This is a genomic window from Sphingobacterium sp. UME9, assembly GCF_014170215.1.
GTDB classification, from domain to species: domain Bacteria; phylum Bacteroidota; class Bacteroidia; order Sphingobacteriales; family Sphingobacteriaceae; genus Sphingobacterium; species Sphingobacterium paramultivorum.
The window spans coordinates 1,326,443-1,384,113 of record NZ_LZZP01000003.1 but is presented as its reverse complement, the minus strand read 5'-3'; the positions used below and the strand labels follow the sequence as shown (position 1 = coordinate 1,384,113).

Here is a 57,671-nt window from a genome sequence, read left to right as displayed (position 1 = left end):
AGAAAAGTTGTGTGCCAAACAATGACCAGTACCAGCTTTACTACCATGAGCTATTGATTTTAAACAATAACGTCCTAGTTGGAAATAACGACAGAAAATCATTATTCGTTCCGCATACGATGCTGGGCTATTTCATTACCAATGATAAAGACAGCTGTCGACACGCCTTCAATTTCTATCAGCATCAGCTCAAAAATTCCAGGTTGTTAAACACGGCCGGAACACGGGACAAGAAAATGTTTTTTAACAAAGTTTACCAAAAGATTGATCGCTATAAGGCACAGGTAAGTGCGGATAATGAAATGTAAGAAGAGAGAGCGATTGGTACATCGTTAAGGTTGAATTGGGTAATCGGAACGAGAGTGATGTTCGGATTGGGTGTTATTTCTAAGAATGGAGTGTCCCCTTTTGTTTTTCTTGATCGTTAAGTCGTAAAATAGTTAAAACGAATGAAGACCATTTTACACATTACATCAAGTGCAAGAGCAGACAGCTCCTATAGCACAAATTTGGGCAAAGAAATTATCGATCGTATCAGAAAAAAATACGGCTCAATCTCCGTTGTCACATGGGATCTGGTTGATACCCCTCCGCCTTTGTATACCCATGAGATGGTTCAGGGATTTTATACCCCAGTAGATACGCCAGATTACTGTTCGATTAAGTCATTGGCCTATGCGAATGATTTAATTGAGCGAATTAATGCGGCGGACATGCTCGTCATCAGTACGCCAATGCATAATTTCGGCATTTCTGCTCACCTTAAAGCATGGATCGATCAACTGGTTCGTTTTGGTGTTACCTACACGTATGATGGCACCGGTAATCGTGTTGGACTTATCGCGGACAAAGATGTCTATTTGGCTATTGCTTCCGGTGGAATGCAAAGTTCATCGTCGGTACAAGACTACATAGCGGATTATCTAGTTGCTGTCTTCCGAACCTATGTTGGGATAACGAAAATCCAGACGTATCGGATAGAAGGTACGGCCTTCCCTAATTTTTCACCCGATTACAACGCGATATTGGCTGACTTTCCCCACTGAGGTCACAACAAGGGAATAAAGCTGATACCTTAACCGTTGTTTTTAGCCCAGATCCCAAGTCTTTTGCCTTGGGATCTGGTATCGATTATCACCGGAGTGCAAGGATTTGTTTTTGGTAAACATCCTGTTCAGTTAATGAAGAGGCTAAATTCAGCGCTTTAGTGTAGTTATCAATTGCTTCGGCTTGGTCAAGATCCCGATAGAGGTAGCCCAGTAATCCAAAATAATGGGACATTTTAATGAGATTAAGCTTTTTTGTTTCCTCGATACCTGCCTCTGTGCCATACACCTTGGCATAGGCAAATGCCCGGTTGAGGGCCGTCACGGGCGAGTATTCGATCAGAATCAACTGATTATAAAACTTTAAAATGTATTCCCATTTCGATTGGTTATCCACCACGGTGTGCCAATAAGCGATGGCTGCTTCGATATGGTATTTGGAGGTTTCCTGCGTATCGGTCGCCTGTACCATGTAGAAATTACCTTGATCGATCATATCGCTATCCCATTGTTGCACATCCTGTTGTTCAAAAAGTACGATTGCCCCATCCTTATCCATTCGGGCATCAAGCCGCGAGCTTTGGTAACACATTAACGCTATTAAAGCGTTGGTCTGTGGCAGGTTGGTTGTTTCATGTGCTGTCAACAGGAGAGCTAATCGTATGGCCTCCATGCATAGTTCTTTTCGAATGATGTGATTTTCATGTTGAGCATAATATCCTTCGTTGAAAAGAAGATATATCGTTTTCAATACTGCGGCTAGGCGAGCGCTTATTTGGCTATCGGATAATTCTTTTAGTTCAAATTTGCTATCCCTTAAGGCTGTTTTTGCTCTAAATATGCGCTTCTTTATGGTTTCTTTATTTGTGAGCAGCGCCTGGGCGACCTCTAGGATACTAAATCCGCATAAGATCTGCAATGCTAAACTAATCTGCCCCGCTATGGGTATTATTGGGTCACAGATGGCAAATAGCATTGCCAATTGGCTGTCGCTAATGGTACGTTGGTCTATGTCGTCTGGCAGCGTCTTTTCATTCATTTCCTTTAAGATATTGTCTTTGACTTTAAGTTCAAAGACAGCCTTATGTTTAAAGTAATCTTTTACCTTGTTTTTGGCGACAGTGTAGAGCCAGGCTTGGGGGTTTGCTGGGATGCCGGTAACTGGCCAGACTTCCGAAGCTTTTAAAAATGTATCGCTCGCAATATCTTCCGCCAGCTGGATGTCGGACAATCCAAAATGACGGCATAATACAGCCGTCATTTTGGAATATAGGTCGCGAAACAGACCTGGTATCAACTCAGCTGTTGATGTAGGCTTTTCCAACGGAATTAGGATTTTAGGAGCTCACGCACTTCAATACTTCCGCCAATTTTAAATATTGGATTCTGTTTGGCAATTTCTACAGCTTCATCAATGTTTTCGGTCCGCACTACAATAAAGCCACTGACGTATTCCTTTAATTCGGTAAAGGGGCCGTCGGTAACTACTTGATCAGCGGATATATGTCGTCCACTGTCGATCGTCGGTAAAAGTGTTTTTCCCTTATCCACCAATTTTTCCTGAGCAGCGATACTGGCCAGCCAGTTCATACGCTCCTGCATTTGTGCTGGAGAAGGCTTGAGATCAGCGCCGGCCTTTAGTCTGAAGATTAGCATAAATTCTTTCATCGTTTTTAAATTTTAGTATTTACCATCAAACGATCGAGCATTACAAAAGGGGACATCTGAGCTGATAATTGAAAAAAATAACATTGGAAACAGTCCATTTTAAAATGCTGCGGTGTATGGCAAGTTACGAAATATCGAGTGAATGTTTTTTCTTTCTTTGGTATTAATCCACTCCCTGGGTATGCATGGGGATCTTATAGATGGCTGTTGATGCGGTTATAAATAGATCCGTACGATCTTTACCACCAAAACAGACATTGGATGTCCATGGTTCATTTACTTCAATATGGCCGATCAGCAGGCCTGTTGGACTATAAATAAAAACGCCTTTGCCTGTCAGGTAAATATTTCCTTGATGGTCCAATGTCATCCCGTCAGATCCCTGATCGATAAGCGCCGTCTGTCCGCTGAGCTTGCCGTCAGATTCAATGGTGTACCTGTACGTTTTATTCCGTTCGATATCTGCGACATAGAGGTATCTTCCATCGGGCGAGCCGACAATGCCGTTCGGTTTGCTTACATCATCAGCTACTACGATGGGTTTTTTCGTTTTTCCTGGAGGAAGGTAGTAGACTTTCTGCCCCGCTATTTCTGGCTTTTTCCGGGTCCAATAATCGCGCAGATAAAAGGGGTCTGTAAAGTAGATGCCACCTTTCTTGTCTGCCCAAAGATCATTTGGACCATTCAGTTTCTTTCCATCGACAGCTGTCAGCAGGACGGTAACCTGACCATCTTTGCTGATTGACCAGATTTCGTTCTTTTCGTCGGCACAGGCAAGGAGCTGACCCCGATGGTTAAAGTAAAGTCCATTTGCGCGGCCTGCAGAATCTTTAAAAAGCGAAAGTTGCCCTTTGGTGCTATATTTCCAGATTTTGTTATTGGGCTGGTCGGTAAAATAGATGTCCCCGGCCTTGTCCACTGCCGGCCCTTCGGTAAAGGCAAACTGTCGGGCTATTAATTTTAGGCTGTCCTGATGAAACAACTGTGCGCTGAGGTCTAAGCCATTTAAGGAGAAGAGTGCGGACAGCAGGAGTGTAGGCCAGTGCCTGCGAGAATGAGCTGAATGGAACATATCAACTAATTTATCAATTTTCCGGCAATAAATAATTTTCTTGAGCTATATCACCTGGCCTTTGTAATATTTCTTTCTTAACCAAAAAGCTACATTGACCAAGGCAATCAATGCAGGCACTTCCACGAGTGGACCGATAACACCGGCAAATGCCTGGCCACTGTTGATGCCGAAGACGCCAATAGCAACTGCAATAGCCAACTCAAAATTATTACCGGAAGCTGTAAAAGAAATGGCTGCATTTTTGGAATAATCTGCGCCCATTCGTTTACCGATAAAAAAGCTCACCAGGAACATAATGGCAAAATAGATCACCAAAGGAATCGCAATTCTGACAACGTCCATAGGAATCTGAACGATCAGTTCACCTTTCAGGCTGAACATGACTACAATTGTAAATAATAATGCGATTAAGGTGATGGGAGAGATCAGCGGTACAAATTTGCTTTGGAACCATTCTTCTCCATTTAACTTAATCAGGCCATAACGGCTGATTATGCCCATTGCAAAGGGAATACCCAAATAAATTCCGACACTTTCCGCAATCTGACCGATCGAAATATTGACATCAAGACCTTTCATCCCAAATACTGGAGGCAGAACGGTGATAAAGATATAAGCATAAACGCTGTACAATAAAACCTGAAAAATGCTATTGAGGGCAATGAGTCCAGCAGCATACTCGCGGTTTCCTTCCGCCAGCTCATTCCATACAACGACCATTGCAATGCAGCGGGCAAGCCCGATAAGAATAAGGCCGATCATATATTCGGGGTAGCCCCGAAGAAATACAATCGCCAGGATAAACATTAGAATAGGCCCTATGATCCAGTTCAGGAGTAGGGAAGCTCCCAATATCTTTGTGTCCTTAAATACGTTGCCCATATTTTCATATTTCACCTTGGCAAGTGGTGGATACATCATCAGGATCAGGCCAATGGCAAGTGGAATATTGGTGGTGCCGCTCGAGAAAGAATTGATAAAATCAGACGAAGACGGGAAAAGGAATCCAATAGATACTCCGATTGCCATCGCCAGGAAAATCCATAAGGTAAGGTATCGGTCGAGGAAACTCAATTTTTTCCTTTCATGTGCTGGGGCGCAGTTGTTGGTTGACATCTTTTTTGTTAGTGGGTATGTTTATTTATCGAGATTTTCCGCTACAAATTCAGCACTGTATGTTTTGATAAGATCACGTACCCTTCTGAATTCATTCATAACTTCTTCCTCCGTTCCGGTAGCTTTTGCCGGGTCTGGGAAATTGTAATGTAGCTTTTTAGCCCTTGAGGGAAAATATGGACAACTCTCTTTGGCATTATCGCAGACCGTAATTACATAGTCAAAGTCTATTGCCGCATACTCATTGACATGATTAGAGGTGTGGGATGAGATATCAATGCCGGCTTCAGCCATAACCTGAATGGCTTTAGGGTTAACGCCATGCGTTTCTATGCCGGCGCTATAAACCTCGGCTCGGCCACCTGCGAAATGTCTTAAAAATCCTTCTGCAATTTGGCTGCGGCAACTGTTGCCGGTGCAGAGTACCAATATTTTTTCCATTATTTAATGTTTTGATTAGCAGCAGCCGCCACCAGGTTTACAAACGGGTCCATCAGCAGCCAGATTAAGCATTTCCAGCTTTACAGGTTCGGCTTTAGCAACGGGTGCGCAGCATTCTTCTCCATCTGACGTGGTGCCACAGCTTCCTCCACGGTTAATGGCTTTGCACTGGGTATAATCTGGAGTAAGGTTAACGATTAAATCTTGTCCGGATACGGTAAAATTACCCGGATACATTTGGCGTGTATCGAACTGCGAGTTGCCAAATTCAATTTTTACAATAGCATTGGGATTAAGCGGCAATTTCTTTTCAACGATATCAACGATAGACATCGCTTTACTTGCCTGCATTGCACGGCCTTCTTCTGTTTCCCTTGGTTCCCATAGTTGGACAATGATTTCAGTCCAGGAGTTCATTACGCCACCACAATCGACGGATACGATCGGAGCCTGTTTGATTTCTGTAATATGGTAGGAGGGATCTACCCATTTTCCTGCTGCATATTCAAATTGTAAAATTTGATTCGGGTTTTGCTGGAGCTGCGTTTTAAACGTTTCCCAGTTGATAAATGCGGAGTTGTTCATGTTATATTGCAATTTAACGATTAATTGATGTAAATTTTTTTAGCAACAGTTTGTGTTCTCTTTATAAGAGTCAAAGAAAGCTGCCAGGTTTGTTTTCAATAATTTCCAGGCTTTCGGTTCAATGCAATAGCATACCCGTACACCCTCAATGGTGCCCTGGATAATACCCGCATTCTTCAATTCTTTAAGGTGCTGGGAAATTGTTGGCTGTGCCAATCCTAGTTCCTCAACCAGATCACCACAGATACAAGAATTTGCACGGATGATGGATTGAAGGATCGCAATACGGGCAGGATGGCCCAATGCTTTGAGCATTGTCGCGAGCTGATTCTGTTCTTCTGTGAATATTTCTGTCTTAGTAAGTCCCATAATGTTATTGCAATATTACGATTAATTTTTCTAAAATCCCAAATCGGAAACATAAAAATTATGCTACGATGATATTAATCGTAGTACTGCGCTCAAATCGAACTCGAAATGGCCTAATATTAAATTGGGGGCAAAGGGTTTATATTGGTATAAAAAAAAAGAGACAACCGATATTCGGCGTCTCTTTTTGTACCTAGGGCGGGAATCGAACCCGCACTCCCTTAACGGGAACAGGATTTTAAGTCCTGCGTGTCTACCAGTTCCACCACCTAGGCAGGTGAGCGAAAAACGAGATTCGAACTCGCGACCCCAACCTTGGCAAGGTTGTGCTCTACCAGCTGAGCTATTTTCGCATTGGAATTATTATTCTTTCAATCTATCAGAACCTTGCGTTCTTCCTTTTCGGTGGTGCCAGCTGGATTCGAACCAGCGACACAAGGATTTTCAGTCCTTTGCTCTACCAACTGAGCTATGGCACCTTTTCAATTTAGCTGTCTGCCTTATTGATGATGCAAATATAGACGGATTATTTGAATTACGAAAGCTAAAAGCGCTTTTTTTTGCGTTTAAACGCCAACCTGCTGATTTTTAAGGAAAAAAAATAAGGGGCTATTCGTGTAGAATAGCCCCTTTATAGGATATTGGTCGAGTTGATTAAGATAATTTACCAACTTCTAATACCAAGTCAACGATTTTGTTTGAATATCCCCATTCGTTGTCATACCAAGATACAACTTTAACGAAGTTATCATTCAATGAAATTCCTGCTTTTGCATCGAAGATTGATGTACGTGCATCACCTAAGAAATCTGAAGAAACAACTTCGTCTTCAGTATAACCTAAGATACCTTTCAATTCGCCTTCAGAAGCTTCTTTCATTGCAGTTTTGATTTCTTCGTATGAAGCACCTTTGTTCAAACGTACTGTTAAGTCAACAACTGAAACGTCTGCTGTAGGAACGCGCAAAGACATACCTGTCAATTTACCTTTCAATTCTGGAAGAACCAAACCTACTGCTTTAGCAGCACCTGTAGATGAAGGGATGATGTTTTGGTATGCACCACGACCACCTCTCCAGTCTTTTACTGAAGGACCGTCTACAGTTTTTTGTGTTGCTGTAACCGCGTGTACTGTTGTCATCAAACCTTCAACGATACCAAATTTATCGTTTAATACTTTAGCGATAGGCGCTAAACAGTTTGTTGTACATGAAGCGTTTGAAACGATGTGTTGATCAGCTTTCAACTCTTTGTGGTTTACACCCATTACGAAAGTAGGCGTGTCGTCTTTCGCGGGAGCAGACATAACCACTTTTTTAGCACCTGCATCGATGTGTTTTTGAGCCAACTCTTGAGTCAAGAAGAAACCTGTAGATTCGATGATTACTTCAGCACCTACTTCATTCCATTTCAAGTTTGCCGGATCTTTCTCAGCTGTAACACGGATAGTTTTTCCGTTAACAACCAAATTACCGTCTTTTACTTCTACAGAACCGTCAAATTTGCCATGTGTTGAATCATATTTCAACATATAAGCCATATAATCTGGTTCAACTAAGTCATTGATACCAACAATTTCAATTTCTGGACGATTGATAGCCGCTCTAAATGCTAAACGACCAATACGGCCAAATCCGTTAATTCCAATTTTCATATTCTTAATTTTTATTGATATAATATTTAATTAAATTATGTATCGGCTCTTTTACAACAGTACCAATACTGATATTAAATTCGTCTGTGGCAACTTCCCGAAGCAAGTGCTCATAATTAAACGCTACTGAACCCGTAAAGTTTACATCACTGTCCGGATATTCTTTCATTAATGGCTTGATGTAGGTTTTTATAAACGTACGAAGCCCATTTTTAACCAATTGACTCATGAATAGATGATCCTTATTTTCGAGGACAAAGTCGGTAAATGAATTCAGAAAATTTGTCGGTTGTGGGGAAATATACACCCTTTCCAAAATGGTTTTCTTATCGATGTTAAATTCTCTTTCCAGTTTGTCCCGCAGATCAACAGGTAAGGTATCTGTCATATAATGTTTGAGCAACTGCTGGCTGTTCCAGTTTGTCGCCCCTTCATCGGCCAGAATATAACCTAGACCATAGTTATTGTCAATGATTTTTTTCCCTGTATAAAAAGCTGCATTTGATCCACTGCCAATGATGCCAATAATTCCTCTTTCGTCGCCGAAAGTCGAAATTGCCGAAGCAATGACATCATGATCAACCCGTACGCGCGCATTGACGAAAAAACGTTCGAGGACGTTTTTTATTTTATCCTTACGTTCCTTCGACGAAGATCCCGCACCAAAAAAATAGATCCGTCTGATTTTTTCGGCGTTGTTGATCAGGTTGGTGTTTTTATGCAAATGCTGTAGTATGGAGCGCTCATCTTGAAGATAAGGATTGATCCCGTTCATGCGGAACCCCGTGGTGATCCGCCCCTTGTCAGCCAATCTCCAGTCTGAAAATCGAGACCCACTATATACTACTGCTATCATGTCTGTTCAAATTATGATTATAAAATCTCAGCCATCTCCAATAAATCAGGGCTAAGTTTAATTTCCTTATTGCTGATTGCTTCTTCAATTGGAGTTGTCTTGATTTCATTACCACGAAGCCCAACAGTAACTCGTGTGTTTCCGGCCAATAATTCATTGACAGCAGCAAAGCCCAATCTACTCGCAAGCACGCGGTCGAAACTCGTTGGAGAACCACCGCGTTGCAAATGCCCTAATATACTAACTTTCGTGTCGTAATGATCAAACTTTTCTTTTACTTTTTTTGCGACATAATAAGCACCACCATTTTGGTCGCCCTCTGCAACAATAACAATAGACGACGATTTCTTCTTAATGGCACCGTCTTCTAAATGACGGATTAAATCGTCAATGGCGGTTTCTTTCTCTGGAAGTAAGATTGCTTCGGCTCCGCCAGCAATGCCTGCATTCAACGCAATACAACCTGAATCCCGGCCCATTACTTCAACAAAGAAAAGACGTTCATGTGACGCCGCAGTATCTCTGATTTTATCAATAGCTTCAATTACAGTATTGTTGGCCGTATCGTAACCAATGGTATAATCAGAACCATAAAGATCGTTATCTATCGTGCCGGGTATACCTATAATAGGTATCTCAAATTCTTTGGAGAAAAAATTAGCCCCTGTAAAGGTACCGTCACCACCAATGACCACCAATGCATCCACACCGGCAGCGATCAGATTGTCATATCCTTTTCGACGGCCTTCCGGCGTCTTAAACTCCATGCAACGCGCTGTTTTTAATATTGTACCACCACGTTGTATAATATTGCTGACCGAACGCGTATCCATTTCTATGAAATTTGCGTCGATCAGACCTTGGTATCCTTGATAAATACCCGTTACTTGCAATCCCTTATGTAATGCTGTTCGAACAACAGCACGAATACAGGCATTCATCCCAGGAGCATCACCTCCCGACGTCAATACACCTATTTTTTTAATTTCTTTTATCACACGCTATATTTTAGGTTTTACGAATATAAGATTTTTATAGTGTATATTCTACACTTTGAATAAATTTTTCAATATTTTTTTGCGCATCACGTTTAGGAAGCGTATAATTGTTACAGATAACCCGATGATTAGTAACCGCTAAATTTAGCTCAGTATATTGCACATAAATAAATTTAGAAGTTTTGTATAGTAATTTTACCGTTGACTGTGTCATATTAGGCTTTCACGAAGGAGAATTAAAAGTTCTTTTGGCCGAAAGAAATGAATATCCTTTTAAGGATTGGTGGGCATTGCCAGGTTTTTTCGTGGATAATGACGAAGAGATGGAAGATGCCGTAAAACGAATTTTGTATGAGAATACAGGTTTGAAAGATGTATTTATGGATCAACTGCATTCCTTTGCCGGATTAAAACGGCATCCAAAGGGGCGGATTCTGACGGTAGCCTATTACGCCCTCGTGCAGCTGGATAATACCAAATTGAAAACCAAACCTGTTACAAATTATATGAAACAGGCGAAGTGGTTTCCCGTTCGGAATGTACCTGAACTGGCATTTGACCATAAGCAGATTTTGGACCTCTGTCTGGAGCGATTGCAGCGGCGCCTTGCTTATAAGCCGATTGCTTTTGAGCTGCTGCCCGAAAAATTTACCCTCACCCAGTTACAGCTGGTGTATGAGGGAATCTTGAATAAACCACTCGATAAACGCAATTTTAGAAAGAAAATGCAAAATTATGGCTTTCTAAAAGAACTCGACGAAGTGCAGACTGGAGTTGCCTATCGTGCAGCACGGCTCTATAAACTGGATAAACGAAAATTTTTAAAACATTTTCAGAACACGGTCGCATTCTAACAGATCTGTTCGTATAATAAAAGGCAAACTCGAGAGTTTGCCTTTTTTGTTGTCAGGTTAATATCAAAATTATTACAATTTCAAAATTTATTTTGCCCAACATGTTACTTTTTATATTTTTGAACAATTTTTGATAAAAGTCAGAAAGTAGAAAGGAGTTTTTTGAAGAATGGAAGATAGAAAAGATCAAATCATTCATGCGGCTATAAGACGCTTTATGCATTACGGTTTTAGTAAGACTACGATGAATGAAATTGCGGAGGATATAAAAATTACCAAAGCGAATTTGTACTACTATTATTCGGAAAAAGAATGCACTTATACGGGATGTGATTGTGCGTTTGACGGATGAATATAGGGAAGAGGAGGAGAAGATGGTGGCTGTGCATGTGGGCACTACCTACGAGCTGATCATGAAAATACTGGAACTGCGCGATGCATTTGTCCGGAAATACTATATGCTGCACATGAACGAAAATCTGGAATGGATCAAGGGACTTTCCATGCAGGATTTTTTCCAGTGCCTGCACGACCGCGATGTGAAAGCCTTGTTTGAGATCCTGGAGATCGGTGCCGAAAAAGGTGAAATCGATGGGGAGCATCTCTATGATACGGCCGAAATCTATGTGGAATTGATGAAGAGCTTATCCCTGATGTGCAATATCTCGGATATCATTTCGGGGATTCCAAATCAGGATCGTTTTGATGAAGTGTTGCAAAAACAAAAGCTGGCTACCAAGCTGTTTTTTAATGGTATAAATAAAAAGTAGATATAAAATTAGGACAAATAAATTAGGAATGAAAACAATCAGAATACTAGCCAGCCTTTTATTAGGTACGATGGTTTTCCAGGGTCATGCACAGCAACAATTGAGCTTAAGTGATGCCATTAAATTTGCTTTGCAGAACAAAGCTGATGCGAAAAAGGCAGGGCTCGATGTCATAAATGCCGAACATAAAATCGCGGAAGTTAAATCAGGCGCATTGCCACAAGTGAATTTTAATGGTGGAATTACCTACAATCCAATGATCCAAAAAGTTGCTTTACCCGGAGAGCTTGTTGGTCAGCCAGGGACAACCGTTATGGCAGCTTTTGGACAAAAATGGCAATCCACAAATTCAATAAGTTTAAACCAACAGCTGTTTAATCAAACGGTATTTACTGGATTGAAGGCTGCTAAAACTACACGTGAATTTTATGTAGTCAACAAGACTTTAACAGATGAGCAGCTTATTGAGAAAGTGGCAAATAGTTATTATGATGTTTATCAGTCCAAATTGCAATTGAAAACTGTAGATAACAACTTGGAGAGCACAACAAAAACAAGGGATGTTATCGAGGGGTTGTTTAAAAATGGGTTAGCGAAGAAGATTGATTTGGACCGTACAAACGTTGCCGTGACGAATTTAAAAGCCTCTAGACAACAGCTGATAAATGCCGTTGAGCTAAAGGAAAATGCGTTGAAATTTGTTATTGGCATGTCCATGTCGGAGCAGATTTCCATGCCGAGCTCCACCTTTGAGACTGTTGCCTTAGATGCTGTATATAATCCGCTAGACGTTTCTGACAGGACGGAGATTCAGGTGTTGGCAAAACAAAATGAATTGCTTGAATTAAATAAAAAAGCAGAGATCTCCAAATATTATCCGACGCTGTCGTTGACTGCCAACTATGGAAGACAGGGTTTGGGACCTGTTTTTCCTTTATTTTCTAAAGCTGAAGGTGTAAATTGGTCCGGCTTTTCGGGTATCGGACTTAATCTGACCGTTCCTATTTTCAACGGATTCCTGACACGATCGAAAGTTCGTCAGGCGCAAATTGATATTGATAAGTTACAGGTGGATATTGCTGATACGAAACTGGCCTTAAGTATGGCAGCAGAGAATTCAAAGGTTCAGATCAAAAACTCCTTGTTGACGATCGAGTCGAATCGCAAAAATGTGGATTTGGCGAAATCGGTATTGGAAGATACAAACAACAACTATAAAAATGGTCTAGCGACATTGACTGATCTTTTGGATGCAGAAAACGCTTATGCAGATGCACAAAATAATTTAAACACTTCCTTGCTGGATTATAAAATTGCTGAAGTTCAGCTGATCAAAGCAAATGGAAAACTTAAATCACTCATTAACGAATAATTGACTAATACAATATGAAACGCGGAATTATTACCCTACTTATTATTGCTGCTGGTCTAGCAGGAATATTTTTTGTGTTAAATAAGAATAAAAAGAAAAACGAAGCCGAAACAGCAGAAGTAGCCAAGAAAAATGTGGCTATTGCTGTGCGTATCGATACAGCAAAAGTATCTTCCATGGATTTACGCTATACTGCTAACGGAACATTTTCTCCGAAACAGGAAGTAACTGTTTCGGCAGAAACTGCCGGCCGGGTAGTGAAAGTATTGGTTGATGAAGGTTCTCATGTGAGTGCGGGACAGACTTTGGCGATCATCGAGGGTGATAAACTGAATGTGAACGTGGCGAATGCGCAAGCCGCATATACCAACGCGCAGGCTGATCTGAATCGCTTTGAAAGTGCTTTTTCTACGGGAGGTGTAACCAAACAACAGTTAGACCAGGTGAAATTGCAATTTGAGAATGCGAAAAATAACTTAAGAGCTTCTAAATTGAATGCTGGCGATGTAACCATCAAAACGTCGGTATCGGGTATCGTCAATTCACGTAAAATCGAACCGGGAACTTACCTGAGTGTCGGTGCTGCGGCCTTCGATATTGTGAATGTTGCTACCTTGAAATTGCGTGTCAATGTAGACGAAAAGAATGTGGCGACCTTAAAGATCGGTCAATCTGTTGATGTGACAGCGAGTGTGTATGCAGACCAACGCTTTACTGGTAAAGTAACTTTTATTGCACCTAAATCGGATGGTAGCTTAAATTTCCCGGTGGAAATCGAAGTAAATAATGCATCGAACCAATTGCGTGCCGGTATGTATGGTACGGCCATCTTCGGCGAAGGCGTTGCCAGCAATACATTGATCGTACCACGAAATGCTTTTGTGGGTAGTGTGAGCGACAACAAGATCTTTGTGCTGAAAAACGGTAAAGCAATCGAAACAAATGTCAAATCGGGTAGAAACTTTGGTGATTACATCGAGATCTTAGGTGGTTTGCAAAATGGCGATCAGGTGATTGTTTCGGGTCAGATCAATCTATTTGACCAAAGCCCTGTAGAGATAATTAAATAGAGCATACTGTAATCAGTAGCAGATGGAACCCCGGTTGCATGGCTATTAAAAATAAATTATTCGAATGAAAATTACCGAAATATCGATAAAACGCCCCAGTATAATTATCGTATTATTTATAATACTGACATTAGGCGGGTTGTTTTCTTATACGCGATTGGGCTATGAATTGGTCCCTAAATTTGAAATTAACGTCATTACGGTACAGACGGTCTATCCGGGAGCTTCACCTGCAGAGGTTGAGAGCTCGGTGACCAAAAAAATAGAGGATGCCATTTCATCCCTGGAAAGTATCAAAAAGGTGGAGTCGACTTCGTTGGAAGGGGTATCGATTGTCATGATTACCCTCAACAACGGCGCGGATGTCAACTTCCTGCTTACCGATGCTCAACGGAAAATCAATGCCGTGATCAACGATTTGCCGGATGATGTAAAGACACCTTCACTCTCCAAATTTTCCCTGGATGATGTGGCCATCATGAGTTTGGCCGTCACTTCCAACTTATCGGAGAAAGAACTCTATGATCTTTTGGATAATAAAATCCAGCCGGTCTTTGCGCGGATCAATGGTGTTGCAAAAGTAGACCTGATCGGTGGCGAGGAACGTGAAATCCAGATCTCTGTAGATCCGAAGAAAATTGAAGGTTATGGACTGACAATTTCTCAGGTACAGCAAATAGTAGCTGCATCCAATCTCGATTTTCCGACAGGTAACGTAAGTACCCGCGATAACCGGACAACCATCCGTCTTTCGGGTAAAGTAACTTCGATCGAGGAGCTGCGTAACCTCCCGATCACAACGCCGGCAGGGGTGCAGATCTATCTGCGCGATATCGCCGATGTACGGGATGGTATCAAAGAGATTGAAAAAGTGGCCCGCCTGGACCGTCAGAATACGATCTTATTGCAGGTCTTTAAACAGTCTGATGCAAATGCGGTAGCGGTGTCCGAAGCGGTGAAGAAAACGATTGCTGTACACGATAAAAGTGGAAAAGTAATTAGTGGTGTAGAGAAGGATTATGCGGCACAGAATATTAAAATTCTGGTGGCCAATGACTCTTCAGAATTTACATTGAATGCAGCCGATAACGTGATCCACGACTTAATGATTGCCATTGCCTTGGTGGGCTTTATCATGTTGTTCTTCTTGCAGAGTTTACGTAATGCGGCGATCACCATGGTGGCAATTCCTTTATCTTTGATTGCAACCTTTATTGGCTTGCTTTTGATGGGCTATACCCTGAACTTGATGTCTTTATTAGGTTTATCTCTGGTGGTAGGTATTCTCGTGGATGATGCGATCGTTGTTATCGAGAATATTCACCGCCACATGGAGATGGGTAAAAACAAAGTGCGTGCGGCATTTGATGGTGCTTCGGAAATTGGATTTACGGTAACGGCGATCACCTTGGTTATTGTGGTGGTGTTCCTACCGATCGCGATGTCTACGGGCTTGGTGGCCAATATCCTGGCACAATTCTGTGTGACTGTAATCATCTCGACTTTATTATCCTTATTGGTGTCATTTACGGTAGTGCCTTGGTTATACTCGCGTTTTGGTAAATTGGAGCACTTGAGCAAAACTTCTTTCTTTGGCCGTATTATTCATGGTTTTGAAAGCGGTTTGAACAGCTTTACACATTGGGTTGCAGGATTGTTAGTTTGGGCCTTAAGAACCTGGAAAACCAAGTTGGCAGCTTTATTATTGGCCATTGGTTTGCTTGCGGCATCGTTTGTTTTGGTTGGTAAGGGGTATATCGGTTCGGATTTCTTCCCGAGTATCGACCGTAAGGAGTTTTTCATCCAGTTGGAACTCGATAAAGATGCTTCCCTGGAGAAGACCAATTTATTGACGCAGAAAGCGGAGGCTTATATTAAATCGAAACCCGATGTCAAAGAAATTATTACGACAGTGGGACAGTCTTCGGATGGTATGGCTTCGACAACGGGTTCGCGTTACAAATCGGAGATCCACGTGATCCTCGACAAAGAAAATTTTGAGGGCAACTCACAGGTGTATTCAGCGACATTAAAGCGTGAACTGGAAAATAAACTGATCGGTGCAAAAATCAAAACCGTCAATGTGGGTATCATGGGAGCGGAGCAGGCGCCATTGAAGCTGACCATCATCGGTGCTTCTGTCGAAGATGCACAGGAATTTGCAGAGAAGGCGGCAGATCAATTGCGCAAGATCCCTGGAGCAGCGGGTGTCAAATTGACTTCTGAAGCGGGTAATCCCGAGATCAATGTGAAGATCGACCGTGATAAAATGACCTCTTTGGGACTAAATGTCTCTACTGTGGGTATGACGATGCAAACGGCATTCTCAGGAAATACGGATAACAAATACAGAGCCGGCGATAATGAGTACGATATCAATATCCGCTATGCGGAAAATGGTCGTGCCAATATCGACAACGTGCGTGATCTGAAATTTATCAATAATCAGGGTGCTTCTATTTCTTTGGATCAATTTGCCAATGTTACTTTTGGTTCGGGACCTACTTTGTTGGAACGTCGCGACAAGTCGCCGGCAGTATCCATTCAGGGACAGGCGATCGGTAGACCAATGGGTACCGTAGCGCAAGAGTGGCAGGCACAGTTTGAAAAACTGCCGCGTAAACCGGGGATCGTCTTTATCTGGGGTGGTAATATGGAAAACCAAACCGAAGGTTTTGGTACTTTGGGAATTGCCTTATTGGCATCTATTATCCTAGTATATTTGGTAATGGTTGCTTTATACGATAGTTTTATCACACCATTTGTGGTCTTATTCTCGATTCCATTGTCGTTTATCGGAGCCCTGTTATTCTTGGCTTTGGGAAATCAGACCTTGAATATCTTTACGATTTTGGGTATCATCATGTTGATTGGTCTGGTGGCCAAGAATGCGATCATGCTGGTTGATTTTGCCAACCATCGTAAGGAAGCTGGCGATAGTACGCACGATGCATTGGTGGCAGCCAATCATGCACGTCTTCGTCCGATTTTGATGACGACAATTGCCATGGTATTTGGTATGATTCCTATTGCAATCGCTACTGGAGACGGTGCCGATATGAATAGAGGTCTTGCGATTGTTATCATCGGTGGTTTGTTATCTTCTTTATTTTTGACCTTGGTTATTGTACCGGTGGTATACTCCATTTTTGACAGTCTTCAACGTCGTTTTGGCAAGAAAGAAAAAACAAATTATGAAGCCTTGATGAAGGAAGATTATGACCATGTAGATGTGGCAGAACATTAAAAATAAAGGTAGATTTTATGCCTAAAAAGGGCGGCTAATACACATTAGCCGCCCTTTTTGTGTTAATTTTAGGTTAATCAATCGATTGCGTAGATATTTTTTATTACATTGCGGCGCATTAACAAAATATACACTTAAAATTGAGACATACATGTGTGGAATTGTAGGATACACAGGTTATCGTCAGGCGTACGGTATCGTCATTGACGGATTACAAAAGTTAGAATACCGTGGTTATGATAGTGCTGGAGTGGCATTGCATAAAGGTGAGCAGATCGATGTTTACAAAAAAACAGGTAAAGTCGCAAACTTGGAAGAGTTTGTGTACGACAAAGATCTGCAGTCGACCACAGGGATAGGCCACACGCGTTGGGCTACCCATGGTGAGCCTTCTGACCGGAATGCACATCCGCATTATTCCAACAGCGGACGCATCGCGATGATTCATAATGGCATCATTGAAAACTATGCTTCCTTAAAATCGGAATTAATCAATAAAGGTTATACGTTTAAAAGTGATACGGATACAGAGGTTCTGGTCAACTTTATCGAAGAAATCCAATTGCAGAATGAATGCTCTTTAGAAGAAGCGATTCGCATTGCTTTGAAACGGGTCGTAGGGGCCTATGTGATCCTTGTATTGGAGGCCGGTCATCCAGATCGTATTATTGCAGCGCGTAAAGGAAGTCCTTTGGTGATTGGTATCGGTAAAAATGAGCATTTTTTGGGTTCAGATGCTTCCCCGATGCTAGCATACACCAAAGAAGTTGTTTATATCAATGACTACGAACTAGCCATTATCACACCGGAGGAGTTGATCCTTAAAAATCTTGGTAATGAGCGCATCACGCCTTATGTCCAAAAATTGGATCTGGAGTTGTCGGCTATTGAAAAAGGTGGTTTTGATCACTTTATGTTGAAAGAGATCTTCGAGCAACCGCAAACGATCTTTGACTCCATGCGTGGACGTCTGGATCTGCAATCCCATCAGATTACACTGAGCGGCATTGAAAAATTTGCGAATGAGATCAGCAATACCAATCGCATTGTGATTGTTGCCTGTGGTACGAGCTGGCATGCCGGACTTATTGCAGAATATGTTATTGAGGAATTATGCCGTATTAATGTAGAAGTTGAATATGCATCGGAATTCCGCTACCGTAATCCGGTTATTCATCCGGGGGATGTTATCTTGGCGATTTCCCAAAGTGGTGAAACGGCTGATACATTGGTTGCATTGGAAAATGCGAAAAAACAAGGCGCTATCATATTGGGTGTTGTCAATGTTGTTGGATCTTCTATCGCACGACTTTCGGATGCAGGTGCCTATACACATGCTGGACCTGAAATCGGCGTAGCGAGTACAAAGGCATTTACGGCACAGTTGACTGTATTGAACCTGATTGCCTTAAAGATTGCTTCTTTGAGAGGCTCGATCAGCGAAGAACGTTATCAAAAACTTGCGCAGGAATTAAATGAAGTGCCTGAAAAGGTGGAGTGGATTTTGGATACGCAGGTCGATAAAATCAAGGCCATTGCCAAAAAGTACAAAGATGCCCGAGACTTCCTTTTCTTGGGTAGGGGGTATAATTTCCCGGTTGCCCTGGAAGGCGCGCTTAAACTCAAGGAAATTTCTTATATCCATGCCGAAGGTTATCCTGCAGCAGAAATGAAACATGGACCTATCGCATTGGTTGATGAGAACTTGCCGGTTGTTTTTATCGCTACAAAAGATACTTATCACGAGAAGATTGTTTCAAATATTCAGGAGATCAAAGCGCGTAAGGGAAAGATTATATCGGTGGTTACCAAAGGCGATACCGTTTCTGAAAATCTATCGGATGATTTTATGGAAATTCCGGAGGCAGATGAGATCATTGCTCCATTGATTTCGGTTGTACCATTGCAATTACTATCGTATTATATTGGTGTAGAGCTAGGCTTGGATGTGGACAAACCACGTAACCTGGCGAAGTCGGTAACTGTAGAGTAAGGAGGCCGATGAGTGTATTGAAGAAGAAACCTTTGGAACAGCTGGGGTATGGATTTATCCCAGATGAGTTTATTCCAGCAGGACAGGACGAATATACCCTGCGCTTTCAGCAAAACCCGCGTAATGACTACCGTGACCTGACGGAAACGGAGGTTCAACAGTTGATTAACAATGGAAACTGGTCCAGCGACTGGTCCAAAGTCAAAGTATCGGCAATCTTTGATCCGAATCAGGTTCAGCACTGTAAATTCTATGGTTTGGTCCGTATCGGCAATTTGAGTCCGAGTTACCTGGATTACCGCAATTTGCAGCTGCCCATTGGCCTGTATCATTCGACGATCATCAGTTCGGACTTTGGCGACGATGTTGCTGTCCACTATGTCGGCTACTTGTCCTACTTTATTGTTGGTAATGAGGTGCTGTTGAGTCAGATCAAGGAAATGGAGACTGGTAGTACAGCCAAATTCGGTAATGGTATTCTCCGTGATGGTGAAGAGTCAGATAAACGGATCGAGCTGGAGCTCTGCAACGAAAATGGTGCCCGTTCGGTTTACCCTTTTGATGGTATGCAGGCTGCAGATGTATACCTTTGGACCCGCAATCGGCATGATCATGCTTTACAGCAACGATTTGGAGAACTGACTGATCAGAAATTCGGAAGTCAACGGGGCTATTACAGCCAGATTGGCGACCGTTGCGTCATCAAAAATACGTTAACGATCAAGAATGTCAAGATCGGGACAGATGTCTATATCAAAGGGGTCAGCAAGCTGAAAAATGTAACCGTCAATTCCTCGCAGGAATCGTATACGCAGATCGGTGAAGGCTGTGAGCTTGTTAATGGAATTATTGGCTATGGCTGTCGTATATTTTACGGCGTTAAAGCTGTACGTTTTATCCTGGCGTCCTATTCACAATTGAAATATGGCGCGCGTTTGATCAACTCTTATTTGGGTGACAACTCGACAATTTCCTGTTGTGAAGTGTTAAATTCCTTGATTTTTCCAGCGCATGAACAGCACCATAACAACTCGTTTTTATGTGCGGCATTGGTGATGGGCCAAAGTAATATGGCTGCCGGAGCAACCGTAGGATCCAATCACAACTCCAGAGCTGCGGATGGTGAAATTATTGCGGGACGTGGTTTTTGGCCTGGGCTCTGCGTCAGCCTAAAACACAACTCCAGATTTGCATCGTATTGCCTTATTGTGAAAGGGGATTTTCTGCATGAACTGGATATCAAGTTGCCTTTTACCTTGGTGAGCAATGACGTACAACATGATCAACTGGTCTTGATTCCGGGGTATTGGTTTATGTACAACATGTATGCATTGGTACGGAATGCCAATAAGTATGCGGCGCGGGACAATCGACATTTCAAAAATCAATATTTTGAATACGATATGTTGGCACCGGATACGGTGAACGAGATGTTTGAAGGGATGGATATGTTGGCCTTGGCCGTGGCAGATAGTCTCCACACCGCCGTGGGGAAGGATAAGCACGAACGTATTGTTGCCGGTCGGGCACTGCTTGCCAACAACATGGACCTAAAAGATCAGACAATTGTGCTGCAAGGAGCCGAAAATTCACGCAGACCGACTGTTATTCAGAAGGTTGGCGAGGCTTATCATTTATATCGCTCGTTTATTAAATACTATGGTGTACTGCACTTGATGGATGCCCTGGAGGAGGGGCTGTCACTGCAGGATATTATCGGGTCCTTATCGGGTAGATCGCGTACAAGCTGGGAAAATATAGGTGGACAGCTGATCGAAAGCAATGCCCTGCAAACTTTCCTGGATGATGTCAAATCAAAAAAAATAGATTCATGGGATGATATTCATGAATTCTATCATGATAAAAGTAAAGCATACCCCTTAGATAAACGTGAACACGCACTCTTGTCTTTAATCGAAGTCTTAAATTTGGAAGGTATGGTTTTATCAACAGATAAAATTGTATCTTTGTTGGATCAGGCGCTTGGACACCGGATCTGGATTGGTGAACAGATTTATAAATCCCGTGCCAAAGACTACAAAAATCAGTTCAAAAACATGGTTTATGCCAATGATGAAGAACGTGATATTGTGCTAGGAAAACTGGAGGAAAATTCTTTTATCAATCAACAACAAAAAGAATTAGAGATATTTAAGATAAGGGTTGCTAATTTGAAAGGGCAATTTTAAAAGAAAGGCTTCCGCTCGGAAGCCTTTTCTTGTTTTTGTGAATCACGTATTAGCGGTCTTGACAGTTGGTAATGTCCCAAAAGTGGCGTTGTAGATTCTTTTTCTGCGATAGGCAGAAGCGGTTAAACTTTGATTTTTTCCTGCGCTGTGAAGCGCATCGCAGGTCCTTAGTCGTTAATCTTATCAAGTGGTTTGCGTTTATTGTCTTTGATCTGTTTAAAGTGGCTTGGCGTCAATCCGGTTACTTTTTTGAATTGATTGCTCAAATAAGCAACACTGGAGTAATTGAGTTTATAAGCAATTTCACTCAAGGTAAGTTCATCGTAAACCAATAACTCTTTGACATATTCAATTTTTTGGCCGATGAAGTATTTTTCGATGGTTATGCCTTCAACATCCGAAAAAAGATTGGAGATGTAGTTGTAATCATGGTGCACTTTCGTGCTGATGATTTCGGAAAGATTAAGAGTGGTGTCGTTATGTTGATTGCGGATAAGATCCAATACGACATGTTTTACCTGTTCGATGATGACGGTTCTTTTATCGTCAATCAGTTCAAAACCAAGTGCCGAAAAATTGGAAGCAAGTTGCTTGCTCTCCGCTTTGGTCAGCTCTTCTTCAATCTCAACCTGGCCCAAAGAAATATGCTTAACATGAAGATTGAGCTTAGCCAATTCATTTTCAACAACCATAATGCATCTATTGCATACCATATTCTTTATTGCAAGTTTCATATATAAATTATTACTGATTTGTGTCTGCATCCTATGGTTTCATGAATGCTTCGCATCTTGTCTTTTAGAGGTCCTATGGAATATCCTGTTGATTTTATGCAGGTATATTTAAATCTTGGATGCCGTGCATGCTGTGATGTGGTCATCGGTATTTGTGTTTATCACATTGGATATTCCATCGGAATTATTTTAAATACAAGTTACTAATGTAAACTCAAAAATCGATAATTTATTAGACATGGGGTTGTAATATTTAGGGTTTATCTTGTAGTATTTTGAAAACAGGGTGTAGGGTAAAATAGGGGGGGACGGCTAAGCGGCCAGCGGATGAGCGTAATGGGCGGGCCATTCGGCGCTTTAGCCTTGAGGTCGTTAGGGGTATGTTTCAGTCAAGAGTTATTTTAGTTAAGTCTTTATTCCAGTTAAGTCTTTATTTCAGTTAGGGTTTTATTTCAATAGCTGTGCCTATCGGAACAGCATCAAAAAGTTCGTCAATCTCTGCGTTTGTAAGTGCCATACAACCGAAAGTCCAGTCCATGTGGCGCTGCAATTTACCGATAAAGCCTAGTCCGTTTCGAAGTCCGTGGATCTTAATGTCGCCACCGGCATCTTTTCCTAAACTTTTGGCGTGGGCGATATCCTGTTCATTCGGGTAGGAGACCCCCAGGTTTTTGTGATAGCTGCTATATTGATTTTTGTCGTTGATCGTGTAAAGCCCTTCGGGTGTTTTTAAATCGCCTTCAAATTCTTTGGCGCCCACAGGTTGGCCGCCCAATGAAATACGGTAAGATTTTAGGAGCTTTCCCTTATTATAGGCCAATAGTGTTCTTTTTGATTTATAGACGATAAGCTTGTCTACTTTGGCATGCTGATCCAACGTTGGTTCTGGATAAAGATTATAGCCTATCAGACCCAGGCAAAGTAAGACGAGGAGGCTGATTACTGTTTTTAAAACTATTCGACGATTTCTTGGTCGCTTCATCTTGGAGATTGTTAGCTAATGGATAAAATGTTTAGACCGACTGCCTAACCTAGGGCCCTGCACTCGGTCTACTCATGTATTTTGATGCTGCAGCTTAGAATTCGCGGTCAACATCTTTGTCGCCACGTCCCGAGAGGTTCACAATAGCGACTTTGTTTTTGTCTTTTAGCAATTTCACCGCAAGAGCAACAGCATGGGATGATTCAATGGCCGGAATAATACCTTCCAGTCGGGAAAGTAGCTTGTAGGCATCGATCGCTTCTGCATCTGTCACGGGGTGATAGTTTGCACGATTGCTATCTTTTAGCTGGGCATGTTGCGGCGATATTCCCGGGTAGTCAAGGCCCGCAGACACCGAGGTTGATGGGATCGGGTTGCCCTCATCATCGACCAAACAGTACGAAAAGGTTCCCTGGAATACGGTTGGTTTGCCAAAAGAAAGTGTCGCAGCTGTTTTTGGATAAGTTCCGGTGCCACCGCCTTCGCCACCATGAATTTCGACCTCATGATCATCGAGAAAACCCGAAAATAAGCCAATAGCATTTGAGCCACCACCTACACAGGCGAAGATGCTGTCTGGAAGGCGCCCTTCCTGATCAAGAATCTGCTGGCGTGCTTCCTTACCGATAACGCTTTGAAAATAGCCGACCATTTTTGGATAGGGGTGTGGGCCAACGTGCGATCCCAGTAGATAATAGGATGTTGGATTTTCAACGTAATACATCAAGGCCGCATCGACGGCATCCTTCAATGTACGGCTACCTAAGTTGGTCGTTACAACTTCGGCGCCCAACAATTCCATGCGCTTGACGTTCAGGGCCTGGCGCGCAGCGTCGATTTCACCCATAAATACTTTACAGGGGATGTTTAACAATGCTGCTGCTGTTGCTGTTGCAACACCATGTTGACCGGCGCCAGTTTCGGCAATGATCTCTGTTGCTCCCATCTGCTTGGCCAGAAGAATTTGACCGATACAGTTGTTTATCTTGTGGGAACCTGTATGGTTGAGATCTTCCCGCTTTAAATAGATTTTAGAACCGATATACTCGCTTAAATTCTTCGCGTAATATAAAGGTGAGGGGCGACCGACATAATGTTTTAAGATCGCAATAAACTCTTTCTGAAATTCTTCTTTTTGGACATGGCTATCGAAAAAAGCAGCCAGTTTATCTAATTGTTCTTCCAGTACCGGGGGGATGTAGGATCCGCCGTACGCTCCATATTGACCATTGTATTGAAGCATCTTTTCGTTTGCTTCGACAGATGCTGCTTGTGCTAGACTCATTTTAGGCTTAAGTTTCTTGTTGTAAAAGGATATATTATTTATTGAAGCCTAATATAGTAATCTTTGCAGGTATTGGAAAAAAAACAAGGCATCTTTTCTAGAAAAGATGCCTGTTAAATTTTGTATTTGCAAATAAGGAAATATTGCGCCCTGTTTTAAGCTTTGGTTTTCCGGAAGATAAAGTAGAAACCCACCAGAATAAAAGGTATACTCAGCAATTGGCCCATGTTTAAAGCCATACTTTGCTCGAAGGCTTCCTGGTCAATTTTAAAATGTTCCAAGACCATACGTGCACCAAATAATAAGACCATGAATATGCCAAATAATTGACCTTTTTGGCGATTGGGATTCGATTTGAATAGGGAACCAATGATAATAAAGATCAAAATATAGGCGATTGCTTCATAAAGCTGTCCCGGATGGCGCGGTACATTGTCGACACGTTCAAACACGATAGCCCAAGGTAGATCTGTAGGCGTACCAATTATTTCAGAATTGAAGAAATTTCCGATACGGATAAGTGCACCTGCAATAGGGACTACAACAACCAATCGGTCCGCTAGCCATAGAAAGTCGGTTTTTGTTTTTCTGCAGAATAAATATAGCGCGAGGATAATTCCGATGGCGCCACCGTGAGAAGCCAAACCTGCAAAGCCGGTGATATGAAATCCTGTTTTATCCCATTTAAATGGAAGGAAGATTTCAAGTATATGATCTTTGTAATAGTCAAAATCGTAAAATAGGCAGTGTCCCAATCGAGCGCCGATCAAAGTGCCCAGGAAAATATAAATTGAAAGCTGATCCAACTGTTCCTGTGTGCGGCCTTCCTTTTTGAATATACGCAACATAATCACGTATGAAACAAAAAACGCTAATAACCAGCATAAGGCATAATAGCGAAGGGCAAAGGCGCCAAAGTTGAACATTTCCGGGTCAATATTCCAATGTATTGCACTTAATATTGAATTCATAAATTTTATAGCTGTTTAAATTACTTTGGAGTAAAGATAAGCTTTAATCTCATTTTTTATTCCTACAATTTGTTTTTAAGCATAATATCATTGGACTGCGAACCTAATTCATTCATCGTGAATGAAATATTGTCTTTTGCTGATCCTTTTTACTAAAATAGGGGGCTATGACCTAAAATAAATTGCACAAACAATATTTCAAAAAACATTTTTACTTTTGCATTTCATTGAAATTTTCATATTTTGACGAAAGTAAATAGAAAAGGAAAAGATGGCAGAAAAAAACAAGAAAAAAGAGCCGAAGCACAACGCGGTTGTGACTAAAGATTCGCTTTCATTTTTTGAGAAATATATCAATAATGCTTCTCCTACCGGATTTGAGTGGGAAGGACAGCGACTGTGGTTAGATTATTTGAAGCCCTATGTCGATGATACATTCGTTGACAACTACGGTACAGCTGTAGGGGTAATCAATCCAAAAGCGGAGTACAAGGTCGTTATAGAGGCTCATGCGGATGAGATTTCTTGGTTTGTCAATTACATTACCAAAGATGGATTAATCTATGTGATTCGTAACGGTGGTTCGGATCACCAGATTGCACCGTCTAAGCGCGTGAATATCCATACGGAAAAGGGCATTGTCAAAGCTGTATTCGGCTGGCCGGCAATTCATACACGTTCGGGAGAGAAAGAAGAAAATCCTTCGCTGAAAAATATCTTTTTGGACTGCGGCTGTAGTACCAAAGAAGAGGTTGAAGCCCTGGGTATACATGTGGGTTGTGTTATTACATACGAAGATACATTCTCTATCCTCAACGACCGTTATTATGTTGGGCGGGCTATGGACAATCGTGCCGGTGGTTTTATGATCGCTGAGGTTGCTCGTTTGCTAAAAGAGAATAAAAAGAAATTGCCATTTGGATTATATATCGTAAATTCGGTGCAGGAAGAGATTGGTTTACGTGGTGCCGAAATGATCGCAGATCGTATCAAACCGAATGTCGCTATCGTAACCGATGTGACACATGATACGCAAACTCCGATGATCAATAAGATCACGCAAGGAGATCTGTTTTCAGGAAAAGGCCCGGTATTGTCCTATGCTCCAGCGGTTCAGATTAATCTGAATAAACTGCTGGTTAAGGTTGCTGAGAAGAATAATATTCCTTTCCAGCGTCAGGCTTCTTCTCGTTTTACAGGAACTGATACGGATGCATTTGCCTATAGCAATGGTGGTGTACCGTCGGCATTGATTTCTTTACCTCTTCGTTATATGCACACAACAGTGGAGATGGTTCATAAAGAAGATGTTGACAACGTAATCAGATTGATCTACGAGACGTTATTGAATATTGAGAACGGACAAGACTTTAGAACATTTACAAAGTAGAATTTAAGAATATATTAACTTATCATTAGAATTATTATGGAAAATAACCAAAATCAAAACGAATTGAGCATTGAGTTGACAGAAGAAGTAGCAGAAGGAATCTACTCAAATCTTGCGATTATCACTCACTCTAATACTGAATTTGTGGTTGACTTTATCCGTGTGATGCCAGGAGTGCCAAAAGCAAAAGTGAAATCAAGAATCGTTTTGACTCCGGAGCATGCAAAACGCTTGTTAGGTGCATTGGTTGATAACGTGAACCGTTTCGAAGCATTAAATGGCCCAATTAAAATGGACTTAGGTGTTGCTGAACAACCTCAACAAGGTGGCGATCCTACAGTTGCATTCCCTTTTGGAACGCCACAAGGTCAAGCATAGTTGATAGCAGCTATCATTGAGATATCGAAGCGCCAATTGAACATTGGCGCTTTTTTTTATGTCCTTAATTTTAGAAAAGTCTTTCCGATACCCCGATTCGGTTCATGTATGAAAAAGACGATTGCCTAACGCCTGTTAAGGGATAAGATCATCAAGATCTATGTTAAAATTGAAACATCTGCATACCAGGTAGTATCTATTAACATTTTCTAATCAATGTTTAGACAGTAATAAGTCAGTGCATATTCAGTCTACACTGAGCAAGCACTGAACGAGCACTGAACAATCACTGAGTAAGCACTGTCTAAAATATAAAATAGGGTGCCATCTAGTATTCGCTTGTTGCCTATTGCTAGTTTTGGACTTGGCCTTTACTTTTACTAAATTTAAATAACTAATTTTCAAAAAGGAGATTTATATGGATATTCAAGTGCGTAACTTGACAAAGAAGGATTATGTTGATTTGAAAAAATCGATGGAACAGGCTTATGATGGTGTCGGCGAAACCTGGTCAAAGGAAAATATTCAGGATTTGATAGAATTATTTCCCGAAGGGCAGTTATGTGTGGAGATTGATGGACATGTGGTCGCTTGTGCCTTGTCGATTATCCTAAATTCAAAGAAGAATAATATTTACGATAGTTATTATGATATTATCGATGACGGTAAGTTTACCAAACATAGTGATGATGGAGATACACTGTACGGGATAGAAGTGTTTGTTCATCCGGCACATCGGGCGTTACGTCTTGGACGCCGTCTTTATGATGCACGTAAGGAGCTGTGTGAACAGATGAACCTCAAATGTATTGTTGCCGGGGGGCGTATTCCCAATTACCATAACTATGCGGATAAAATGAGTCCGCGGGTTTACATCGAGAAAGTCAAACGTAAAGAGATCTATGATCCGACGCTGACCTTTCAGCTTTCGAATGATTTTCATGTCAAAAAAATACTTAAGCATTATCTGCCCGAAGATGCTGAATCCATGGAATTCGCTACTCTGCTGGAATGGAATAATATTTATTATGAGTCAGAGACGCGCTCGATTTCGACGACGAAGCAGACGATCCGCTTGGGTCTGGTGCAATGGCAGATGCGTTTGTTTGATAATCTAGAGGCATTTTATGATCAGATCGAGTTTTTTGTGGATACGGTGAGTGATTATGGAACAGATTTTATCATGTTTCCGGAATTTTTCAATACGCCACTCATGAGCCCCTATAACGATCTCCCGGAGCGCCTGGCAATGGAAAGGCTTGCGCAGCATACTTCAGAGATTATCGATCGCATTCAACAGTTTGCCGTTTCCTACAACGTCAATATCATTGCAGGGTCGATGCCTTTGATGGAAAACAAAAAGCTCTATAATGTTTCCTACCTCTGTCATCGCAACGGTAAGCTGGATGAGTTTAAAAAAATTCACATCACACCAAATGAATTTAAATATTATGGTATGGTGGGCGGAAGTGAGGTGAAGGTGTTTGATACCGATTGTGGGAAAGTGGGACTGTTGATCTGTTACGACGTAGAGTTTCCTGAACTGAGCCGTATTTTGGCCGATCAGGGGATGCAGATCCTATTTGTGCCCTTTATGACGGATACCCAAAACGGATACATCCGGGTGCGTACCTGTGCACAGGCTAGGGCGATAGAAAATGAATGTTATGTGGCTATTGCCGGCTCTGTGGGCAATTTACCCCGTGTGAATAATATGGATATACAATATTCGCAGTCCGCTGTTTTTACCCCTTCGGACTTTGCTTTTCCCAATAATGCCATTAAAGCTGAGGCGACACCGAATGCCGAGATGGTGCTTATTGCCGACGTTGATCTTTATGCCCTGAGAGACCTGCATGAGTACGGTACTGTTAAAGTCAAGAAGGATAGACGGAAGGATTTGTATGAAGTGAAACTTTTGAAGTAAATTTAAATACTCTTTTAATCTCTTAAAATATGATACAAAAAGTCAAATGGGGGACGCTATCCATGGTCTTAATGATGATGTCATGTCAGTCAAATAAGAAAAGCGATACTGCTCAGGAGGTCCGCACAAATTTTTTTGATGTCTCAGGCATGGACACTACAGTGAATCCAGGAGATAATTTCTTCCAATATGCGAATGGAAGCTGGATGAAAAACACCCAGATCCCGGCTTCTGAAACTGGCTGGGGTTCATTTTATATTCTTGCTGATGAAAACCTAGCAAACCTAAAATCTATTTTGGAAGGTGCGGCGAAGTCTGACAACAAAAAAGGTTCCGATCAGCAAAAGGCCGGCGATTTCTATGCGAGTGGTATGGATACGGTGACGATTGATAAATTGGGCGCGAAACCGATCGAAGGGGCAATTCAAAAAATCAATGGGTTGAAAAGTATTGATGAATTGATCGCTTATGCTGCGGATGGATTTAAGGAGGGTGATGGTGATCTTTTTACATTTTATGTGGCCGCAGATGACCGGATCAGCACTAAAAATGCATTGCAATTTTTTCAGGGAGGACTCAACCTGCCTGAAGCAAGTTATTACTTAGATCAGGATGACAAAGCGAAGAAAATCCGGGAGGCTTATGTTGCGTATCTGGTAAAATTATTCGGGCTGATCGGCGAAGGGGCAAATGCGCAAAAGTCGGCAGAGGAAGTGCTGCGCTTGGAAACAGAAATTGCCAAATCGCATGCTACACCGGTGGAATTGCGGGATCCCATCAAAAACTACCATAAATTTGCGGTACAGGAATTTCAGAAGCAAACGCCAAACCTCAATTGGAAAGATATTTTGCAACGCTTGGATGTGAAGACCGATACCATTTTGGTACAGCAACCTAAATTTTATCTTGCTTTAAATAATTTGTTGAAATCACAGTCCTTAGATAGTTGGAAAACAAAACTAAAAGCAGATCTAGCGAACGCTTCTGCGACGGCACTGAGCAAAGGTTTCAGGGATGCAAAGTTTGAATTATTCGGAAAAACCCTGAATGGACAGAAACAGGAGAAAGAGCGTTGGAAGCTGATGGTGAGCTCGGCCGACGAGAACCTTGGCGAGATTGTCGGGAAGCTGTATGTGGATGAGTATTTCAAACCCGAGGCAAAAAAACGAATGCTCGAATTAGTCGACAATTTGCAAAAAGTCTATAAGAGCCGGATTGAGAAATTGGACTGGATGACGCCTGAGACCAAAAAGAAAGCAATTGAAAAATTGGAAGCGTTCACCAAAAAAATCGGCTACCCGGAGAAGTGGAAAGATTATAGTGACGTGGAAGTTGCCAAAGATACCTACTATGCCAATTTACAGTCTGCTGCAAAGCATGCCTATAAAGAAATGGCGGGTAAAATCAGCAAACCGGTTGACAAGGCGGAATGGCTAATGACAACTCCTACGGTGAACGCCTATTACAATCCACCGTATAATGAAATTGTATTCCCGGCCGGCATCTTGCAGTTTCCATTCTTTGATGCCAATGCGGACGATGCGATCAATTATGGCGCTATCGGTGCCGTTATCGGACACGAGATGACACATGGTTTTGATGATCAGGGGCGTCAATATGATAAAGACGGTAACTTGAACGATTGGTGGACTGCAGTGGATGCGAAACAGTTTACGCAACGCGCCAATCAGGTAGCAAAGTTATATGGTAGTTTTACCCTGTTGGACAATCAACATGTAAACGGTGAGCTTACTTTAGGTGAAAATCTGGCGGATATCGGCGGTTTAAATATTGCCTATGACGCTTTCAAATTAACCAAGCAAGGGCAGGGGCAGGATAAAATTGATGGCTTTACACCAGATCAACGTTTCTTCCTGAGTTTTGCGCAAGTGTGGCGCGTAAAGAGCAGCGATGAGCGCATGCGATTACGTTTAAAAGTTGATCCACATAGCCCCGAACAATTTAGGGTAAATGGTCCCGTATACAATATGGAGGCCTTCTATAAAGCATTTAATGTACAGCCTACGGCAAAAATGTATGTAGCACCTGAGAAGAGAATTTTGGTTTGGTAAGCGAAAACAAGGGTGAACAGCATTGTCCCGATACAGATTAAGACAATGCTGTTCAACTGATAACGTTTAAATGGAAACGAAAAAGTAAATTTGTCTTTGAATTATGATAAAAACTGATTACTTTTGCCCTTCATTTAATAACACATTTAATTAATTAACAATGTACGCAATAGTAAATATAGCAGGACAGCAATTTAAGGTTGCAAAAGACCAGTTCCTTTTTGTACACCGTTTACAAGGAGATGAAGGCGCTAGTATTGAATTTGACAATGTATTGTTAGCAGAAGACGGTGGTAAATTCACCATTGGTACACCTAGCGTTGCTGGTGCAAAAGTTTCGGCTAAAATTTTGTCTCATTTAAAAGGCGATAAAGTTATCGTTTTCAAGAAAAAACGTCGTAAAGGCTACAAAAAGAAAAACGGTCACCGTCAACAATTTTCTAAAATCCAGATCACTGGTATTACGTTATAATTGAATTTTTAATCAGACAAATAGTCTTAAATTAAGATAAAGAAATGGCACACAAAAAAGGTGCGGGTAGTTCTAAGAACGGCCGTGAGTCACATAGCAAGCGTTTAGGTATCAAAATCTTCGGTGGTCAACAAGCAATCGCTGGTAACATCATCGTACGCCAACGCGGTACACAACACAATCCTGACACAAACGTTGGTATTGGTAAAGACCACACATTGTTCGCTTTAGTAGACGGTAAAGTAGTTTTCCGTAAAAAAGCTAACAATAAATCTTATGTATCTGTAGTTCCTACAGAACAAGCATAAGGTTTTGCAACAATATTGGAGAGGCATCAAGAAATTGATGCCTTTTTTGTTGTTTATACTTTTAGCTACTGTTCCGATGTGCCTGCTACCGGGTGATGTTGGAGCGGTATAGCGGGCTGCTCCGCGGAATTGCTACCTAGTATGCTGAATTTATCGGGCTTGGTACTGAGCTTTTTAAGCTTTTTGGACTGTTTAAATTGTTATTTTCTGTTAAATGTAACCGCTTTGGTACAATTTTTATAAAGGATAGGTGTTTTTAAGACAATAGGCGAAGCATTCGTAAATATCACTGGATGCAAGCACGATTGAATAAATACTTACATATGAAATACAACAAGTTTGGATATGGTTTGTGTGCCGGGTTATTTGCCTGTTCATTTTATTCCTGTAGTTCGATTTACATGCCCAATGTGCCTTCAGCGCCGATGTTTACAGAAGCTGGCGAGGTCTATGTTTCCGGCAATATCAATACAAAGACCAATGTATCGGCAAATCTGGGGGTAGCCGTAACTGATCATGTGGCTGTCATTGCCAATGGTTCATATGTTGATAATAGATCCAATATCAAAGACTATGCGCAAAAGATGGGCGAAGCAGGGATAGGTTATTACACACGCTTTGGTAGAAAAAATAATCGTGTATTTGAGGTTTACGGGGGTTATGGGCTGGGCAATACCAGTGTGGTTGATAAGCGTTCGTCGACGATGGGACAGGCCATTGTAGAAACGAAGGACATGGATTTTGACAAGGTGTTTGTGCAGGTAAACTTTTCATCGGAGAAAAAGGATGCCCTTAAATTGTTTGGCAACCGGCATGATATCGATTACGGTACCATTATCCGACTGAGCAATATGCGTATGAAGAATTTTGCTATTGATGGTCTTCCGGCAGAGAAAGAAGATAATATGCTTATTGAACCTGTATTTTATACAAGAATGGGGTTAGGGAAAGGATGGAAGCTGCAATATACGAACGGTATGGTATTCGGTTTTAAAAGTAATACCTATTTAAAAGCAGGGTACCCATTGTTTACACTGGGAGTTTTATATAAATTTGGAGGAAAATAGTGGCTATGAGCAAGAAAATTTTATTTGGATGTTTGGTTCTGCTGGGTTTGTTTATTTCCGGCTGTGGTGTGAATCGACAAAAGGCACAGATCGAAAATTTGGCGAAATGTAAATTCGATGTGGAATCGGTAGATAGTATTCGATTGGCCGGAACATCATTGCAACGACTGATCAGGAATAATCAAATTGACCTGGGAGCGGCGCCGAGCTTGGCATTGGCCTATTTGCGGAAAGATATTCCATTGGAAGCAGTTATTAGACTTAAAATTGATAATCCGACGCTTAAAAAAGCGTCTATCAATAAGTTCCAGTATATCATTCTTTACGGTGGACAGCAGCTTGTGGAAGGGATTGTGAATCAATCGTTACAAATAGAGCCCGGAGAATCTACAGTGGCCAATGTGCGTATAGCGACCAATATCTATGATTTGTTGAAGAATTCGGACCTGCAGGATTTTTTAATGTCAAGCGATGAGAATAAAAAGGGGATATTTACGTTAAAAGTTAAACCTTCTATCAATATCGCAGGGCAGTCGGTGTTCTATCCGGGGTATATTACCATAGATAAAGCGGTAAGTCGTAAGATTCTGCTTTAGAGACACGCATGCTGTGATAAGATATCAAGGTTTTCCATGAAAATGGAAAACCTTTTTTATTGATCTTGATTTTCAGGCTAGTTAAGTTCCCCCGGGACCCTAATCAGTATCTTGCTAAATCGTTATTACGAATGGACTATTATGTTAAGAATTAAACTGTAATAAAAAAGTTATAGTGTCAAAGTGTAAAGTATACACCTTATTTTATATTTTAGTCTCTAATTACAAACCTAAATATGTTAAAAAGAATCTTTATTCCTGTTTTGTTATTTGCTGGCGTGCACGCTATGGCTCAGAAGACGTTCGAACCGTATGAGCAACCCATTGAAGGGACTAATCTGACGTTCAAAATGCTAGCAATCCCTGGTGGTAGTTTTAAAATGGGAACTACAAGCGGGGGGAAAGAGGATGAAAAACCTGCACATGAGGTGAAGTTGGACCCATTTTGGATGGGGCAGTATGAAGTAACCTGGGATCTGTTTGAGCCATTTCTGTATAAAGATTATGAGATTGCAAAGAGCAAGGACGGTAAAGTATCCAAAGAGATTGATGCCGTTACGCGACCTACCAAACCCTATTTGGATATGACTTTTGGTTTTGGAAAAGAGGGGCACCCGGCCTTGGCGATGACACATTACAATGCCATCCAATTCTGTAAGTGGTTGTATGTCCGTACCGGTGTGTTTTATCGTTTACCAACAGAGGCTGAGTGGGAATATGCAGCTCGAGCTGGTTCAAAGACAACTTATTTTTTCGGCGATCAAGCAAAGCCATTAGCAGATTATGCCTGGTTTAAAGATAATGGTGAACAGAAAACACATATTGTAGGACAGAAGAAACCGAACCCTTGGGGCCTTTATGATATTTATGGCAATGTTGCCGAGTGGACTTATGACCAATATAAGGCCGATAGTTACAATGAAGGTAAAGGAAAGGTATCGACCAATCCCGTGGTTGTTCCGACAACCCTGTATCCACATGTTGTACGTGGGGGCGCTTTTGACAGCGGGGCCGAGGACATGCGCTCTGCTGCGCGTGGTGCTTCAGATCCCGTGTGGAAACAGTTGGATCCACAAATTCCAAAAAGTAACTGGTGGTTTCCGGAAGCCCCATTCGTGGGTATGAGACTGGTAAGACCCCTTAATCCACCAAGTCACGAAGAAATTATGGCTTATTACGACAAACAGCCAATCAAAGACTTTTAATATAAAATAATCAATATAAAACTGTTATGGAAAATCTAGAAAGAAGAGATTTTATTAAAACTTCTGCTGTAGTTGCTGGGGGCGCTGTGTTGAGCTCAATGCCTTTATCAGGTGCATATGCCGCTGGCTCAGATGTTATCAAAGTTGCCTTAGTGGGCTGTGGGGGCCGCGGAACTGGAGCTACATTTGATGCGTTAAGTTCGGGAATGAACATTAAAGTGGTGGCACTTGCAGATGCTTTTAAAGATAATTTAGAGAGTACTTATAAAACGCTGAAAGAAAAATGGCAAGATAAGATCGATGTAAGCGACAACCATAAATTTGTAGGGTTCGATGCGTATAAAGATGCAATTCAATTGGCCGATGTTGTTATCTTGGCAACTCCTCCAGGATTTAGACCAATGCATTTTGAGGAAGCGATCCGTCAAGGTAAACATGTTTTCATGGAGAAGCCGGTAGCGGTTGATATCCCTGGTGTACAGCAGGTCATACGTGTAGCTGCAGAAGCTAAACGTAAAAAATTGAATGTTGTGGTTGGTTTGCAACGCCGTTATCAAACGAATTACCGTGAGGCTATCAAACGTATTCACGAAGGTGCAATCGGTGATGTTACCTCTGGACAAGTCTATTGGAACTCAGGTGGTGTATGGGTGCGTCCGCGTAAGCCAGAGCAAACTGAAATGGAGTACCAAATGCGCAACTGGTATTATTTTAACTGGTTGTGTGGCGATCATATCGTTGAGCAGCACGTGCACAATATTGATATCGCCAATTGGGTGAAAGGTGCTTATCCTGTATCGATCCAAGGTACAGGGAGCAGAGCACACCGTACCGGCAAAGAGTATGGTGAAATCTATGATAATTTCGCATTAGAACTAACATATGCTGACAATAGTGTTGTTTATAGTCAATGTAGACACTTTGAGGGTATACATAACCGTGTAGACGAGCAATTCCAGGCAACAAAAGGACGTGCTTATCTTTCTGCAGGTGGACAGGCTGTATTGTACGACTGGAAAGGAAAAGAAATCTATCGCCATGATGCCAAGGGCAATCCAAATCCTTATCAACAAGAACATAAGGAACTTTTTACAGCAATTTCGAAAGGCGAATATAAATTTGATAATGCAGAATATGGTGCTTATAGTACGTTGACAGGTATTATCGGACGTATCGCTTGTTATACGGGTAAGGTGATCAAGTGGGATGAAGCCTTGAAATCGACCATCAAATTGGGACCAGATGTACTTGCTTGGGATGCTAAACCAAAATTACTTCCCGATGCAGAAGGTTTTTACCCTGTAGCGATGCCTGGTCAAAACACAAACCTATATATTTAAGTTTTTGGGCCAATGGGATTAAAGTGGAATTTGTGTCTTCTATTTTTTGTCACGATTTGTTGCATTGATGTACAGGCGCAAATACCATCAACGAAAGTCCATAAAATTAGGCTGGAGGGCCCCGCGCAGGGGACCCAATTCCATATCACTTACTTCGCTTCCGACAGTCTTGTTAGACGGTCGGAAGTTGACAGTATTTTAACGGCGATCGATTTGTCGATGTCAATTTACCGTAAGGACTCGAGAATATCCAAGTTCAATATAGATACGGTGATGTCTGTCGTGATGGATAGCCACATGGCCAAGGTGATAAAAGCTTCCTTTAAATATCATAAATTATCGAAAGATCAATTCGATATTACTATTGCCCCGCTAGTCAACCTATGGGGCTTTGGTGCTAATAAGAGCCCGGTCGCTCCAGATTCGGCGACGGTGCTAAAAGCGAAGGAACTGGTGGGAATGCACTATCTGAAGGTTAGCGGCAATCGGCTGATCAAAAAGAAAAAGGGGATTAAAATTGATGTCAATGGTATTGCGCAGGGCTATACGGTGGATGTTTTGGCCGACTATCTTGGCCGGAAGGGAATTGCCAATTATCTGGTAGAGGTGGGGGGTGAAATCAGGGCTTTGGGGACTCCGCCAGGTGGACAGGGTTTTTCCATTGGTATTGTTCAGCCCGATGATACGGGTGGGGAGGAATTGATGACCGCTGTTGCGCAGCTCAAAGAAGGGGCGCTCACAACGGCCGGCAGTTTTGAAAAGTTTATTAAATACAAAGGGAAAAAATTGGGGCATCATATAGACCCTGTTTCGGGTTTCCCATACATGACCGATATATTGAGTGTCAGCGTCTATGCAAAGACTGCTATGGAAGCGGATGCACTGGATAATTATTTTATGGGCATGGAACCCGAACAAATTAAGACAAAGGCCAAAAAATTGAAGGGTGTGGAGGTTTTTGTCATTTTTAAAAATAAAAATCAGTCCATTGAAGCGATTTATTCGGATGGATTTGGTAAATTATTTAAAAATTAATCAATTATAAATAAAATGAAGAGATCGGATTTTATTAAAGGTAGTCTTTTGGCCGCCGGGGCAGGACTAGCTGGACAGACTTTTGCGTCAACCACTCAAAATACAGCCAATACGATGGATAAAGGAAAGACATTTAACTTAAATTATGCCCCGCATCAAGGGATGTTCAAAAATCATGCAGGTGACAATTTCCTGGATGAAATTCGGTATATGTATGATTTGGGATTTCGTGGAATAGAAGATAATGGCTATTTGGGCAGAACATTGGATGAGCAGAAGAAGATCGGTGATTTATTGGCTAAGTTAGGCATGACCATGGGTGTATTTGTTGTGGATGGCGGACAAAACTGGATGCCTTCTTTAGCGACGGGTAAACAAGAGTATTTAGATAAGTTTGTCGAAACATGCAAGAAGTCTGTCGAAGCTGCCAAGCGTTGCAATGCAAAATGGCTGACTGTGGTACCTGGCTTTTATGAAAGAAAACTACCTTGGGGTAATCAGTTCAGCAACATACTTACTGCGATGCGTAAGGGTGCGGAGATCTTTGAACCACATGGTTTGGTGATGGTGTTGGAAACGTTAAGTGATACACCAGATCTATTTTTGCAGCAAACACATGAGACGTATGCTTTATGTAAAGCGGTGAACAGTCCATCCTGTAAAATTTTATATGATATTTATCATATGCAACGTACCGAAGGAGATTTAATTGCAAATATGAATCGTTGCTGGGATGAAATTGCTTATATTCAGATCGGCGATAATCCAGGTCGTAAAGAACCGACTACGGGCGAGATCAATTATAAAAACGTATTCAAACACATTCATAGTAAGGGATATAAGGGTATCATGGGGATGGAACATGGTATTTCCAAACCTGGTAAAGAGGGTGAGGATCGCTTGGTGGCGGCTTATCGCGAGGTCGATAGCTTTTTGTAATATTTTAATAGTGTACTATTGACAATTAGATTTAATTTCTTAAATTGAGCAGGTAAAACCAATTAGTAGTATTGTAAAACACCATTTTTTTTATGATTTCATCAACAATAAAATTTAAACTATCCTTCATGATGTTCCTCGAATTTTTTATTTGGGGGGGATGGTTTGTCACATTAGGTACTTTTTTGAGCAAGAATTTGAATGCAACAGAATTTGAAAAGGCTAATGTATTTTCTACACAATCATTGGGTGCTATTATCGCTCCCTTTATTGTCGGAATGATTGCAGATCGCTATTTCAATGCGGAGCGTATTTTGGGTGTTTTACACTTGGTCGGTGCGGTATTGATGTATCAGATGTATGGTGCCGCAGACATGTCGACATTTTATCCGTATGTTTTGGCCTATATGATACTTTACATGCCAACATTAGCTTTGACTAGTTCAGTTTCTTTTCGCCAATTGACGAATCCAGAAAAACAGTTTTCAGGTATACGTATCTGGGGAACTATTGGTTGGATTGTAGCTGGTTTAGTTATCAGTTATTTTTGGGATGCAAAAGCGTCAGAAGGGGCATTAAAAAATACTTTCCTATTATCGGGTGTTGCTTCTTTAGTATTGGGTGTATTTTCTTTTGCACTGCCTAAAACGCCGCCGGTTAAATTGGATGAAAACGAAAAACCATCCTTTGCATCAATCATTGGTCTGGATGCGATTAAATTGTTAAAAGACAAGAACTTCTTTATCTTTTTCATTTCTTCGGTATTGATCTGTATTCCTCTGGCATTTTATTATTCGAATGCAAATCCTTTTCTTTCCGAGATAGGGCTAGAAAATGCTACTGGTAAAATGACAATCGGTCAGGGTTCTGAGGTATTGTTCTTATTGGCCTTACCAATTTTCTTTACAAGATTTGGCTTCAAGAAAACAATTTTAGTCGGTATGTTGGCTTGGGTAATACGTTACCTGTTATTTGCTTATGGCAATGCGGGCGAACTATCGTTCATGTTGTTGATCGGTATTGCATTGCACGGTATCTGTTACGACTTTTTCTTTGTTTCAGGACAGATTTATACAGATAGCAAAGCTGGCGTTAAATACAAATCAGCAGCACAGGGCTTGATCACTTTGGCAACGTATGGCGTTGGACAGTTGATCGGTTTCTGGGTAGCGGGTTACGTAGGAGACAAATACAAAGAAATGAAAACAACAGACCTAGCGGGATTTTGGAATCATACCTGGGTTGTACCTGCAATAATCGCAGCTGTTGTATTTTTTATCTTTTTAGCTTTTTTCAAGGACGAAAAGATCGACAGTACAAATGCTGCACACTAAACAGAAAAAATAACTATTTAAAAACAAATAATTAGAAGAGAGATGGCAACAAATACTTATGACGCAATTGTAATCGGTTCGGGGATAAGTGGTGGATGGGCTGCGAAAGAATTGACAGAGAAAGGGCTGAAAACAATTATGCTGGAGCGTGGTCGTAACATTGAACACATCAAGGATTATACTGCACCAAATAAAAATCCATGGGAATGGCCTCATGCTGGCGGTCGTACGCAACAAATGATCGAAGATTATCCGGTTTTGCGTAGAGATTATCCTTTGAATGAGAAGAACCTGGATTTTTGGGTAAATGAAAAAGAGAGTCCATATACCGAAGTAAAACGTTTTGACTGGTACCGTGGGTATCATGTTGGTGGACGTTCTTTAATGTGGGGAAGACAATCTTATCGTTTGGGCGATTTGGATTTTGAAGCTAACTTAAAAGATGGTCATGGTGTAGATTGGCCGATTCGTTATAATGAAATTGCTCCTTGGTATAGTTATGCTGAAAAATTTGCGGGTATCTCTGGAAATAGAGACGGTGTACCATCTTTGCCAGATGGAGATTACATGCCGGCAATGGCGATGAACATCGTTGAAAAAGACCTGGCTGAGCGTTTGAAAAAACAATACGGTGGTCAACGTCATTTCATCATGGGTAGAACAGCAAACATTACTGTTCCGCATCATGACCGTGTAAATTGTCAATATCAAAATCAATGTTGGTTGGGTTGTAATTTTGGTGCTTATTTCAGTACGCAATCGGCGACTCTTCCTGCAGCAAAAAAGACAAATAACTTAACATTACGTCCTTTTTCTATCGTAACAAAGATTATCTACGATAAAAACACGAAAAAGGCAAAAGGCGTTGAGATTGTTGATGCTGAAACAAACCAAACCTATGAGTTTTTCGCTAAAGTAATTTTTGTTTGTGCGTCTGCATTAAACTCGACTTGGGTATTGATGAACTCAGCTACAGATGTTTGGGAAGGTGGTTTAGGAAGTAGCAGCGGTGAATTGGGCCACAATTTGATGGATCACCATTTCCGTTGTGGTGCTGGTGGTAAGTTGGAAGGCTATTTAGATAGCTATGTATTTGGACGTAGACCGACAGGTTTGTATGTACCACGTTTTGTAAACGTAGAAGGTGATACCAAAAAACGCGACTATGTACGTGGATTTGGCTACCAAGGTGCTGCAGGTCGTGGACGCTGGTCTGGTGCAGTAGCGGAGATGGAAGTAGGTGGCGCTTGGAAAGATGCAATCTGTGAGCCAGGCGACTGGACGGTTGGCTTTACAGCCTTTGGAGAAACCTTGCCATATCACGAAAATAAAATTACACTTGACAAGTCCAAAAAAGATAAATGGGGTTTACCTGTATTATCATTTGACGCTGAGATCAAGGATAATGAATTGAAGATGCGTGGTGACATGCAAAATGAAATGAAGGAAATGTTGGAAAGCATTGGCGTAAAAGATACGTATACGTACGATAACGTATATGGTCTGGGCCAAGGTATCCACGAAATGGGAACTGCTCGTATGGGACGTGATCCGAAAACTTCGGTATTAAATGGTAACAACCAAGTTTGGGATGCATTGAATGTTTTCGTAACGGACGGTGCATGTATGACTTCTGCAGGTTGTGTCAACCCTTCATTGACGTATATGGCGCTTACTGCTCGTGCGGTTGATTTCGCAGTGAGCGAATTGAAAAAAGGTAACATCTAATAGCTAAAGATTGATAACAATGGAAAATAACTCAAATAAGACGAGTAGAAGAGGTTTTATAAAGAGCGCAGCAACTGCTGCTGCGGCTTTTATGATCGTCCCTCGCCATGTATTGGGCGGAAATGGCTTTACAGCTCCAAGTGACAAATTACAAGTAGCAGGTATTGGTGTAGGGGGTAAAGGTTTTAGTGACATCAATGCATTTCATGATTCAGGAAAAGCAGATCTAGCTTTCTTGTGTGATGTGGACGACCGTCGTGCAGCTGGTGCGTTGAAACGCTACCCGAAAGCAAAATATTACAAAGACTACCGTGAGATGTTGGATAAGGAGCACAAACGTATAGAAGCCGTTTCTGTATCAACTCCAGATCATCAACATGCGATTCAAGCGCTTGCAGCTATGCAATTGGGTAAACACGTGTACGTTCAAAAACCGTTGACTCACGATGTATGGGAAGCGAGAGCATTGACGCATGCAGCTAAGAAATATAGGGTTGTTACCCAAATGGGAAATCAAGGTGCATCAAATGATGGACCGCGTTTTGTACGCGAATGGTATGAAGCAGGTCTGATCGGTGATGTACATACGGTATATTGTTGGACAGATCGTCCGGTATGGCCTTCAGGTATTGCATGGCCTACAGGTAAAGCTGAAATTCCAAAAGAATTGGATTGGGACCTTTGGTTAGGTACAGCGCCGCATAAAGAGTATGTTGACAAATTGGTGCCTTTCAACTGGCGCGGCTGGTGGGATTATGGTACTGGTGCACTGGGCGATATGGGTTGCCACTTGTTGGAAGTTCCTTTCAGTACCTTAGGATTGACTTATGTACAAGATGTACAGGCAACTGTAGGATCGGTGTATGTGGATGAGTTCAAACGCGGATATTTCCCTGAAAGTTGCCCTCCATCGAGCCATGCGACATTAACTTTCCCTAAAACGCCACGTACAAATGGTCCTGTTACGTTACATTGGATGGATGGTGGTATTCAGCCTGCTCGTCCGGATGAATTAGGTCCAAACGAAATTTTTGGTGATGGTGGTAATGGTATTTTACTTGTTGGTACAAAAGGTAAAATCCTTGCTGATACCTACGGCCAGAATGCACGCTTGTTGCCAACTTCAAGAAAAGAGCAGGTGGCACAGAAATATGCCCGTGTTCAAGGACAAGAAGGCGGACACTATGCACAATGGGTTGAAGCTTGTCAAGCTGGATACGGCAAGAAAGAAGTGAGTTCACCTTTTGAAATAGCAGGTCCGTTGACAGAAGCTTTATTAATGGCTAACCTAGCGATCAGAGGTGCTGATTTACGTATTGATGGTAAATACCCTGGACGTAACTTAAAATTGTTGTGGGATAACGATAACATGCGTGTCACCAATTTTGATAACGTCAATCAATATGTAAAACGTAATTACAGACAAGGTTGGGAAATGAAATATAATTTCTAAAATTAAGATATTTAGTAGTATGAATAGAAGAGAAGCATTACAACGAGTTGCCTTAATTTTAGGAGGTACCGTTATCGGCGCTAATTTATTTTTGGAAGGTTGTACACGCTCAGCAACAAAAGATGTACAAGCCTTGTTTGAAGCGAAGACAACTGATTTATTAGGTGACTTGGCTGAAGCAATTTTACCAGCTACCGCAACTCCGGGTGCGAAAGAAGCAGGGGTAGGAAGTTTTATTCCGGTCATGGTTCGCGATTGTTATACGGAGAAGCAACAAAAAGCATTTTTAACTGGTTTTGGGAGCTTAGATGATAAAGCAAAAGAGGTGAAAGGAAAACCATTCCTGGAACTTTCTGCTGAAGACAGAACAGCTGTTGCCGCTGCTTTGGATAAAGAAGCAAACGAGTTTAATAAAAAGCAAGCTGAAGATCAAAAAGATATTTTGGAGAAAAATAGAGAAAAACAAAATCAATTGTACAATTATGTTGAGAACGATCCACCACACTGGTTCACGATGTTCAAACAGTTGACATTGACTGGTTTCTTTAACTCAGAGCTGGGTTGTACAAAAGCATTGCGTTTTGTGAAGATCCCAGGAAGATTTGATGGCAACCTTCCTTACAAAAAAGGAGATAAGGCATTTGCATAACATTATGCTATATGTAAAATAAAAAGGGAGGCTCAAAGCCTCCCTTTTTATTTTGTTTCTATAGCCAAAGCAAAGTGGATTCGTTGCTGTTTAGTAACAGTCATAAAGTAACCTTGATCTGTCGCATCGCCGTTAATTTCAACGGTATCATTATAGCGTAATTCACGCAGGTAATTCATCTCTAAAGATCTGATCTGATTGGTCAATACAAGCTCAATGGGCAATCTGTCCATACACCAGTCCAGGTATTTTACATTGTTGGCGTGATTGACAATATCCAGGTCAGAGAGCTTGACGCTATATTCATCAATATTTTTGACGGTCTGGGAAATATCCAATTTTGAAAATGGCTGTTGTGTTGCCGGGCGATCAGGGTAGGTGGTAAAATCTTCGGTGGAAATTGCGAGTGTTTCAGAGCTCCTTTTCACGGTATTGATGACAGCCCAATAACTGGTTGCAGTAACATAGATCTGTCCATTGACTGTAATTTCAAAATTCCGCGTTGAGCGTGCGCCCTCTAATTCTTGAACCCAAGTTTTTACCTTGACATGGTCCATCCATTTGGGCAACCGTACAATCTCTATGCGTATGCGGCTAAGTACCCAGGTTTGGTTATGTTTGGCCATTTCTTTAAAACCGAATCCGACAGCATTGGCATGTTCTCCCGCGGTAAGCTGCAGGATATTGGATAAATCGGAGAAACGAATGCGGCCGTTAGAATAGCATTGCGTGAAATAAATTTCCCACTCTTTTTCAAAAACAGATTTTTCCATTTACATATTATTTTGAGTAAAAATAGGCAATATGAATGATTTGGGCTATAAATTCAAAATGAAATGACACTATATTTAGATATCTCGTTATAAATGCCTGTTGGGCTTGCTGGTGCCCCCCAAAGCGGAGCAGTGTGTCCAAAGTACAATCGTTTTTTTATTGTAAAATAAATGATAGTTTTCAAGGATTTAATTGATTTTTATCATGGGAATCGGTAGATTTAAATAAGCCAATGGCAGAAAGAGATAAAATAAGATTGGCTTTAAAGCGTTATAAAAGTAGTATATCGCAAAACAATAATTTACACATTAAATGCTAGTATTATGGTTGGAGAACTAATAGCTAAAGAGGAAATTCCTCAATTTAAATTTATCCCGGCGAGTGAAGATAAGACAGCGACTTTTATGGATAAATTGAAAGGGGCACTTCGGTTGGGAAATGAGTTTAAATCCAAAACTGAAATCGCCTTTGAGACTGATTCCGGACCAAAGCGTATCGAGACCACTGTATGGTCGTTAACCGATAGATATATTCAGATTAAAAGTGGCGTTTTAATACCACTGAAATCTATTATAGCAATTGACTATTAAATAGACAAACGAAAGGCTCCTCATTTAGTTAAGGAGCCTTTCGCTTTTAATGATGGATGCTGTTAAGAAGCGCATCAGTAGTGTGTTCCTTTCTAAGAGGACCTCTTGTAAAAAGAAATTTCTAATACGTTTCGCCTGTTAATTCTTTTAGGCGTATCTCGGATACCTTCGCATCATATTGTGCTGTATAGCTACGTGTCATTACATTGATGTAGTTTAACTGCGCTGTTCTTACTTCTAAGGTTGTGATGGTACCGATACGGAATTTATCCATCGTGATGTTTAAATTTTCTTTTGCCAGCTCCTCATTTTTTCGTTCTACATTAGCCAGCTCCATATTGGTGATGTAGGTTTGGAATAGGGTTCTGACCTGAGCCTGGATATCTTGTTTTTGTTGCTGTATCTGTAGTTCTGAGCCTTTAATCTGAAATTTGGCTATCCGTTCGTTTCTATTTTGAAGAAATCCATTGAATATATTAAGGGAAGCCGATACGCCGTAGGTAAGACCTCTATTTTTGTTTTCTGTCGAGAAACCGAGGGAGGAGTGTGATTCGTTCCAGTTGTACCCACTATTTAAGCCAATTTTGGGATAACGTTCGGCCTTAACTGCTTTTAGGTTGAGTTCGGCCACCCGATTGTTGATGATGGCAAGCTGAATTTGCGGATTTTGTCGATCAGCAATTTCGATCAGATTACCAAGTTTAAGATCCGTATCAAGTTTCATTTCGTCTTCAATTTGAAAATCTAAGCTCAAGTCGCGCGTCATCAGCTGATTGAGGTAAGTCTTGGTATTTTTGAAGCTTTCCTGCTGTCTGAGCAGGTTTGTCTGATCGGTATTCAAATCGACTTTTGCATTCAGGAGATCAAGCTTGGAGCCTTTTCCGATCTCCAGGCGATTTTCGGCAAGCGTGACACGGTATCTCGATAAGGTGATGGTTGTATCTAGGGCATTTATCAGGCGCTTTTGTTGCACCAGATTGTAGTAGGTTGCCATGACTTCGCTGAGTTGGGTAATCACTTGATATTTAATCTCCGCTTCCCCTTGACGTTGTATTTCTTTGAAGCGGTCGCGACGGGCAAACATGCCCAGTCCATCGAATATCGTCCAGTTTAGGTTGACTCCATAAGACATGTTATCATTTTTTGCATTGGAAATCTGCTGTATTTGACCATCTGCTCTGACCTGTCTTGAATTCTGGATGGAGTTGCTTCTGCTGAACGTTCCAGTTACTGCTGGAAGCATACCAGCGCTTCCTAGACTGGTATTCTCCATATCAATGTTATTGTCATTTTTAGCCAAAAGAATATTGAAGTTATTGCTCAACGTTGTTTTTAGCGCATCTTCCAAGGTCAGTATCTCTTGTGCACGAGCTTGAAACATGATGGAGTAAAGTAATACTAGTAGGATGAAATTTCTCTTCATGTCTTTATTATTCGTAGCTTTTAATGTTATCAAATTCAGGTCTATGCTTTTTTTGTCTTGACCACATGTAATAGATCGCCGGGATAATGAACAAGGTTAGGATAAGGGAGAATATTGTACCACCAACGATAACAACCCCCATACCAATTCTGCTCGTTGAAGCAGCGCCAAGTGACATGGCAATTGGTAATGCACCCAGGGCAATGGCCAGACTTGTCATTAAGATCGGTCTGAGTCGTGATTCGGCGGAGTGCATAATTGCCTCAAATTTTTCCATTCCTTCTTCGCGCATTTGGTTAGCAAATTCAACAATCAAGATACCATTTTTGGTCACGAGACCGATGAGCATAATCGTTCCAATTTGGCTGAATATATTCCAGGTTTGATCAAATAACCATAGACTTATCAGTGCACCGGCAACGGCCATGGGTACTGTAAGGATAATGATAAATGGGTCGAGGAAGCTTTCAAATTGAGCTGCTAAGATTAGGTAGATAAGCAACAAAGCAAGACCAAAGGCAAATAGTGTATTGGAGCTACTTTCAACAAAATCACGTGATTCGCCGGAGAGGTCGGTGGTGAAGCTTTGATCGAGTACCTTTTCTTTTATGCGATCCATTGCTGCAATGCCATCGCTCATACTCATGCCCGGCGCCAAACCGGCTGAAACTGTAGCCGACATGTAACGGTTATTGTGGTAGAGTTGGGGTGGACTGCTTTCTTCCTTAACGCTTACAACGTTGTCTAACTGGATAAGCTGTCCGAGGTTATTACGCACGTAAATTGACGCAAGATCTGTTGGCGTGGCTCTACGGTCGTTTTCAACCTGGCCTATGACCTGATATTGTTTGCCATCACGCATAAAATAGGCGAAACGTTGACCGCTTAGCAATAATTGGAGGGACTGCGAAACGTCAAGTACGGAAACGCCCAGACTGAGTGCTTTCAGACGATCAATTTCGACATGCAGTTCGGGTTTGTTGAACTTCAGGTTGATGTCCGTTGTGGAGAATGCCGGATCGCTGTTGACCTCATTCATAAATTCGGGTATCTTTTCCTGAAGTTTTTCAAAATTTTGTGCCTGGATAATGTACTGAACAGGTAATCCACCTCTGCGATTCATGGATATCGTTGGCGTTTGCGAAACATTGACACGGACACCATCGTATTTTTTTGTCCATTTGGTCAGTTCTTTTGCAATATCATCCTGAGACTTTTTACGTTCTTCAGGATCTACCAGTGTCATCCGTATACGTCCGGAGTTGACCGAACTCGCTCCGAAGCCAGGAGAGGTAATGTTTAAACTGATTTTGTTTTCGGGAATGGAGTCATAGACTAATTTATCCAGATCTTGCATGTATCGGTCCATGTATTCATAAGTGGCACCTTCAGGGCCCGTCACGTTGACAGAGATGCTGCTTCTGTCATCATAAGGCGCCGTTTCTTTTTTAATGGAGGAGAAAAGGATGCCAATAATCACAAAACATAGGATCAGAATTGGAAAGCTTATCCATTTGAATTTCATGAATTTTTCCAGCGCATTGGCATAACCTTTATTCATTTTGACGAACATGGGTTCTGTCCAATCGTAAAATTTTGTCTTCTTGTGTCCACCGCCTTTGATCAGATAGGCGTTGAGCATCGGCGTGAGTGTGAGGGAAACAAATGCGGAAACCAATACGGCCGAGGCGATGACGACACCAAACTCCCGGAAAAGCCGTCCCACAAAGCCCTGAAGAAATATAACGGGTAAGAATACGGCTGCAAGTGTGATTGAAATGGAAATAACAGCGAAGAATATTTCCTTCGACCCTTTCAGGGCCGCCTCAATAGGGGACATTCCTTCTTCAACTTTCTTGAAGATATTTTCGGTAACAACGATACCGTCGTCGACGACAAGCCCCGTCGCGAGTACAATAGCGAGCAGCGTCAGTACATTGATGGAAAATCCGAAAATATACATGATAAAGAATGTCGCGATCAAGGATACGGGAATGTCCAATAGAGGACGTAGTGCGATACCCCAGTCGCGGAAGAAAAAATAGATAATCAGGGTGACCAGAATGATCGAAATAAGGAGTGTCTCGGCGACTTCCTCAACAGATTTTTTAATAAATGTTGTATTGTCAGAAGCGATGTTGAGTATAATATCCTGCGGCAGATCTTCTTTGATCTGATCGAGCATTTTATAGAAATTGTTGGCAATATCGAGGTAATTTGTTCCCGGCTGCGGAATAATGGCAATACCGACCAGCTGTTTACCGTTACTGACCATTTTTGTTTCGAGATTTTCAGCATCTATCTCTGCTCGGCCAATATCGATAAACTTGACGATACGGCTGCTATCGGCCTTTAAAATGATGTTATTGAATTGCTCGGGGGTAGACAGGTTGCCGACGGTTTTTACGGTGAGCTCGGTTGTGTTTCCGACAATTTTCCCCGAAGGTAATTCAACATTCTGGTTATTCAATGCTGTACGAATATCTGAAGCTGTGATACCATAGGCGGCCATACGGTCGGGGTTGAGCCATAGACGCATGGCGTAACGTTTTTGACCATAGATCTGTGTGCTGCTGACACCGGGGATGGTTTGCAACCTTTCGGAAATCACATTTTCGGCGTAGTCGCTCAGCGAAAGTTTATCGCGCGTCTCACTTTGCAATGTCAATGTAATAATAGGATCGGAGTCCGCATCGGCTTTGGATACCACCGGTGGGGCATCAATATCCTGTGGCAGGCTTCGCACGGCTTGGGATACTTTATCCCGGACATCATTTGCGGCTTCCTCAAGGTTCTTTTTTAAATCAAACTCAATGGTGATATTACTCGATCCCTGATTGCTCGAAGAAGAGATGTTGCGGATACCATCGATCGAGTTTATGGCCTTTTCTAGCGGCTCGGTGATCTGAGATTCAATGATATCTGGATTGGCACCGGCATAGTTTGTTCTGACGGAAACAATCGCTGGGTCAATAGAGGGGTATTCGCGTACGCCCAGAAAACTAAAACCAATATAGCCAAACAATATGATGGTAATATTGACGACAATAGTTAAAACAGGGCGTTTAATAAAAACTGCAGATAAATTCATGTACAACTAGTTAGCTAATGATACCTTAACTTTTGCTCCATCTTTTAACGACAGAACGCCCGTGGTTAAAACGGTGTCACCGGCACTGATGCCAGATAGAATGACGATGTCTTTGTCGGTACGCGCACCTGTTTCAACCTTCACTTCCTTGGCAAGGCCATGCTGTAATACAAAGACCTTTTTTCCGTCCTGTACGGGAACAATGGCTTCTGTTGGAATGGATATCGCATCGTTTTCCACTTCGATCGGCACAATCACATTGACAAAGGATCCGACTTTCAATTTGCCCTGATCGTTCGTTGCTCTGGCGCGGACGGTGAGTGTTCTGGTGTTAAGTGATACTTGTGGTTCAACGGCGTAAATGTTTGCTTTTATGACGGTTGGGTCGTTGGCTACGCTGAACTCAATGGGCATGTTTATTTTAATAATATTGCTGTATTTTTCGGGAACTGCAAAAGTAATTTTGACAAGATTGTCCTTCACTAAGTTCGTAATCAGGGTACTGGATGAGACAATGGCACCTACGGAAATATTCCGAAGTCCAATCATGCCACTAAAAGGGGCGCGGATGGTTGTTTTGGATATTTGCGCCTGAATCAACTGGATCTGTGCTAAGGAGGTTTTTAAGGCTGCACTGGCTATATCAAACTCTTCCTGACTGATTGCTCCTTTTTGCAGCAATAGTTTGGCCCGACGTTCATTTTCGGCATTCAGCTGGTTTGTTGTTTGTGCTTGTCTTAATTGTGCCTGAAGTTCAATATCATCAATCTTGATCAAGGGTTCGCCCTGTTTGATACGCTGCCCTTCGGAGAAATAGATTTTGGTGATTCGACCACTTACTTCACTTCTGATTTCAACCTGCTCTTCTGCGTCAATGCTTCCCGAGAGATTAATGGATCTATCGGCGACGGAAGATTTGGCAATGATAGCCTGTGCGGGGACTGGCATATCTTTTTTCCCATTGGGCTTATCAGCTTCTTTTTTGTCTTTTTTAGTAGTTATCAGAAAGTATCCACCTCCAAACACAGCACAAGCCAAAAGGAGGTAAATGATCGATTTTTTATTCATACGGATATAGTCTCTTATGTACTTTTTACATTTAACGGGTAAATATAGGTTTATTATTATGAGGATATCAGTTGTCAAAAGGATTTTACAATACGACCAAAACTTTGCAAATGGACATCGAAATGGGCGTATTGGGAACGATTTGAAATAAAAAAAGCCAGAAATAAGTTTCTAGCTTTATTGATTACTATTTTTTTGATTTTGCTTTTTGTTCCAGTTCTTTTGAAGCCCCATTTTTTAATTTTGGCTTGATGGTAGCTTTCGATACATGTGGTCTTCTTTTTCCAAAAGAACCATTTGATATTTTTCCTCTTCTGGTCTTGATATCACCTTTTCCCATAGTGTAAAATATTTTGGTTTTAACAAATTATATTGATTACCTAAATATAACACTTTCTTTTCGGATGTTCAACCTGTTCATTTTTAAATAATTGGAAAAATACGTTTTTGAATAGCTACGTTGAAGTTTTGGTTAATCGTGTCGAAAAATAAATTATTGACGGGCCTGTTTTCAGCGACTAAATAGGGGATTTCCAATATTTTGTTCTTTAACTTGATACGGTAGTAGCCGTACAATAAACCTTTGGTCGTTTGAATTGATTCGATTTTCTGAACGGCTTCTATGTCCTTAAAAATGTTAAAAGCATAATTTTCTCCTTTTAGCTGTTCAATAAAAACCTCATTGGTTTTCGCATTGTACCATATTTGTTGGCTTTTGAGCTTACTAAAGTGGTTGTTGAACAGAAAGAGATAGCCCAACAAGAAAAAGGCAATCGGAAGCAGGAACAGGACAATTTTTATCTTAATGAACAGCAACACGGTGATCAAAATGAGGATAATCCCCATAACGGCATTGGAAACACTCTTCTTTAGATTTGCCTGGATGACTGGAGATGAAGCTTCAATCAACTGAAAACCTGATTTTAAATTTCTGGACATATCCTCGGTAAACCCAAATAGATTGAATTTTTTGCGTATCATCAGATAAGCAATAAGAACAATAAGCCCAATGATCAAAAACCGCATATTTTTCTTCTAGTATTGTTCGTCTTCGTTCGGGTATTGTACTGCTTTTACTTCGGCCACATAATTTGCTACTGCTGTTGTGATTTGTTCGTGCAAATTAGCGAAATGACGCATAAATTTTGGTTTGAAGTCGGCATTCATTCCAAGCATGTCGTTAATCACAAGGACTTGTCCATCGCAATCCGGCCCAGCCCCAATACCAACTGTTGGAATCGCTAGTTTTTCGGTTACTGTTTTAGCTAATTTTGCCGGTATCTTTTCCAGAACAATTGCAAAACAGCCCGCCTCCTGCAAAGCGAGTGCATCTTCTATTAATTTAGCGGCTTCTTGTTCTTCTTTTGCCCGCACACCAAAATTTCCAAATTTATTGATGGATTGGGGAGTCAAGCCCAAGTGTCCACATACAGGGATTCCTCCGGCAATGATTTTTTTGATGTTTTCGATGATTTCAAGTCCTCCCTCGAGTTTTAATGCGTGCGCACCTGATTCTTTCATCATGCGTACAGCTGCATTGTAAGCTTCATTGGCAGAGCCCTGATAAGATCCAAATGGCAAATCTGCTAATACCATGGCACGCTCGGTACCCCGAGCAACAGCAGCGGCATGGTAGATCATATTATCTAGGGTGATAGGCAAGGTAGTTTCGTAGCCAGCAAATACGTTGGCAGCGGAATCTCCAATCAAAATAACGTCAACACCAGCTTGATCTACCATTTTGGCCATGGAGTAATCATAGCTTGTAAGCATAGAAATCTTTTCCTGACGTTCTTTCATGGCTTGCAGCATTGCTGTGCTTACTCGTTTCATTTCTTTGTTTACAGACATCTTAACTTATATTGTGTGTTCAAAAGTAAGCTTTTTATCATACATTGACCAATATTCTGCCTTGTGTTTTGTATTTTTGCAAAATGATACAAAATGAGAATCGTCTATTTAAATTTCCCAAATTTTCAGAATTAATCATCCATGAGGATGAAAATTTGATTGTTATCAATAAACCGCCGTTTATCGCTTCTTTAGATGAACGTGAGGGTGGGGAGGTCAATATTCTTCGTTTGGCGAAGAAATATCATCCTGATGCACAGGTGTGCCACCGCCTGGATAAAGAGACCTCGGGTATTTTATTAATTGCAAAAAATCCAGAAACATACCGTACAATCTCCATTGCATTTGAAAAAAGAAAGGTGAATAAGATTTATCATGCAATCATAGGAGGTACACATACTTTTCAGGATTTGCTTGTCGATTTGCCCATCTTGAACCAAGGTAATAAAAATGTATCTATTGATCGTGCAAACGGCAAACCAGCAGAGACCATCTTCAATTCGATCAAATACTACAAGAACTATACCTTAGTGGAATGTAAACCCATTACAGGACGTATGCACCAAATCCGTATTCACCTAGCGACACAACATGCCGCTATTGTGGGGGATGACATGTATCGCGGTAAACCTGTGTATTTGTCCCAAATTAAGAAAAGAGGATATACATTGTCCAAAGATGAAGAGGAACAGCCTATTATGAAGCGTTTTGCTCTACATTCAAAACATGTTGAGTTTGAATTGAACGGAGTTAAGATGGCTTTTGAGGCACCTTATCCAAAGGATTTCGCGACGTTGTTGAAACTATTGGATAAGTTTGATTCTTAATAGCGGGATTACCTATGAGTCCGAAGACAAAAAAGATAATCGGAAACGTTGTATTTGTACTGCTCATCGGTTTGTTGATTTGGCCAACAAGTAGAAGTTATTTCCAGCAATTTTTAATGAAAATAGGCTTTTTCAAGCCGAAGTTGGAGGTTCCGTCGACTTCTAAAGAGTTCGTTGTGACGACTCCGCCCGATGTATTCGCGCATGTGTCGTTTGTTAACCAGCTTGGCGACACCGTAAAAGTAGCGGATTTGAAGGGCAAAGTGGTTTTTATTAATTTTTGGGCAACGTGGTGTGCACCTTGTCGCGCAGAAATGCCTTCGATCAATGTGTTATATGATCGTTATAAAGATAACCCCAATATGGTGTTTTTGATTGTGGAGATTGAGGGCGACAAAGCAAAGGCCGAGACCTTCGTGAAAGGACAGCAGCTGACTTTGCCAATCAGTTTTCCAAACAGCGATATTCCAAAAGAATGGCTCTCGGGATCTATTCCTTCAACGGTGATATTGGACAAAGCAGGAAAGGTGGCCACACGGCATGAAGGTATGGCGGATTATTCGAGCCCTGATGTAGGTAAATTTATTCAAGATTTAATCAATAAATAATTTTTAAGATCTCTAAATATAGCATGACAAGAGCAGAACTTATTCATCAAATAAAAGCGAAACGCTCATTTTTATGTGTCGGATTAGACACAGACCTCACCAAAATCCCGGAGCATCTTTTAGATGATGAGGATCCCATCTATAGCTTCAATAAGGCTATCATAGATGCAACAGCTGATTTATGCGTTGCCTATAAGCCCAATATTGCGTTTTATGAATGTTATGGAATCAAAGGCTGGCAATCGCTTCAAAAAACCTGGGCTGCGTTACCAAAGGATTGTTTCAGTATTGCTGACGCAAAAAGGGGGGATATTGGCAATACGTCGGGACGTTACGCAATGGCATTTTTTGATGAAAAGACGTCTGGTCTTGGATTTGACAGTATTACAATCGCACCTTATATGGGGAAGGACTCGGTGACTCCATTTTTGGATTTTAACGATAAATGGGCAATCGTACTTGCTTTGACATCGAATGAGGGTAGCTTGGACTTTCAAAATTTTGAAAACAAAGAAGGGCTGCAATTGTTCGAACAGGTGATCGATAAAGTCAATACCTGGGGTACACCTGACAATTTGATGTATGTTGTCGGAGCAACACGCGGAGAGGGATTTATCAAAATTAGGGAACATGCACCTGACCATTTTTTATTGGTGCCGGGAGTGGGGGCGCAAGGAGGTTCGCTTGAAGATGTTTGTAAATTTGGTATGAACAAAGATTGTGGACTTTTAGTAAACAGCACAAGGGGAATTATCTATGCTTCAAAAGGGCGTGATTTCGCTGAAAGAGCGCGAGAGGAAGCTCTAATTCTACAGAAAGAAATGGAAGTAGAACTGTTAAAAGCAGGCATTATTTCCTGATTTGACATTTAATAATTCATTCGTAATACTTACCTTTGCAGCATGCCAGAAAAAATTATAATTCTAGACTTCGGGTCTCAATACACACAGTTGATCGCTAGACGTGTCAGAGAACTAAATGTGTATTGTGAGATACACCCGTTCAATAAATTGCCGGATTTTGATGACTCCGTAAAAGGTGTTATCCTTTCAGGAAGTCCTTATTCTGTTAGACAAGAAGATGCACCGCAAATTGATTTTGTCGCTATTCAGGATCGTTTCCCACTCTTAGGAGTTTGTTACGGAGCACAATACATTGCTCAGAAATCAGGTGGTGAAGTATTACCTTCTGAAATCCGTGAATATGGTCGTGCAAATCTGCAGTTTGTCAATAGTGAGAATGAATTATTGGCAGGAGTACCAACTCAATCGCAGGTATGGATGTCACATGGAGACACCATCAAAGAAGTTCCTGCAAATTTTGACATTATAGCAAGTACGGATAAAGTTCGTGTCGCTGCTTATCAAGTAAAAGGTACCCGCACCTATGGTATACAATTCCACCCGGAAGTAACACATAGTACTGATGGGGCTATCTTATTGAAAAACTTCGTTGTAAACATTTGTGGTTGTGCACAGGATTGGACACCAGACGCATTTGTTGAAACAACAGTATCCTCTTTGAAAGCGCAATTGGGTGACGATCACGTTATCATGGCTTTGTCAGGAGGAGTAGATTCAACAGTAGCAGCAGTATTGTTGCACCAGGCAATCGGAAAAAAATTACATTGTATTTTCGTAGACCATGGTCTGCTTCGTAAAGATGAATACGAGCAGGTGTTGGATTCTTACAAAAATATGGGGTTAAATATTAAAGGAATAAATGCCAAGGATTTATTTTATGGTAGATTAGCTGGGGTTTCTGAACCAGAAGAGAAACGCAAAATCATTGGTAATTCATTTATTGATGTTTTTGATGAAGCTGCAAAAGAAATCCAAAAGGAATTACCTGAAGGAATTGAAGCGAAATGGTTGGGACAAGGAACAATTTACCCAGATATTATCGAGTCGGTTTCAGTGAAAGGACCTTCAGCAACAATCAAATCACACCATAACGTTGGTGGTTTACCTGATTTCATGAAATTGAAAGTCGTAGAACCACTTAAAACGTTGTTTAAAGATGAAGTAAGAAGAGTAGGAAAAGCTTTAGAAGTGGATCAGGCAATTTTAGGCAGACATCCCTTCCCTGGACCAGGTTTGGCAATTCGTATTTTAGGTGATATTACACCTGAGCGTGTACGTATTGTACAAGAGGCTGATGCGATCTTTATCAATAATCTGAAGGAAGCTGGCTGGTACGATAAAGTATGGCAAGCTGGTACAATTTTCTTGCCAGTGCGTTCTGTAGGCGTAATGGGTGACGAGCGTACTTACGAGCATGTTGTTAGCTTACGTGCAGTTGGTTCTCTTGATGGAATGACTGCGGATTGGATACATTTACCATATGACCTGTTGGCAAAAATTTCAAATGAAATTATCAACCATGTGAAAGGAATAAACAGAGTTGTATATGATATCAGTTCAAAACCGCCCGCTACAATTGAGTGGGAATAAAATATGGGTTGCGGCACTTGTAGCATTATGTCTTGCAAGCTGCACAACCAAAAAAAGCACAGTATTGCGTTCGCCTTCCTCTGGTCAAGGCGAACAGCAAACTGCTGTGACTAAACCAGCAGTTGACAAAGATAAGACCATTGCCAAAGTGGGGGATATCCAGGATGTCAACGGCCATGCTGTGAAAAATAATCGCATCGCCTTGCTATTACCATTCGAGTTAAGTGGTATTGCCGGGACGATTACAAAAGAAGATGTGGAGCGTTCTTCCTTGGCACTTGATTTTTATCAGGGATTTCAGTTGGGCCTTGACAAAATTGCCAAAGAGGGTGCTTTATTTGATCTACAAGTAATTGATTCTCGAGACAATGTTGCTTATAATGCGACCTTAGGGACTTCGGCGAATGTCAAAGATGCCGTACTTGTGGTTGGTCCGGTATATCCTCGTGAGATAAAAAGCTTTGGGCAAACATTTGCAAACAAGAATGTGTTACAAGTTTCTCCGTTGGCGGCGACTATGGCTTCTGAATTTAGCCTACCCAATTTGGTTTCCATCACACCTTCTATTCGTACACACGCAGAAACATTAGCAAAATATGTTGCTGACCAGTACTATACTGGTGATCAGATCGTCGTATATGATGCCGGTGACGATGAAAGTAAGCAGTTTCTAGTCGGTTTTGTTAGCGAAGTTTCAAAGGCTAATGCACAGGCAAAAGTAAAAACGGTTTATAATCTTGCCGAACTGGATAATAATCTTGTATTGACCGGTTCAAATCATATTGTAAGTGGTACCGCCAATAAGAATCTTGTGAAAGCCCTATTGGATAATATGGACGAACGCTTTTTGAATCCTGGTAATCAATTTAAGTTATACGGACATCCAAATATGGCTAAGCTTTCGTTTGAGAATTTCGAAAATATGGATTTTTATGGACTTACTATTACCTCTTCCAACTTAGTGAATGAGAGTGATAGTGATACCCGAAAATTTATTGGAAATTATAAATCGGCTTATAAAGTGGATCCATCCGAGTTTTCTTATAAAGGTTATGATGCGGCATTGTATTTCGGTCGATTGATCCACAAATACGGCGTGGATTATGTTAGCCGAATGACGCAAGATAAGTTTTCGGGATTGAATAGCGATTACAAATTTGAGTTTTATCCAAAATGGGGCTATGCTAATAGAGCTTTGGGTATTATGGTTTATCACAACAAAAAATTTGAAAGAAAATAATCTTTGAATGGCTGAATTCAGTGAAAGACGTGTTCATCAACAAATACGTAATTTTGAGCGGGCAATGGATGGTTTTGAAGCTGATCAACCATTTTCGCGTTATTTGACTACTTTTTTTAAGTTGAACAAGCAAATGGGATCTTCCGACCGGAAGTCTACCTCCCGTTTATGTTATAATTATTTTCGTCTGGGAATGGCGGCTTCGCAGTTGTCACAACAGCGTAGATTGGTGCTTGCGGAATTTCTATGTGAACAGGAAAGTCCTTTGGTGGCCCTTTTTGAGCCTTCCTATAGCGATAAACTCCATCTGCCGCTGAAAGACAAAATCGCATTTTTAACGTCTGAAGGTGTTTTTAAACTGAATGATCTCTTTCCATTTGCGGATTATATTTCTGAAGAGGTTGACTTGGTGCAATTTTTAGAGAGCCAGTTGATCCAGCCCAACTTATATATTCGGGTGAAACGCGGGAAGACAAAGATCGTGTGCGCTATTTTGGATAACAATCAGATTCCTTATTCCATGATTGGCGATCAGACTATCGCTTTGAATAATGGAACATCCTTGCAACGATTTGACAC

General features: G+C 41.3%; 54 protein-coding genes and 3 tRNA genes (2 of these 57 running past the window's edge). 33 read left to right on the top strand and 24 right to left on the bottom strand.

The features are described from left to right. Both A9970_RS07465 and A9970_RS07460 read left to right on the top strand, forming a co-directional pair. On the top strand, nucleotides 1-308 hold the 3' portion of the coding sequence (locus A9970_RS07465) for a hypothetical protein (protein WP_182981812.1). It extends 646 nt beyond the left edge of the window; the window shows 308 of its 954 coding nt (coding positions 647-954); its start codon lies beyond the left edge, outside the window; the stop codon is at nucleotides 306-308. Between the two features lie 141 nt (nucleotides 309-449). Beyond that, on the top strand, nucleotides 450-1,046 hold the full coding sequence (locus A9970_RS07460) for an FMN-dependent NADH-azoreductase (RefSeq protein WP_182981811.1): 597 nt from the start codon (nucleotides 450-452) through the stop codon (nucleotides 1,044-1,046). Between the two features lie 88 nt (nucleotides 1,047-1,134). On the opposite strand, the gene A9970_RS07455 is transcribed toward A9970_RS07460, so the two are convergent. The 13 genes from A9970_RS07455 to pfkA form a co-directional block, all read right to left on the bottom strand. Then, the gene (locus A9970_RS07455; RefSeq protein ID WP_259655340.1) at nucleotides 1,135-2,370 is read right to left on the bottom strand and encodes an RNA polymerase sigma factor; all 1,236 of its coding nucleotides are present in this window, start codon (nucleotides 2,368-2,370) and stop codon (nucleotides 1,135-1,137) included. A gap of 5 nt (nucleotides 2,371-2,375) precedes the next feature. Beyond that, nucleotides 2,376-2,714 (bottom strand): YciI family protein, encoded by a 339-nt coding sequence (locus A9970_RS07450; RefSeq protein WP_182981810.1) that lies wholly within the window; start codon nucleotides 2,712-2,714, stop codon nucleotides 2,376-2,378. Nucleotides 2,715-2,877: 163 nt separating this feature from the next. Beyond that, a complete protein-coding gene (locus A9970_RS07445) occupies nucleotides 2,878-3,786 on the bottom strand; it encodes an SMP-30/gluconolactonase/LRE family protein (RefSeq protein WP_182981809.1) in 909 nt (302 codons plus the stop codon). 45 nt (nucleotides 3,787-3,831) lie between these two features. Then, entirely contained in the window at nucleotides 3,832-4,905 is a 1,074-nt protein-coding gene (gene arsB / locus A9970_RS07440) for an ACR3 family arsenite efflux transporter (RefSeq protein WP_182981808.1), read from the bottom strand. A gap of 21 nt (nucleotides 4,906-4,926) precedes the next feature. Next, nucleotides 4,927-5,346 (bottom strand): arsenate reductase ArsC, encoded by a 420-nt coding sequence (locus A9970_RS07435; RefSeq protein WP_182981807.1) that lies wholly within the window; start codon nucleotides 5,344-5,346, stop codon nucleotides 4,927-4,929. A 15-nt stretch (nucleotides 5,347-5,361) separates the two neighbouring features. Continuing rightward, entirely contained in the window at nucleotides 5,362-5,931 is a 570-nt protein-coding gene (locus A9970_RS07430; RefSeq protein WP_182981806.1) for a DUF6428 family protein, read from the bottom strand. Between the two features lie 39 nt (nucleotides 5,932-5,970). After that, nucleotides 5,971-6,300 carry a helix-turn-helix transcriptional regulator gene (locus tag A9970_RS07425; protein ID WP_075992909.1) on the bottom strand — a complete coding sequence of 110 codons (330 nt, stop codon included), beginning with the start codon at nucleotides 6,298-6,300 and terminating at the stop codon, nucleotides 5,971-5,973. A gap of 190 nt (nucleotides 6,301-6,490) precedes the next feature. Then, nucleotides 6,491-6,575: transfer RNA gene (locus tag A9970_RS07420), tRNA-Leu, on the bottom strand. 5 nt (nucleotides 6,576-6,580) lie between these two features. Next, nucleotides 6,581-6,653, bottom strand: a tRNA-Gly gene (locus tag A9970_RS07415). A 53-nt stretch (nucleotides 6,654-6,706) separates the two neighbouring features. Then, nucleotides 6,707-6,779: transfer RNA gene (locus A9970_RS07410), tRNA-Phe, on the bottom strand. Between the two features lie 175 nt (nucleotides 6,780-6,954). Beyond that, entirely contained in the window at nucleotides 6,955-7,953 is a 999-nt protein-coding gene (gene gap / locus A9970_RS07405) for a type I glyceraldehyde-3-phosphate dehydrogenase (protein ID WP_070561154.1), read from the bottom strand. A 4-nt stretch (nucleotides 7,954-7,957) separates the two neighbouring features. Continuing rightward, nucleotides 7,958-8,809, bottom strand: coding sequence for a hypothetical protein (locus tag A9970_RS07400; RefSeq protein WP_153844740.1), 852 nt, complete (start codon nucleotides 8,807-8,809; stop codon nucleotides 7,958-7,960). 17 nt (nucleotides 8,810-8,826) lie between these two features. After that, nucleotides 8,827-9,804, bottom strand: coding sequence for a 6-phosphofructokinase (gene pfkA, locus A9970_RS07395; protein WP_075994837.1), 978 nt, complete (start codon nucleotides 9,802-9,804; stop codon nucleotides 8,827-8,829). Nucleotides 9,805-9,989: 185 nt separating this feature from the next. Here pfkA and A9970_RS07390 point away from each other — a divergent pair, with 185 nt between their 5' ends. The 8 genes from A9970_RS07390 to A9970_RS07355 all read left to right on the top strand — a co-directional run bounded on the left by A9970_RS07390 (nucleotide 9,990) and on the right by A9970_RS07355 (nucleotide 21,302). Beyond that, a complete protein-coding gene (locus A9970_RS07390; protein WP_075992906.1) occupies nucleotides 9,990-10,661 on the top strand; it encodes an NrtR DNA-binding winged helix domain-containing protein in 672 nt (223 codons plus the stop codon). A gap of 169 nt (nucleotides 10,662-10,830) precedes the next feature. Next, the gene (locus tag A9970_RS07385; protein WP_182981805.1) at nucleotides 10,831-11,013 is read left to right on the top strand and encodes a TetR/AcrR family transcriptional regulator; all 183 of its coding nucleotides are present in this window, start codon (nucleotides 10,831-10,833) and stop codon (nucleotides 11,011-11,013) included. Further along, complete coding sequence (locus A9970_RS07380; protein WP_182981804.1) at nucleotides 10,997-11,431, top strand: hypothetical protein; 435 nt, start codon at nucleotides 10,997-10,999, stop codon at nucleotides 11,429-11,431. The genes A9970_RS07385 and A9970_RS07380 overlap by 17 nt, the downstream gene beginning before the upstream one ends. A gap of 28 nt (nucleotides 11,432-11,459) precedes the next feature. Next, nucleotides 11,460-12,803: a TolC family protein gene (locus A9970_RS07375; protein ID WP_182981803.1), complete on the top strand. Its 1,344-nt coding sequence runs from the start codon at nucleotides 11,460-11,462 to the stop codon at nucleotides 12,801-12,803. Nucleotides 12,804-12,817: 14 nt separating this feature from the next. Next, on the top strand, nucleotides 12,818-13,873 hold the full coding sequence (locus A9970_RS07370; protein ID WP_153844736.1) for an efflux RND transporter periplasmic adaptor subunit: 1,056 nt from the start codon (nucleotides 12,818-12,820) through the stop codon (nucleotides 13,871-13,873). Between the two features lie 64 nt (nucleotides 13,874-13,937). After that, a complete protein-coding gene (locus A9970_RS07365) occupies nucleotides 13,938-17,120 on the top strand; it encodes an efflux RND transporter permease subunit (RefSeq protein ID WP_153844735.1) in 3,183 nt (1,060 codons plus the stop codon). A gap of 151 nt (nucleotides 17,121-17,271) precedes the next feature. Beyond that, a complete protein-coding gene (gene glmS / locus A9970_RS07360; RefSeq protein ID WP_182331832.1) occupies nucleotides 17,272-19,113 on the top strand; it encodes a glutamine--fructose-6-phosphate transaminase (isomerizing) in 1,842 nt (613 codons plus the stop codon). A gap of 8 nt (nucleotides 19,114-19,121) precedes the next feature. After that, the gene (locus A9970_RS07355; RefSeq protein WP_182981802.1) at nucleotides 19,122-21,302 is read left to right on the top strand and encodes a DUF4954 family protein; all 2,181 of its coding nucleotides are present in this window, start codon (nucleotides 19,122-19,124) and stop codon (nucleotides 21,300-21,302) included. 167 nt (nucleotides 21,303-21,469) lie between these two features. On the opposite strand, the gene A9970_RS07350 is transcribed toward A9970_RS07355, so the two are convergent. From A9970_RS07350 to lgt, 4 genes are all read right to left on the bottom strand, one after another. After that, entirely contained in the window at nucleotides 21,470-22,036 is a 567-nt protein-coding gene (locus A9970_RS07350; protein ID WP_120334066.1) for an AraC family transcriptional regulator, read from the bottom strand. 439 nt (nucleotides 22,037-22,475) lie between these two features. Continuing rightward, nucleotides 22,476-23,018 (bottom strand): murein L,D-transpeptidase family protein, encoded by a 543-nt coding sequence (locus tag A9970_RS07345; protein ID WP_182981801.1) that lies wholly within the window; start codon nucleotides 23,016-23,018, stop codon nucleotides 22,476-22,478. Between the two features lie 94 nt (nucleotides 23,019-23,112). Next, complete coding sequence (gene trpB, locus A9970_RS07340) at nucleotides 23,113-24,303, bottom strand: tryptophan synthase subunit beta (RefSeq protein WP_220801536.1); 1,191 nt, start codon at nucleotides 24,301-24,303, stop codon at nucleotides 23,113-23,115. Nucleotides 24,304-24,458: 155 nt separating this feature from the next. After that, nucleotides 24,459-25,274 carry a prolipoprotein diacylglyceryl transferase gene (lgt, locus tag A9970_RS07335; RefSeq protein ID WP_120334068.1) on the bottom strand — a complete coding sequence of 272 codons (816 nt, stop codon included), beginning with the start codon at nucleotides 25,272-25,274 and terminating at the stop codon, nucleotides 24,459-24,461. A gap of 271 nt (nucleotides 25,275-25,545) precedes the next feature. Between lgt and A9970_RS07330 the strand changes: the two genes are divergently transcribed. From A9970_RS07330 to A9970_RS07255, 16 genes are all read left to right on the top strand, one after another. Then, nucleotides 25,546-26,664, top strand: a complete 1,119-nt coding sequence (locus A9970_RS07330) for a M42 family metallopeptidase (RefSeq protein ID WP_088161775.1) — start codon at nucleotides 25,546-25,548, stop codon at nucleotides 26,662-26,664. Nucleotides 26,665-26,700: 36 nt separating this feature from the next. Further along, the gene (locus A9970_RS07325; RefSeq protein WP_153844730.1) at nucleotides 26,701-27,042 is read left to right on the top strand and encodes a DUF3467 domain-containing protein; all 342 of its coding nucleotides are present in this window, start codon (nucleotides 26,701-26,703) and stop codon (nucleotides 27,040-27,042) included. A 418-nt stretch (nucleotides 27,043-27,460) separates the two neighbouring features. Beyond that, nucleotides 27,461-28,969, top strand: a complete 1,509-nt coding sequence (locus tag A9970_RS07320) for a carbon-nitrogen hydrolase family protein (protein WP_075992894.1) — start codon at nucleotides 27,461-27,463, stop codon at nucleotides 28,967-28,969. A gap of 29 nt (nucleotides 28,970-28,998) precedes the next feature. Further along, nucleotides 28,999-31,041 carry a M13 family metallopeptidase gene (locus A9970_RS07315; protein WP_153844729.1) on the top strand — a complete coding sequence of 681 codons (2,043 nt, stop codon included), beginning with the start codon at nucleotides 28,999-29,001 and terminating at the stop codon, nucleotides 31,039-31,041. Between the two features lie 160 nt (nucleotides 31,042-31,201). Continuing rightward, a complete protein-coding gene (rplU, locus tag A9970_RS07310; RefSeq protein WP_028068281.1) occupies nucleotides 31,202-31,513 on the top strand; it encodes a 50S ribosomal protein L21 in 312 nt (103 codons plus the stop codon). A 44-nt stretch (nucleotides 31,514-31,557) separates the two neighbouring features. After that, nucleotides 31,558-31,821 carry a 50S ribosomal protein L27 gene (gene rpmA, locus A9970_RS07305; protein WP_046672918.1) on the top strand — a complete coding sequence of 88 codons (264 nt, stop codon included), beginning with the start codon at nucleotides 31,558-31,560 and terminating at the stop codon, nucleotides 31,819-31,821. Between the two features lie 323 nt (nucleotides 31,822-32,144). Further along, nucleotides 32,145-32,888 carry a hypothetical protein gene (locus A9970_RS07300; RefSeq protein WP_182981800.1) on the top strand — a complete coding sequence of 248 codons (744 nt, stop codon included), beginning with the start codon at nucleotides 32,145-32,147 and terminating at the stop codon, nucleotides 32,886-32,888. Between the two features lie 5 nt (nucleotides 32,889-32,893). Next, entirely contained in the window at nucleotides 32,894-33,484 is a 591-nt protein-coding gene (locus A9970_RS07295) for a hypothetical protein (protein ID WP_120334071.1), read from the top strand. A 236-nt stretch (nucleotides 33,485-33,720) separates the two neighbouring features. Continuing rightward, a complete protein-coding gene (locus A9970_RS07290; protein WP_182981799.1) occupies nucleotides 33,721-34,689 on the top strand; it encodes an SUMF1/EgtB/PvdO family nonheme iron enzyme in 969 nt (322 codons plus the stop codon). A 26-nt stretch (nucleotides 34,690-34,715) separates the two neighbouring features. Further along, nucleotides 34,716-36,029, top strand: coding sequence for a Gfo/Idh/MocA family oxidoreductase (locus tag A9970_RS07285; RefSeq protein WP_153844726.1), 1,314 nt, complete (start codon nucleotides 34,716-34,718; stop codon nucleotides 36,027-36,029). 12 nt (nucleotides 36,030-36,041) lie between these two features. Further along, a complete protein-coding gene (locus A9970_RS07280; RefSeq protein ID WP_182981798.1) occupies nucleotides 36,042-37,064 on the top strand; it encodes an FAD:protein FMN transferase in 1,023 nt (340 codons plus the stop codon). A gap of 15 nt (nucleotides 37,065-37,079) precedes the next feature. Beyond that, nucleotides 37,080-38,003: a hydroxypyruvate isomerase family protein gene (locus tag A9970_RS07275; protein WP_075992889.1), complete on the top strand. Its 924-nt coding sequence runs from the start codon at nucleotides 37,080-37,082 to the stop codon at nucleotides 38,001-38,003. A gap of 95 nt (nucleotides 38,004-38,098) precedes the next feature. Then, nucleotides 38,099-39,337 (top strand): nucleoside permease, encoded by a 1,239-nt coding sequence (locus tag A9970_RS07270; protein WP_182982017.1) that lies wholly within the window; start codon nucleotides 38,099-38,101, stop codon nucleotides 39,335-39,337. 42 nt (nucleotides 39,338-39,379) lie between these two features. Beyond that, a complete protein-coding gene (locus A9970_RS07265) occupies nucleotides 39,380-41,065 on the top strand; it encodes a GMC oxidoreductase (protein ID WP_153844724.1) in 1,686 nt (561 codons plus the stop codon). Nucleotides 41,066-41,084: 19 nt separating this feature from the next. After that, nucleotides 41,085-42,518, top strand: coding sequence for a Gfo/Idh/MocA family protein (locus A9970_RS07260; protein ID WP_159726395.1), 1,434 nt, complete (start codon nucleotides 41,085-41,087; stop codon nucleotides 42,516-42,518). Nucleotides 42,519-42,537: 19 nt separating this feature from the next. Continuing rightward, entirely contained in the window at nucleotides 42,538-43,167 is a 630-nt protein-coding gene (locus A9970_RS07255) for a gluconate 2-dehydrogenase subunit 3 family protein (RefSeq protein WP_182981797.1), read from the top strand. 47 nt (nucleotides 43,168-43,214) lie between these two features. Here A9970_RS07255 and A9970_RS07250 read toward each other — a convergent pair whose 3' ends face one another. Further along, the gene (locus A9970_RS07250; protein WP_153844722.1) at nucleotides 43,215-43,940 is read right to left on the bottom strand and encodes an acyl-[acyl-carrier-protein] thioesterase; all 726 of its coding nucleotides are present in this window, start codon (nucleotides 43,938-43,940) and stop codon (nucleotides 43,215-43,217) included. 324 nt (nucleotides 43,941-44,264) lie between these two features. On the opposite strand from A9970_RS07250, the gene A9970_RS07245 reads away from it, so the two are divergent. Continuing rightward, complete coding sequence (locus A9970_RS07245) at nucleotides 44,265-44,531, top strand: hypothetical protein (protein WP_172462508.1); 267 nt, start codon at nucleotides 44,265-44,267, stop codon at nucleotides 44,529-44,531. 121 nt (nucleotides 44,532-44,652) lie between these two features. Here the strand turns inward: A9970_RS07245 and A9970_RS07240 are convergent, their stop codons facing one another. From A9970_RS07240 to panB, 6 genes are all read right to left on the bottom strand, one after another. Then, complete coding sequence (locus tag A9970_RS07240) at nucleotides 44,653-45,954, bottom strand: TolC family protein (protein WP_153844721.1); 1,302 nt, start codon at nucleotides 45,952-45,954, stop codon at nucleotides 44,653-44,655. A gap of 7 nt (nucleotides 45,955-45,961) precedes the next feature. After that, nucleotides 45,962-49,045, bottom strand: a complete 3,084-nt coding sequence (locus A9970_RS07235) for an efflux RND transporter permease subunit (protein WP_182981796.1) — start codon at nucleotides 49,043-49,045, stop codon at nucleotides 45,962-45,964. Between the two features lie 6 nt (nucleotides 49,046-49,051). Continuing rightward, complete coding sequence (locus tag A9970_RS07230; RefSeq protein WP_182981795.1) at nucleotides 49,052-50,113, bottom strand: efflux RND transporter periplasmic adaptor subunit; 1,062 nt, start codon at nucleotides 50,111-50,113, stop codon at nucleotides 49,052-49,054. 187 nt (nucleotides 50,114-50,300) lie between these two features. Continuing rightward, nucleotides 50,301-50,453 carry a 30S ribosomal protein THX gene (locus A9970_RS07225; protein ID WP_153844719.1) on the bottom strand — a complete coding sequence of 51 codons (153 nt, stop codon included), beginning with the start codon at nucleotides 50,451-50,453 and terminating at the stop codon, nucleotides 50,301-50,303. 83 nt (nucleotides 50,454-50,536) lie between these two features. Continuing rightward, complete coding sequence (locus A9970_RS07220) at nucleotides 50,537-51,139, bottom strand: hypothetical protein (protein WP_220801534.1); 603 nt, start codon at nucleotides 51,137-51,139, stop codon at nucleotides 50,537-50,539. Between the two features lie 9 nt (nucleotides 51,140-51,148). After that, nucleotides 51,149-51,964, bottom strand: a complete 816-nt coding sequence (gene panB / locus A9970_RS07215) for a 3-methyl-2-oxobutanoate hydroxymethyltransferase (protein ID WP_088161770.1) — start codon at nucleotides 51,962-51,964, stop codon at nucleotides 51,149-51,151. A gap of 83 nt (nucleotides 51,965-52,047) precedes the next feature. On the opposite strand from panB, the gene A9970_RS07210 reads away from it, so the two are divergent. The 6 genes in view from A9970_RS07210 to A9970_RS07185 are tightly spaced (at most 42 nt apart) and all read left to right on the top strand, a layout consistent with a single transcriptional unit that may run on beyond the window. Next, on the top strand, nucleotides 52,048-52,791 hold the full coding sequence (locus tag A9970_RS07210; protein WP_159726405.1) for an RluA family pseudouridine synthase: 744 nt from the start codon (nucleotides 52,048-52,050) through the stop codon (nucleotides 52,789-52,791). Between the two features lie 14 nt (nucleotides 52,792-52,805). Further along, on the top strand, nucleotides 52,806-53,399 hold the full coding sequence (locus A9970_RS07205; RefSeq protein ID WP_159726407.1) for a TlpA disulfide reductase family protein: 594 nt from the start codon (nucleotides 52,806-52,808) through the stop codon (nucleotides 53,397-53,399). A gap of 23 nt (nucleotides 53,400-53,422) precedes the next feature. Next, nucleotides 53,423-54,259, top strand: coding sequence for an orotidine-5'-phosphate decarboxylase (gene pyrF, locus A9970_RS07200; RefSeq protein ID WP_153844715.1), 837 nt, complete (start codon nucleotides 53,423-53,425; stop codon nucleotides 54,257-54,259). 42 nt (nucleotides 54,260-54,301) lie between these two features. Next, the gene (guaA, locus tag A9970_RS07195; protein WP_159726411.1) at nucleotides 54,302-55,852 is read left to right on the top strand and encodes a glutamine-hydrolyzing GMP synthase; all 1,551 of its coding nucleotides are present in this window, start codon (nucleotides 54,302-54,304) and stop codon (nucleotides 55,850-55,852) included. Beyond that, nucleotides 55,809-57,092 (top strand): ABC transporter substrate-binding protein, encoded by a 1,284-nt coding sequence (locus A9970_RS07190; protein ID WP_182981793.1) that lies wholly within the window; start codon nucleotides 55,809-55,811, stop codon nucleotides 57,090-57,092. The genes guaA and A9970_RS07190 overlap by 44 nt, the downstream gene beginning before the upstream one ends. A gap of 7 nt (nucleotides 57,093-57,099) precedes the next feature. Further along, on the top strand, nucleotides 57,100-57,671 hold the start of the coding sequence (locus tag A9970_RS07185) for an RsmB/NOP family class I SAM-dependent RNA methyltransferase (protein ID WP_182981792.1). It continues 604 nt past the right edge of the window; 572 of the gene's 1,176 nt are visible here — the first part of the coding sequence; it begins with the start codon at nucleotides 57,100-57,102; its stop codon lies off the right edge, out of view.

Excerpts from the sequence above, each read along its gene's own strand:
- A9970_RS07320 (WP_075992894.1), top strand. The coding sequence starts at position 27,461 with ATGGATATTCAAGTGCGTAACTTGACAAAGAAGGATTATGTTGATTTG.
- A9970_RS07425 (WP_075992909.1), bottom strand. The coding sequence starts at position 6,300 with ATGGGACTTACTAAGACAGAAATATTCACAGAAGAACAGAATCAGCTC.
- A9970_RS07300 (WP_182981800.1), top strand. The coding sequence starts at position 32,145 with ATGAAATACAACAAGTTTGGATATGGTTTGTGTGCCGGGTTATTTGCC.
- A9970_RS07460 (WP_182981811.1), top strand. The coding sequence starts at position 450 with ATGAAGACCATTTTACACATTACATCAAGTGCAAGAGCAGACAGCTCC.
- lgt (WP_120334068.1), bottom strand. The coding sequence starts at position 25,274 with ATGAATTCAATATTAAGTGCAATACATTGGAATATTGACCCGGAAATG.
- A9970_RS07385 (WP_182981805.1), top strand. The coding sequence starts at position 10,831 with ATGGAAGATAGAAAAGATCAAATCATTCATGCGGCTATAAGACGCTTT.
- A9970_RS07350 (WP_120334066.1), bottom strand. The coding sequence starts at position 22,036 with ATGAAACTTGCAATAAAGAATATGGTATGCAATAGATGCATTATGGTT.
- A9970_RS07240 (WP_153844721.1), bottom strand. The coding sequence starts at position 45,954 with ATGAAGAGAAATTTCATCCTACTAGTATTACTTTACTCCATCATGTTT.
- pyrF (WP_153844715.1), top strand. The coding sequence starts at position 53,423 with ATGACAAGAGCAGAACTTATTCATCAAATAAAAGCGAAACGCTCATTT.
- trpB (WP_220801536.1), bottom strand. The coding sequence starts at position 24,303 with ATGAGTCTAGCACAAGCAGCATCTGTCGAAGCAAACGAAAAGATGCTT.
- A9970_RS07230 (WP_182981795.1), bottom strand. The coding sequence starts at position 50,113 with ATGAATAAAAAATCGATCATTTACCTCCTTTTGGCTTGTGCTGTGTTT.
- A9970_RS07245 (WP_172462508.1), top strand. The coding sequence starts at position 44,265 with ATGGTTGGAGAACTAATAGCTAAAGAGGAAATTCCTCAATTTAAATTT.
- A9970_RS07375 (WP_182981803.1), top strand. The coding sequence starts at position 11,460 with ATGAAAACAATCAGAATACTAGCCAGCCTTTTATTAGGTACGATGGTT.
- A9970_RS07325 (WP_153844730.1), top strand. The coding sequence starts at position 26,701 with ATGGAAAATAACCAAAATCAAAACGAATTGAGCATTGAGTTGACAGAA.
- rplU (WP_028068281.1), top strand. The coding sequence starts at position 31,202 with ATGTACGCAATAGTAAATATAGCAGGACAGCAATTTAAGGTTGCAAAA.
- A9970_RS07250 (WP_153844722.1), bottom strand. The coding sequence starts at position 43,940 with ATGGAAAAATCTGTTTTTGAAAAAGAGTGGGAAATTTATTTCACGCAA.
- A9970_RS07315 (WP_153844729.1), top strand. The coding sequence starts at position 28,999 with ATGATACAAAAAGTCAAATGGGGGACGCTATCCATGGTCTTAATGATG.
- rpmA (WP_046672918.1), top strand. The coding sequence starts at position 31,558 with ATGGCACACAAAAAAGGTGCGGGTAGTTCTAAGAACGGCCGTGAGTCA.
- A9970_RS07400 (WP_153844740.1), bottom strand. The coding sequence starts at position 8,809 with ATGATAGCAGTAGTATATAGTGGGTCTCGATTTTCAGACTGGAGATTG.
- A9970_RS07220 (WP_220801534.1), bottom strand. The coding sequence starts at position 51,139 with ATGCGGTTTTTGATCATTGGGCTTATTGTTCTTATTGCTTATCTGATG.
- A9970_RS07370 (WP_153844736.1), top strand. The coding sequence starts at position 12,818 with ATGAAACGCGGAATTATTACCCTACTTATTATTGCTGCTGGTCTAGCA.
- A9970_RS07190 (WP_182981793.1), top strand. The coding sequence starts at position 55,809 with ATGATATCAGTTCAAAACCGCCCGCTACAATTGAGTGGGAATAAAATA.
- A9970_RS07265 (WP_153844724.1), top strand. The coding sequence starts at position 39,380 with ATGGCAACAAATACTTATGACGCAATTGTAATCGGTTCGGGGATAAGT.
- A9970_RS07345 (WP_182981801.1), bottom strand. The coding sequence starts at position 23,018 with ATGAAGCGACCAAGAAATCGTCGAATAGTTTTAAAAACAGTAATCAGC.
- glmS (WP_182331832.1), top strand. The coding sequence starts at position 17,272 with ATGTGTGGAATTGTAGGATACACAGGTTATCGTCAGGCGTACGGTATC.
- A9970_RS07210 (WP_159726405.1), top strand. The coding sequence starts at position 52,048 with ATGATACAAAATGAGAATCGTCTATTTAAATTTCCCAAATTTTCAGAA.
- A9970_RS07435 (WP_182981807.1), bottom strand. The coding sequence starts at position 5,346 with ATGGAAAAAATATTGGTACTCTGCACCGGCAACAGTTGCCGCAGCCAA.
- A9970_RS07255 (WP_182981797.1), top strand. The coding sequence starts at position 42,538 with ATGAATAGAAGAGAAGCATTACAACGAGTTGCCTTAATTTTAGGAGGT.
- A9970_RS07330 (WP_088161775.1), top strand. The coding sequence starts at position 25,546 with ATGGCAGAAAAAAACAAGAAAAAAGAGCCGAAGCACAACGCGGTTGTG.
- A9970_RS07430 (WP_182981806.1), bottom strand. The coding sequence starts at position 5,931 with ATGAACAACTCCGCATTTATCAACTGGGAAACGTTTAAAACGCAGCTC.
- A9970_RS07235 (WP_182981796.1), bottom strand. The coding sequence starts at position 49,045 with ATGAATTTATCTGCAGTTTTTATTAAACGCCCTGTTTTAACTATTGTC.
- A9970_RS07365 (WP_153844735.1), top strand. The coding sequence starts at position 13,938 with ATGAAAATTACCGAAATATCGATAAAACGCCCCAGTATAATTATCGTA.
- A9970_RS07450 (WP_182981810.1), bottom strand. The coding sequence starts at position 2,714 with ATGAAAGAATTTATGCTAATCTTCAGACTAAAGGCCGGCGCTGATCTC.
- A9970_RS07355 (WP_182981802.1), top strand. The coding sequence starts at position 19,122 with ATGAGTGTATTGAAGAAGAAACCTTTGGAACAGCTGGGGTATGGATTT.
- arsB (WP_182981808.1), bottom strand. The coding sequence starts at position 4,905 with ATGTCAACCAACAACTGCGCCCCAGCACATGAAAGGAAAAAATTGAGT.
- A9970_RS07260 (WP_159726395.1), top strand. The coding sequence starts at position 41,085 with ATGGAAAATAACTCAAATAAGACGAGTAGAAGAGGTTTTATAAAGAGC.
- panB (WP_088161770.1), bottom strand. The coding sequence starts at position 51,964 with ATGTCTGTAAACAAAGAAATGAAACGAGTAAGCACAGCAATGCTGCAA.
- A9970_RS07445 (WP_182981809.1), bottom strand. The coding sequence starts at position 3,786 with ATGTTCCATTCAGCTCATTCTCGCAGGCACTGGCCTACACTCCTGCTG.
- gap (WP_070561154.1), bottom strand. The coding sequence starts at position 7,953 with ATGAAAATTGGAATTAACGGATTTGGCCGTATTGGTCGTTTAGCATTT.
- A9970_RS07275 (WP_075992889.1), top strand. The coding sequence starts at position 37,080 with ATGAAGAGATCGGATTTTATTAAAGGTAGTCTTTTGGCCGCCGGGGCA.
- A9970_RS07280 (WP_182981798.1), top strand. The coding sequence starts at position 36,042 with ATGGGATTAAAGTGGAATTTGTGTCTTCTATTTTTTGTCACGATTTGT.
- A9970_RS07290 (WP_182981799.1), top strand. The coding sequence starts at position 33,721 with ATGTTAAAAAGAATCTTTATTCCTGTTTTGTTATTTGCTGGCGTGCAC.
- A9970_RS07295 (WP_120334071.1), top strand. The coding sequence starts at position 32,894 with ATGAGCAAGAAAATTTTATTTGGATGTTTGGTTCTGCTGGGTTTGTTT.
- A9970_RS07285 (WP_153844726.1), top strand. The coding sequence starts at position 34,716 with ATGGAAAATCTAGAAAGAAGAGATTTTATTAAAACTTCTGCTGTAGTT.
- A9970_RS07205 (WP_159726407.1), top strand. The coding sequence starts at position 52,806 with ATGAGTCCGAAGACAAAAAAGATAATCGGAAACGTTGTATTTGTACTG.
- guaA (WP_159726411.1), top strand. The coding sequence starts at position 54,302 with ATGCCAGAAAAAATTATAATTCTAGACTTCGGGTCTCAATACACACAG.
- A9970_RS07225 (WP_153844719.1), bottom strand. The coding sequence starts at position 50,453 with ATGGGAAAAGGTGATATCAAGACCAGAAGAGGAAAAATATCAAATGGT.